This window comes from Desulfonatronum thiodismutans (assembly GCF_000717475.1).
Classification (GTDB): Bacteria; Desulfobacterota; Desulfovibrionia; order Desulfovibrionales; family Desulfonatronaceae; genus Desulfonatronum; species Desulfonatronum thiodismutans.
The window spans coordinates 115,344-173,014 of record NZ_JPIK01000004.1; the positions used below are offsets into that span (position 1 = coordinate 115,344).

A 57,671-nucleotide genomic window follows, 5' to 3' on the forward strand; every position below is an offset into this window, starting at 1 on the left:
TGGCCCGCCGGGTCGTGGAAAAGCCCAGACTGACCGTCTGGCGGGTCCTGTTTCCCCCGCTGCTGGTTTATCACTACGTCAAGCTGCGGGAATACCAAACTGACCTGGAAACCTTCGCCAAAGGGGTGGTGCGCTCGAAAATCCTGGCCATGGAATCGGCCCTGGAGGAGACGACCTCCGGCAAGAAGGATGGGACCTACAAAAATGCCTTTGGGGCCAAAGAGTCGGAAAGCGCCCCCGGAGAGATCCGCTTGCACACCGCGCAGATCGCGGAGGTGGAACTGCTCAAGGCGCACTACCTGAAATTGCTGCGCGATACAGGCTCAAACTACCAGGCCCTGATCAAGAAGACCTACAAAACCAGCGGCGAATACCGCCGCTTCCTGACCAAACTGGCCCAGGCCGAGGATGCCGTCCAGAAAGAAGTGCTCCACCTCCACCAAACCAGCACCACGGCCCAGGCCGTCAGTCGGAAGATGCGGGAAACTGCCAAGAGTTTGCGGGACCAAGAGGTGAAGGCCTTCTTTGGATAGGAGCCGGGCACATGCCGACGGGACTCGGAAAGTGAAACGCTCCGCCGCCTGACTATCCATGCCTTGGGATTGGCTTCCCAGAAACCACCCAGATATTAGGAATGCATTCCTCTCGCATGGATCACGGTTTTGGCTCGCGCATCCCGTTCTGACTCTTTAGTTTTTATATTGACGGATCACCGCTTGCGCTTCGGACAATTCCGGCAAATGGCAGCGGGTCTATTTTTCTCAAGGCCTTCGCGGAACTGTTCGTAAGCTTTACCGCGCCAGAGCACGGGGAGCAGTTCGTCGTTGACGTTGCCGAAGGTGACCCGGCTGTATGGCGCGGGTTGACCTTGACGGGCGTATTCGGCTTGGTCCACGGGGACGTTGGCGTAGACGCAGGGGGAGATTTCGCCGTCCGCGGAGACGAACAGAGTTCGCTGGACGTTTTCGGCGCAGACCGGATCGTCCTTGCCCCTGGGGGCGAAACTGGGCGTGTGGATGGTCACGCCCAGGTTCACGGCCGCCTCGCGCAGCCGGGTGAAGCGCTCTTCCAGGGCATGCAGTTCCTGGTCGTCCTTGGGCGCGAGCACTTCCTCGGAGAGTTCAATTCCCGGCTCGAAATCCAGCACGCTGACCACGGCCTGCTCCACCCCGTGGTCGGCCATCAGCCGAAGCAACCCTTCCAAGTCGTCCAGGCCGGAGCGCAGCAGCATGTAGGCGATGTGCACCACGGGCTTGACGGTGCCCCGTTCCTGTTTGATCCGCTGAACCATCTTCATTTTTTCCAGCACCTTGACCAACGGCGCTCCGGCCCGGGCCGGGTCGTTGCGTTCCGGGGTCGTGCCGGTCAGGGAAAAAGCCAGAATGTCCAGGCCCGCGTCCATGACTTGAGCCAGGCGCTGCTCGTTCAAAAGCATGCCGTTGGTGGTCACGCCCACGGTACATCCGGCCTCCTTGGCCAGCCGGACCATGGTTGGAAATTCCGGGTGCAGAAACGGTTCACCCCAGCCTTGGAGATAGGCCAGCTTGGTCTTGCGCAGGGTCGGCAGCAAGCGCCGAAACGTATCCAGGGACATGAAGCGGTCATGCCAATGCTCGCGGTACACGGTTCGCGGGCAGTAGTCGCAGGCCGCGTTGCATTTGGACGTGACCTCGATCTGCATCCAGTCCTTGGGGTTCAGCAACACCTTGTATTCCCACCATTGGCGCAGCTTTTGGGGCAGGGAATCCCGCTCTGTTTCACCCATAACGTCTCCTCCCTCATTCATCCCATTTTTGCCTTTCGGGCCGAAAAAGACTAATTGAATCCCTTTGTTTTTGTCTAACAGGCTCGGCAATCCACCACAACTTCCCCCAAGGAGTCCCACTTGTCACTAAGTTTACGGGAAAAGTACGATATCATCCTCGCCCATGAGCGGCAGTTCGCCTACCGCTTGGCCAAGGACGTGGTCAAAAAGCCCGAGGTTTCGGTCTGGATGATCTTGTTGCCGGTGCTCTTCGTGCACCACATGATGAAAATGACCCAATACAAGACAGGTATCCATACCTTCGCGAGCAATATTCTGGGCACGAAAACAAAGGCTTTGGACAAGGCTCTTCAAGACATCGAAACCGGAGAAATCCAGGACTACAGCGTAGCTGAGTATTTCCCGCAGGTTCCACTGGAGTCCGAAACGGAGCAAGCGTTGGCCGTCAAGCAGATTGCCATCCTGAAGCTCATGGAAAAGCACTATCGAACCCTGCTCGAACAACCGGGAGGCGCTCTGGAGGATTTGGTCCGAGGCGCATACGGGTCTTCCGGCGCGTATCGGTATTACCTGAACAAACTGGCCGAGGCCGAAGACGAGACCAACCGCCACTTGCGAGAGAACTTCCACACCTCGGAAGAATCCGGGGCGGTCATGAGTCGGATCGAGGAAAGGATGGCGGAGATGCGGGAGGAGGAAATGCGGTTTTTCTTCCAGGGCGAGGCGGTTTGAAAGAGGAGAATTCAGGAGTCAGGAGTCAGAATTCAGGAGTCAGGAGGCGGGAAAGGTAACTGCCTAGATGGAACCGCGTTTCCCTTTGGAGCGCGGTTTTATGTTTTTCGAAAGAATACTCTGCTAAAATGCGTCTTCCAGTTCCCGTTTGCGAACGTCCCGGATCGCTTTCTGTTTGCTCTGGATGTACGGGTCCGGCCAGGTCTTCCCCAGGGCATCCACCACGCCTTGGTCAACGGCGTGCTCCACCTGCTCCATGCGGGCCAGGAACTCCTGATATGCTGCGCGGTTCTGGTAAGCCCTGCGGAGCATCAGCAGGTATTCCCGCTCCCTGGTTTGCAGCAGCCCAAGATAGTGGTCCAGGAGCAGGTCCATCATGGCGGACAGGTTTTCATAGACTTCCCGTGACTCCAGCTTCTGCTCGCGCATCCAGAATTCCCGCAGTTCGCCCTTCATCTCCTGCCGGGCACGCTCGGCGTTCCCGGACCGGACGGCTTCCTCCGCCGCTCGCAAGGCCGTTTCCTTGAAGCGCAGATGTTTTTGGCTGAACTGCGTTGTTTCCTTTTTACGACCGAAATATTCGACTAGAAATTTGAAGGGGATGAAGTTGTACCACCACGGCGACTGTGTATCGGCGCGACGGTAATAGACAACCCTGGAGGCAAACTCCCGTTCTTCGGTTAGGATGGCCTTGAGTTGGGCCTTGAGAAGTTTGGATTCGGAATCAGCGGGCACGGATGATGCTCCGTTTGGAGGGGATTGGGAAGGTTGCCTTTATCCACAAGCCACCCTGTATGTAACCGGATTCCAGCCGTTCGGGAAGACTTGAGACCACGCATTCTGGGAACGTGGCCGAAAACGGTTTCAGCGTCAATCGTCCTTGCTGTCGCCTCTGCCCAAGGCACCACGCATGAAACTCATGGCTTCGGAGACTTCTTGGATGGTATCCCAGTACCAAGCTCCGACGTAGATGTCCCGTTCGCGCAACGTCTCCAACGTCTCGCTTTTGCCGGTGAGCCGCTCCAAGTTGTTCAGCGTGGCGATAAAGCCGACAATCAAGGCGACGCCCAGCCCGAGGCGCAGCATGCGGCGCAAAGGGGAAGCCGGGGACGGTTTCCCGTCCCCGGCTTGTTGGTTGTTGGAAGGCAATGGTCCCTGCTCCATGTGGATCAGGCGATTACAGGCCCATGGACATCAGCCGATCGGTGACGTCGCGGAACAAAACCATGAACATGATGTAGGCCACGAAGGCGGTGAGCAGGAGGTTGAAACCCTGGCCGCAAACGTACAGGATCAACGCCTTGCCGCCCTTCAGGGGTTCCTTGAGCTCGCGGTAGCTGATGCTCAGTCCGATGCTCACGAAGGCGATGGCGAAGAACCAGTCACGGAAACCGTTGGCCCAGGCCAGGATGCCGTTGCGGATCATGGCTTGCGCCCAATCCTCGCCCATGCCCGCACCCAAGGCGGAGAAGAGGACCGAAGCACCGATGAAGCCCAGGATGAACTTGGGGAACCGGTACCAGATTTCAGACAGAGCGCCGGCGGCGGTGAACTTCATGGGGGCGGCCCCGGCGGCGCAGGCCCGCTCGGGCTCGACCTTCAAGCACCAGTAAGCGGCAACGCCAAAGGCCATCACGCCGATCATCACGTTCTGGATCATCTTGATGGTCGCGGCCACGTACATGGCTTCCGGTCCGATCAACTCGCCCGCGGCGACCACGGAACCGGTGTTGTCAACAGTGCCGCCGATCCAGGCCCCGGCCCAGACCGGATGCATGCCCACCCAGTTGGCAAAGGTCGGCAGGGCGAAGATCATGACTACCACGAAGATCATGGACATCCCGATGGCCAGGGTCAGTTCTTCCTTCTTGGCCCGGGAGGCGGCGGCGGCGGCGATGGCCGCGGAAACGCCGGAAACGCTCATGTCCGAGGAGACCGTGATGTTCAACTGCTTGGATTCCATCTTGATCACGTTCTGGCCGAACCAGTAGGTTCCGATAAGCACGATGGGCGTGACCACCCAGGTGACAAAGATGCCGGGCAGGCCGACCATGATGATCAGGTTAATCAGGATGCTGGCACCCAGAAGGACGAGGCCTGTCTTGATGAAGTACTCGGTCTGAGCTGCGCTTTTAAGAAATTTCGGCGTACCGACCGTATTGGAGATAAGCATGCCCAGCACGATGCCCCACAAGACGTAGGAAAATCCATAGGCTCTGACGGTCTCCTGGTTGGCAATGACGTAGGAGAGCACGGCCAAGCCAAAGACAATGGGAAAGCCGATGAAGAACTCCTTCAGGTTATGGCCCATGAACTTGCCGCCGATGGAGAAGATCACGGCCATGACCACCATCAACCCCAGCAGGGTGGGAATCCGATTGAAGGGCTGAGTGTTGGCCGCGCCGCGGGCGCTGGAATGACTGCTCCGGGCCGCCCGCCATTCGCCAAGAAGGGCGCGGGCTTCCTGGTTGAGCTGGGTGTTCTGAAAGTTTGCCTCACGGGCCAGGTCTTCTGCCTCCTGGGCGTTGACTCGGGCCGTGTTCAGCCGCTCCGTGGCCTGCTCCAACCGCTGGGCGTTGGCCGCCCGGATCTCCGCTGCGGCTGCTTCACTGCGATACAGAGCATCCAGAGGGTTGGTGGTCCAGCGACCAGGGCGTGCCATAAGGTCATTTATGGTTTTAAGAAATCCGCTGTCGCGAGCCCGGACGGCATTCAACCGAGCTTCGGCCTCGGTGAAAGCGATGGTCCGGAACCCGGCCATTTCCGATTCATTTTCCATGGTCGCCCGGTATTCCGCCATGCTTTCGACATTGGGCCGGGCGGCCATGGCCGCGATCATGGCCAGGATGAGGATGATGCCAGCCAGCCAGATAGCCCACCAGTCCTCGGTGGTGTGCATCTGGGTCAGCATAGGAACTTTGGTTTCGGTAACCACATTGTCCGTTTGGTTTTCCGCCATGTGAAAAACCTCCTTAAATGTTGCAGGTTGATACCATCAACGCGGCCCTCTCACGCCATACCGGCAAGCTCCATGCTAACCGCCTCGACGTAAACCGCGTAACCGTGACGAGTGAATCTTTTCTCAAACTAAAGCAAACTCCGAGCCAAGCGATCAACATTCTCGAAATGCACAAAATAAACTCTATATTTCAAAATATTATGAAAACGATTGATCTTCTTTCTTAAGCGTTTTTTGAAAATCGATTAACGCGACGCAACATCAGTTAGCACAACATTGACAACTAAAGTTTGCAATACTGTTCTGCGTGACATATGATACTCCCCATTGCTAACTCAACTTCTGACTCCTGATCGAGATCCGCCATGCCTATCAAAAGCCCCGTCGGGGAAACCGGCCAGTCAGGCAAAAGCCACCTCTTTCACAAATCCTTGGGATTCCGGTCCAGATTCCTGGTGGCCACGGGCCTGAGTCTGCTCCTGGTCTGCTTCGCCGGGGCCTATCTGATCTATCTGCGCGAGACGGCGCAGATGGAAAAACACGCCTATGAAAAGACCATGATGGTCATGGCCGCGGTGGAGGCCAGCCGCAAGTATGTCCGCGACGAGCTGCGGCCGCGGATGTCCGAGGAATTCGGCGAGGAGTTCTTCATGGTCCAGGCCATGTCCACCTCCTACGTCGGACGGGCCGTGATGGACAACTTCAACCAGGTCATGCCCCACTACGAGTACCGGCGTGTGGCCCGCAACGCCCGCAATCCCAGGTCCGAGGCCAACAGCCTGGAACTCTCCATGCTCAACCTTTTCCAGATCAATCCGGATCTCCAAAACTGGCAGGGAACCCTGAACGTCGGGGACGAAAAGCAGTTCATGCGCTTCAAGCCCGTCTACTTCGAGGAATCCTGCATGAGCTGTCATGGCGATCCGGTTCACGCCCCACGGGACATGCTGGACATGTACGGCACGGAGCGCGGATTCTGGAACCAACCAGGGGACCTGGCCGGAGTGATGGCCGTGGGCATTCCGGTACACAAGGCCCTGGCCGAGATTCGGGATCAGGCGGCCTCGGTTTTTTTCTCCCTGTTTCTAGGTGCAACCCTCTTCTTTCTGCTCATGGCCTTCATTTTCAACCGGGCCGTGGTCAACAACCTGCACGGAGTGCTGAACATTTTCCGGGGCGAGGTGGAGGAGAAAAGTCTTCAGGAATTTTTACCCAAACCCAATCCCATGGACCCTCGGGACGAAATCCAGGAATTGACCGTAGCCGCCGTGAGCATGGCCGAACACCTGAACAGGACCCGCCAGGAACTGAGGGAATACGCTCAGGATCTGGAAGACAAAGTGGCCCGCAGGACCGCTGCCCTGCAACAATCGGAGCAAATGCTCCAGGAAAAGGTCCAGGCCAGAAAGCAGGAATTGCAGACCCTGAACGCCCTGGCGGAACTGACCACGGCGGCGGTCTCGCTGTCCGAAATCCTGCCCCAGGTCCAGCAACGCACGCTCCAGGTCTTCCCGGCCCAGGGCTCCGGTATCTACCTGTATGACAAGGCCCACCATCAACTGACGCTGCAATACCAGGAAAACGCACCCGACCTGCCGTCCGCCATTCCACTGCAACACATCATCCCCACGGTTCTGGAGGCCCGGCCCAATCGGCTGGTGGATGCCATTGCCCAGGCCGCCAACGGGCAGGCCAGTTGTTTCGACCGCCGGGGGGCAGCCGGCAACCTGAACGTTCCCCTGCTTTGCCGAGGCGAAATCCTCGGGGTCCTCTCCTTCATCGGCGTGGACTGCAAGTTCGTCACCCAGGAGCAGATGGAATTGCTGCTGTCCATCGGCCGCCAGATCGGCATTGCCGTGGAAAGCCTGCAAAACATGGAAAAGCTGATTCAGAGTAAGGAGCTGCTCCAATCCGTGTTCGACGGGATCACCGACCAGGTGGTGCTGATGGGCCGGGACTTCGGCATCCGGATGGTCAACAAGGCCTACACCGAGCGCTACAACGTGGATACGGACGAGGTCATCGGTCGGAAGTGCTTCGAAATCCACGGCAGCGGGGAAAGCCCCTGTAAGGAATGCGGCCTGAAAACGGCGATGCGCACCAAGTCAGCGGTGGTCTATGAGAGCAATTGCCCGGCCCAGGGCGACATTTTCCAGGTCCACTGCTACCCGGTCACGGACGAACAGGGGGAAGTGGAGAGCGTCATCCGCTACGTCAAGGAAATCACCGACCAAAAGCATGTAGAGCAGAAAATCCAGCAGACCGAGAAAATGGTGGCCATGGGCCAACTGGCCGCCGGCGTGGCCCACGAGATCAACAACCCCCTGGGGGTGATCCTCTGCTATGTGGAGCTGCTCAAGCGCCAGCTCGCGGACTACCCTCAGGGGCTCAAGGACCTGAGCACCATCGAAAAGCAGACCCTGAACTGCAAACGCATCGTCAGCGATCTACTGCACTTCGCCCGAAGCCCGGAGACCAAGAAGCAATCGGCGTCCTTCAACCAGATCGTGGACGACGTCCTGGCCATGGTCGCTGAGCAGTTCAAGAAGCAAGGCGTCATCGTGGAGCGAAAGCTGGACCCGGACCTGCCTTCGCAAAGTATGGACCTCAATAAAATGAAGCAGGTGGTCCTGAACCTGCTGATGAACGCCCACCAGGCCATCGAAGGCCGAGATGGCCGTATCGCCTTGGAAACCGAATATTTTTCCAACAGCAAAACCGTCCGTCTCGTGATCCGGGACAACGGGCACGGCATACCGGAATACATTCAGGATAAGATTTTCGATCCTTTTTTCAGCACCAAGAGCACCGGGGAAGGCACCGGCCTGGGACTCTCGGTGAGCTACGGCATCGTCCGGGAGCACGGCGGGGAGATCAGCGTCCTGAGCAAACCCGGAGAATGGACGGAGTTTCGGATTGATCTGCCGCTGGAGGGAGAGAACAATTGAGCGTGCACGTGAACGAATAAGAGGAACAACCATGCATCAATTCAACGTGCTCATCGTGGACGATGAGCGGGACATGCTCGACGGCCTACGGCGGATACTGCCCTACGAGCTGGAGAATACGAACATCACGGTCACGCCCAGTCCCTTGAAGGCCCTGGAGATGGTTTCCGAGACCTCCTTCGACCTCGTCCTGATGGATGTCCGCATGCCTGAAATGAGCGGTATGGAGCTTCTGGAGCAGGTCAAGTCCGCGGACCCCAAGGTGACCGTAATCATGATGACGGCGTACGGAAACATCGAAACCGCCGTGCAGTCCATTAAAATGGGAGCCTACGACTTCATCACCAAGCCCTTCGACATCCCGGATCTGGTGCGGCTGATCAGAAAAGCCCTGGAACGCAGCGGTCTGATCCGGGAGAACCTGAGCCTGCGCCAAAAGATCTCCGAAAAGACCGTGTTGGAGGAGTTCGTGGGGCAAAGCCCGCCCATGCGGCAACTCTACGAGACCATCCGCTCCGTGGCCGGGACCGACTATCCCGTGCTGATCAGGGGCGAGTCCGGCACGGGCAAGGAACTGGCCGCCAAGGCCATCCACGCCTTGAGCCGACGCGGTGAGAAGGTCCTGGTCTCCGTGAACTGCCCTGCCATTCCGGAACACCTTCTGGAAAGCGAGCTGTTCGGACACAAAAAAGGCGCCTTTACCGGTGCCCTAAAGGACCACAAAGGCCTCTTCGTCGAAGCCAACGGTTCCAGCCTGCACCTGGACGAAATCGCGGACATCCCGGTCTCGGTGCAGACCAAACTCCTGCGCGCCCTGCAGGAACAGGAAATCCGTCCCCTGGGCGGCAGCGGGAACAAAAAAGTGGACGTCCGGATCGTGTCCACCACCAATCAGGACCTGGAGCACAAAATCCTGGATAAAAGCTTCCGGGAAGACCTGTTTTACCGCTTGAACGTGGTCAGCGTCCGCACCCCGCCCCTCAGGGAGATCACCGACGACATCCCCCTGCTCGTCCACCACTTCAACCGGCTGTCCGCCCTTGAACTGAACACCGCGCCCAAGGTCGTTTCCTCGGACGTCCTGGAGGTCCTGATGCACCGGGAATGGCCGGGCAATGTCCGGGAATTGAAGAACTTCGTGCGCAGACTGGTCATTTTCTGCCCCGGCGAGGAGCTGAACCTGTCCGTCCTGAAAATGGTCGACGGCCGCCACCCCCCCCGTCCCGCAACGGAAAACGCGGCTGCAAGCGACGAGGTCGAATCCTACGCCGAGGCCAAGGCCAAGGCGGTCAACGCCTTTACCGCGGAGTACGTGGGCGACCTTCTCTCCAAAACAGGAGGCAACGTCTCCCAAGCCGCCAAAATGGCCGACATGAGCCGGGTGGCTCTTCAGAAAATCGTGCGAAAGATGAACATCAATCCGGTGGAGTATCGGGCGGGGTCGTGAGCCGAGAATCGACCACGGCTCTCGGACAGCGATGAAATGAAGCGGCCCTGGAAAACCGATCTCGGTTTTCCAGGGCCGCTTTTTTGTTTATCCGGTGCCTGGCCGGCCGGCGCTGCCGCGTGGGCGGACCTACTGATTACGCAAGGTATTGCGGATATGCATCTGGGCCACGGCGGTGTTCTCGCACTGGGAATACCAGTACGTGCCCGTATCCACGTTGGAGTCCGCGATGGCCTCCATCACCGGGCGGATGTGCGGCAGGGTCTGGCCCCAGGGCAGCACGATAGAGGCCATCACCCAGACCAGGGCCACGCCGGCGGCCAGTCCGATCCAGCCTTTCAGCTTCCCGTGGCCGTGATTGCCGCCCTGATTCTCTTTTGGCGCGTCCATGACCGTCTCCCTATTAGGTTTACGCCCGACGAACGATTAGCCCATCAGGCTTTCGGTGACGTGCGGGAATACCACGAAGTACATCAAATAGGCCACGAGCAGCGTCAAGATCAGGTTCAAGGTCTGCCCGCAGACGTACAGGATGACCGGCTTGCCGCCCTTGAAGTGGTGAGCCATTTCCCGGAAGTTCGAGGACAGGCCGATGCTGGCGAAGGCCAGGATGAAGAACCATTCCCGGATCGGGCGGGAGAAACCGCGCAGCACGCCCTGGTCGATCATCACGTCCCCGGCGCTGCCCATGGTGACCAGCATCCAGGAAAAGATGATCGACGCGGCGATGAAGCCCAGCACGAACTTGGGAAAGCGGTACCAGATTTCCATCTTGCTGACCTGCTGACCAGGCGTACAATCCACCCGTGCGCACCAGTACACGGCCACGCCGAAAGCGATCACGCCGATGAGGATGTTCTGGATCATCTTCACGGTCGCGGCCACGAACATGCCGACCTCGCCCAGGAACGCCCCGGCGGCCACCACCGCGCCGGTGGAGTCGATGGTTCCGCCGATCCAGGCCCCGCCCAAAACCGGATGCATGCCCACGGAAACGATGAACGTAGGCAGAGCGATCATCATGATCGCGGTAAAGAGCATGGACATGCCCACGGCGATGGTCAGCTCCTCCTTCTTGGCCCGGCAGGCCGCGGCCGTGGCGATGGCCGCGGACACGCCGCAGACGGACATGTCCGCGGAGACCGTGATGTTCAGGGTCTTGGATTCCATCTTCAGAACCCGCTGACCGAAAATGTAGGTCAGGATGAGGACCGTGGGGGTGACGACCCAGGCCACAACCACACCAGCCTGACCGATGAGCATGATCTTGCTGAACAGGATTTCCGCGCCTAAAAGTACCAGGCCGGTCTTAATGTAGTACTCGGTTTGCAAGGCCGGTTTCAGAAAGTTCGGCACGCCCACGGTGTTGCTGATCAGCATCCCTCCGAGAATGGCCCAGATCAAGCCGCCGAACCCATATTCTCGCATGGTACTCTGTTGACCGATCATCTCCGCGACAACAGCCAGCAGGAAAACGAACCAAAAGCCCTTCATCAGATTGGCCGAGCCGATGTCCATAAATCGAGCGCCGACACTGAAGAAAACCATGAAAATAATCATGATCCCGATCATGTAGGGGATCTTGTTGTAGGCCTGAACCGAGGCCCTGGTCCGCAGACTGCCCCGCTCCTTCTCCCTGGCCTGACGCCACTCCCGGATGGCCGCCTCGGCCTGCTCGTTAAGGTCTTCGTTACGGAACGCTTCCTCAGCGGCCAGTTCCTGAGCCTGCTTGGCCCGTTCCAGCGCGGCCTTGGTCGCTTCCTGAGCCTCCTTATAGGCCGGTTCGGCCTTCGCCCGCCGCTCCGCGGCAGCGGACTCGCTCAAATAGAAGGACTCCATGGGGCTGCTCGTCCACCGGCCCGGCATCTCCAGCCACTTGGCAATGGTTTTTCCATGGGGCTCGTTGCGCGCCCGCAACCCGGACATGGCATCGTTGGCCCCGTGCCATTCGATGGTGTGAAACGACGCGCGGGCGTCCTCGGCGGCCATGGTCGCCTCGGCCTTGGCCAGTTTCTCATGCATGTCCGCCGGCGGCCTTGGCAGGAAAATGATCAAGCCAATGACCAGGATCGCAAACCCCAGCCAAATCGCCCACCAATCCTCCTTCTTCCACAGTTCGGACCATTCCCATTTACCACGGTCGATGACAATATCGGATTGCTGCTTCGAAGCTTCGGCCATCTCGCTTCCTCCTAAAAAAGGTGTTCGTGAATGATCAAGGCCCTGGACGCGGGAGCCTCAAAACGCGGCTCTCTCCGGACCTGCCCTTTCCGGGACCACCCCGGCCTTCTCACGGAAGCAAAAAGCAAGCCTGACCTTCTTGAAAAAGAAAATAAAACTTTTTCAATGTATTGCGGCGAAAAAAAAGCAAAGGTGCCATCCTGGGTTGATGCTATCCTTGGTTGGCATTGCAAGCCTCGATTTGCATTTCAAAGGCGGAAATTTACAAGGCCTTCAAGGCCGGGTAAAATTCCGCCACAATCCCGTGCAACGAGATTCTCAACAAGGGAATGCATCCTCGCAACCGGCCGAAAAACCTTCACCCCTTACCCAGGCATCACCTCCATATGGCCCAGCAGCATCTTCTGATCATTGACGACGAAGTGGACATGCTCCAAGGATTGAGCCGCGTTCTCTCTTTTGAATTGGACAGCGTCTCCGTGGTCACAGCATCCAGTCCAGCCGAAGCGCTGGAACTGATCGGCACGCGCACCTTTGAGCTGATTCTGCTGGATATCCGGATGCCGGAAATGAACGGAATGGATCTGCTCGCCCGGATTCGTGAGACGGACCCCAACGTCACCGTGATCATGATGACCGCCTACGGCAGCATTGAAACTGCAGTGGAAGCCATTCGGCAGGGGGCCTACGACTTCGTGACCAAACCCTTTGAAATCCTAGATCTGCTGCGGGTGCTGCGCAAAGGCCTGGAACGCGGTCGACTGATCCGCGAAAACCTGAGCCTGCGGGCCAAGGTTTCAGAGCAAAACTCGTTCGCGAACTTCGTCGGCCAGACCGCGCCCATGCGCCGACTCTACGACACCATCCAGGCTTTGGCCCACACCAACTATACCGTGCTCATCCGCGGCCAAAGCGGTACGGGCAAGGAGTTGGTCGCCCGGGCCATCCACGACTTGAGCAAACGCAAATCCCGCCCCTTTCTCGCGGTGAACTGCCCGGCCATCCCGGAGCAACTCCTGGAGAGCGAGTTGTTCGGACACAAGAAAGGGGCGTTTACCGGAGCGGATACGGACTATGTCGGACTTTTCGAGGAAGCTGACGGCTCGACCCTGCTCCTGGATGAAATCGGAGACATTCCCGTCACCCTGCAAACCAAGTTGCTGCGCGTGCTCCAGGAGCAGGAACTGCGGCCTTTGGGCGGGGTCAAGAGCAAGAGGATCAACGTGCGCATCCTGGCCAGTACCAACCAGGATCTGGAAAGGAAGATCAACGAACGGACCTTCAGGGAGGATCTGTTTTACCGGCTGAACGTGGTCACGGTCCGAACGCCGACCTTGCGGGATATCCGTGAGGACATTCCCCTGCTCGTGGACCACTTCAGCAAAAAATTCTGCGCGGAACTGGAAATCCCGGCCAAACGCTTTTCTCCGGCGGCCACGGAAGAATTAATGCGCCGCAACTGGCCGGGCAACATCCGGGAGCTGCAAAACTTCGTCCGCCGGATGCTGATCTTCTGCAAGGATGAAGAAATCGAAACCATGCACATCCATGCCGTGGAGCACCCCGGCGCGAGTCCCGTACAGTCCCTGGTTCTGCAGTACGCGAACATGACCATGGAGCCCTACATCGAGGCCCGCAACCGGATGCTGGAACAGTTCACCCGCTCCTACGTCCAGAACCTCCTCTTCACCACCAACGGCAACATCTCCAAGGCCGCCAAAACGGCCGGCCTGAGCCGGGTGGCCGTCCAGAAGATCATGCGCCGCATGGGGCTCCACTCTCCGGACTTCCGGACCACCGTCCACTCTCCGCAGTAGCCGACGCGTCGGCTCAGGTATCCAGCTGGCACATGTGGCAGATGCCGACGACCTTTTTCAGGTCCACAACAAAGGCGATGCCCGCGCCAGGCTTGTTCAGGCTGCCCTGCACCAGGATGGCGTCAAGGACGGTTTGGGTTTTCTCCTGGGGGACGATGGTCAATACAATGTCCTTTTCCGGCTCAATGGGAATACCCCACAGCTTCTTTTGTTCCCGGATCCCGGTGCCACGTCCGGGTATGATCGTCCCGCCCTCGGCCCCGGCGGACTTGGTGGCCGTGATGATGGTCTCGCTGCCGCCCTTGTTCACGATGGTGACGATCAGGTCAAAGGGAATATTCAGGTCCACGCTCAACTCCTTTTCTTCACGGAAGTGACGATCAATCCAAGGACCATGACCGAAAGAATCGGGGCCATGGCCACCAGGGCAATCAGGCCGAAGCCGTCCAGGACGGGATCGCGGCCTTCCATCGCCGTGGCGATGCCCAGGGCCACGGCAAGCACGAAGGTCACGGTCATGGGACCGGTGGCGACCCCTCCGGCGTCAAAGGCGATGGCGACGAAGGTCGGGTCGCAAAAACGCATCAGCACCAGGGCCAGGAGGTATCCCGGCACGAGAATATAATGGATGGGCACGCCGTAGATGATCTTGGCCATGCCCAAGGCCACGAACAAGGCCACCCCGAGGGACAGGGTCGCGAGAATGGTCTTCTCGCGAATGCTGCCCGCCGAGGCCTTTTCCACCTCGTAACTCAGAATGTGCACCGCAGGTTCGGCGATGGTGGCCACCAAGCCCAGCATAAAACCGATCAGGATCAGCGGCCAGGTCGTGTCCATGGCTCCGAGAATCTCCCCCATGGCCGTGCCCACGGGCATGAACCCCACCTGGACGCCTTGCAGGAATAAAATCAATCCCATGACGCACAGCACCACCCCCTTGATCATGTTCACCACGAACGCCCGGGGCAGCTTGAGGTAGACAAGTTGGAAAAACAGAAAAAAAGCCACCAGCGGAGCCAGGGCCTGCAACACTTCCAGCGAGACGTGGCTGAAATCCAGAAAGGCCAGAATCGTATTCATCCGTAAATCATCCCCAAAATCATCACGCCGATCACCGGCCCGATGGAAGCGAGCCCCACCAACCCGAAACCGTCGGAAAAGGAGGACCGTCCGCCCATGACCGCCACGGCGCCCAACCCCAGAGCCAGGATGAACGGCACGGTCACCGGACCGGTGGTCACGCCTCCGGCGTCAAAGGCAATGGGCACGAAAGAAGCGGGCGCGATGAAGGAAAGAACGATGATCAACAGGTAGCTGACCCCGTACAGCCAGGCGATGGGCACGCGCAGCACGATGCGCAGCATGGCCAGGGCCACGAAGAACGCCACCCCGATGGCCACGGTGATAATCAGCAGGTTGCTGGTGATCATCCCGTCGGAAACAATATCCACCTGATGGGCAAGCACTCTTACATCCGGCTCGGCCACGGTCACGACGAACCCGAGGATAAAGGCGAAAAAAAGCATGAAGATCATCGAGCCATGCTTGGGTAGTTCACTACCCACGGCCTCGCCCATGGGCAATAGTCCAACCTTGACCCCCTGGAGAAACAGCAACAAACCGGCCAGGACCATGGCCGCGCCGATGAGAAACCGCGCGAACACCTCCCAGGGCAGATGAACGAGAAAGACCTGAAGCAGAATGACCACCACGGAGATGGGCAGCACGGCCAGGACGACCTCTTTGAGATTTTCCTTGAAGTCGGACTTCACTGAGGACTCCTACAGGCTGGGGGAACGAAAAAACAATAAATTACAAAATTTTAAGTTTGAAACCGCTACCACGAGGGAAAATGCAAGTCAAATCTGCCGGATGCCGGGTCAGGGTATTTTGTTCTCGAACCACTGGCGCTCTGGATCGGTATCGAAATCGAAATCGCTATCGAAATCGGAAAGTTGTCAAAAATCGATTTCGATCACGATTTCGATTTCGATGATTGCCGACCCACCCTTGGGGGTTCGGTGGCCTCATCATGCAAGGAAAATCTACCCCGACCCGGCCATCAGCAGCCCGATCCGCTTCATCCGCTCCTGGTCGTCCACCGGGAAGTCGTCCATGATCTTGCCCCGGAAGATCACGGCTATCCGGTCGGCCAGGGTCATGGCTTCGCGCAGGTCTCCGGTGACCAGAAGGATTCCGGCGTGGTCCCGGGCCTGAAGCAGTTGTTGCCAGACCTCTTCAGTGGAGGAGATGTCCAGCCCTTGGGTGGGTTGCTCGGCCACGATCAGCCGGGAAGCGCGGAAGAATTCCCGGGCCAGGACCAGCTTTTGAAGATTGCCGCCGGACAGCCGGCCGGCGAGCATGTCCGGGCGGCCCGGCTGGACGTTGAATTCCGCGACCTTCTCAACCACGGTTTTCCGGGCCAGCTTACGGCGTAGCCAGGGGCCCCGGCAGAAGCCCTGGCGGGTGGTCAGCAAAAAATTTTCCGTCAGGGTCATTTCCCGACACACGGCCACTCCCAGGCGATCCTCGGGAATATAGCTCAGGGACTCCTTCCAGGCAGGGTTGGCGAAAAAGGACTTCCAGTCCGCGCCCAGAATCTCCACCCGCCCGGCTCCCGGCGGCCGCAGTCCAGCCACGGTTTCCACCAGTTCCTTCTGGCCGTTGCCGGCCACCCCCACCAGGGCCATGATCTCGCCTTGGCGGACTACCAGGCTGACGTCGTCCAGGCGCGGGCCGGTGAGGTGTTCGACCCGCAGGACGGGTTCTCCGGGCGTGCAGCATGCTTTTTCGATGTCCAGGGACACCGTGCGCCCGATCATCCGATTGGCCAACTCTTCCTTAGACTGGATTTCCTTCGCGTCCCAGTGCCCCACCAGTTCGCCGCGGCGCAACACGGCCACCTCATCGGCCACGGCAATGACCTCCTCCAGCTTGTGGCTGATGAAGATGATCGACTTGCCCTGCCTGGCCATGTTTTCCAGGGCCTCGAACAGGTGCGCGGCTTCCACAGGGGTCAGTACTGCCGTGGGTTCGTCGAAGATCAGCACCTGGCTTTGGCGGTACAGCAGTTTGAGAATCTCCACCAGCTGCCGCTCACCCATGGACAGTTCCCAGATCCCGGCCCCTGGATCGATGGGCAGATTGAAGCGCCGGGCAAGCTCGCCCACTTCACGCTCCATGACTTTGGGGGAGATCCAGAACCGCCTCTCCTGGCCCAGGAGCACGTTCTCGGCCACGGTCATCCGGTTCACCAGCATGAAGTTCTGATAGACCATACCGATTCCCGCGGCGATGGAGTCCTTGGACGAATCAAAGCGCATCTCTTCGCCGCGCAGAAATATCCGGCCTGCGTCCGGCTTGAGCCGTCCGGCAAGCATGCTCATCAAAGTGCTCTTCCCGGCCCCGTTTTCGCCCAGCAAGGCCAGAATCCGACCAGGCCGGATTTCGAAGCTGATGTCGTGGTTGGCCCGCACCGGGCCGAAGGACTTGGAAAGCCCTTCCAGACGGATCAAGGGAACGTCGGATAGAGGACCGGTCGCCGTACCGGAGGACGGATCAAGCGCGACGTCGGAAAGTGCGCCAAGGGATGAGTCAACCTGGGTCATGCGCTAATCCTAGGATGAATAAGTCCTTATCCAGCAGTTCGTTCAAAAACCCCAAGTGCAAGGAGCAAAAAAAAAATCAAGGTCGAAGCGTATTTATTGATACGTGAGAGCTTGTTTTTTTTGCAACGACGCGGCAATTGGGAATTTTTCAACGGACTGCTACTCTTCAGGTTCCATGTTCACGCCCAAGGCCGCGGGCGCCTCGCCGCCGCGACCGGTCATGGTCGAGGCGATGAGCACCAGGATGGTCAGGGCGTAGGGAAGCATCATCAGGATCGAGGAGGGAATGTCCGTGCCCATGGCCTGCAAGCGGAGCTGAAAGGCCATCACTCCGCCGAAGAGATAAGCCCCGAACACGGCTCGGCCCGGGCGCCAGAAGGAAAAGATGACCAGGGCCACGGCGATCCAGCCCCGGCCCGCGGTCAGGCCGTTGGTCCAGAGGTGGATGTAGGCCAGGGAGAGGTACGCTCCTCCAAGGCCCACCAGAAAGCCGCCCAGGGTCACTCCCAGCCAGCGCAGGCCGACCACGTTCAGCCCGGCCGTGGCCGCGGCCACGGGGTTCTCCCCCACGGAACGCAGGTGCAGGCCCAGTCGGGTATGCCGGAAAAAGGCCCAGATCAGCACCGGCAGGCCGAAGGACAGGTAGACCAGCACGTCATGGGAAAACAGGATCGGCCCCAGCACCGGAATGTCCGCCAGCACGGGCAGGGAAAACTTCGAAAAACCAATCCCCTGGGTTCCCACCAACGGCGTGCCCAGGTAATTGGCCAAGCCCGCGCCGAAAATGGTCAGAGCCAGCCCGGAAACCACCTGGTTGCCCTGAAAGCCCAGGCAAACCAGGGCATGCACCGCGGCCAGCATCGAGGCGCAGACTCCGCCCATCAGGAATCCCAACCACGGGCTGCCCGTGACCAGGCTGATCCAAAACGCGGACAACGCCCCAACCATCATCATCCCTTCCACGCCCAGATTGAGCACCCCGGACCTCTCCGTAATCATCTCGCCCAGGGTGGCGTAAAGAATCGGGGTCCCGGACTGCACGGCAGCGGCCAGCAGCGGAATGAGCAGTTCAATGGGCATGGCTCCCTCCCTTGCCGCCGGCCTCGCCGGGCAGGTTCAGCCACAACCGGTAATGGTGAAAGAACTGCCCGGCCAGCACGGTAAGCAGTACCAAGCCTTCCAAAATGTGACCAAAGGCCGCCGGAACCCTCAGCTCCAACTGCAAGACCTCCACGCCCACCCGCAGCCCGGCCAGCAGGAACGCAGCCAGAGCCATGGGCCAGATTTTCAGCCGGGCCACCCAGGCCACCACGATGGCCGTGTACCCATATCCCACCAGGATGCTGGGCTGAAGGCGGTGGGCCACGGCCGAGGTCTCCACGAACCCGGCCCAGCCGGCCATCATCCCGCAAATGCCCATGACCAGAAAAACCAGGAACCCGTAGGGCATGAAGGCGTAGCGGGCCGCGCGCAGGCTCTCGCCGCTGGCCCGGATTTCATAGCCCAGCCGGGTCTTGTTCAGGAACAGCCAGGCCAGAACGCTGAGCACCACGCAGAGCACCAAGCCCCAGTGCAGCCGGGTTCCGCCGAGCATCCCAATCTGGGCCGCGGACGGGTATTCCATGGTCATGGGAAAGTTTCGGCCCGCCGGGTCTTTCCAGGGCCCGTAGACCAGATAATTCAGGAAAAGAATCCCGATGTAGTTCAGCATCAGGGTGGAGATGATCTCGTTGACCCCCAGCCGGACCTTGGTAAAGGCCGGAATCAGGGCCCACAAGGCTCCGGCCGTTCCGGCGCAAAGCATCATCAACGGCAGCAGCACCGGGGCGGGTAGATGAGGGAAAGTCAGCACGGCCCAGGCCGCGCCAATGGCTCCCAGAGCAAACTGGCCCTCGGCCCCGATGTTCCAGATCTGCATCCGGAAGGTGAAGGAGACTCCCAGGGCGCACAGGTAAATGGGAATGGCCTTGCGCAGGGAATCCTCCAGGGACCAGACGCTGCCGAAGCCGCCTTCCCACAGCAGCCCCAGAGCCCGCAAAGGGGCCACGCCCTGCACGGCCAGGGCCGCGCAGGCCAGGGCCAGGGATAAGGCCAGGGCCGCGAAAAAAACAAGGACCGAACCCCATCCCAGGGGTTCGGTCCTTTTAACGACGCGAATCAGGCGCATGCCGACAACCAGTACATGTGATGCTGTAGATGGCGATGCATGAGAGTCAGCCGCGTTGCCACATCGAAGTGAAGAAACCTTCTCCAAACAGTTCAACGAACTGTTATCGGGTGGACCCTACGACTCCCTGCACGAACCAATCCATGGACAGCATTTCCTCGTCCGTGGCCCGGACGCCTTCGGCAATCCGGACCTCGCCCTGCTGGTCCAGCACCGGGCCGACAAAAACGTCCGTTGCCCCGGAGCGGATTTCTTCCTTCTTGGCCAGGACCTTGTCCTGAACGTCCTGGGGCACCATGGGACCGAAAGGCGCCAGGTCCACCAGGCCGCGATCCAATCCCCACCAAATGGACTCGCTGGTCCAGGTTCCGTCCTGGACCTGCTGGACGATGGCCTTGTACACTTCGGCCCAGTTCCAGATCGGGGCGGTCAGGTGAGCCTTGGGCGCGAAAGCGCTCATGTCCGTGTTGTAACCCACGGAGTAAACACCCCGTTCTTCCGCCGCAACCTGAGGACCGGGAGAATCCTGGTGCATGGCGATTACATCCGCGCCCACGTCTAAAAGACTGTTGGCCGCCTCTTTTTCCAAAGCCGGATCATACCAGGTGGAGCTCCAGACCACGCGCACCTGAACGTCCGGGTTCACGGCCTGAGCACCCAGGGTGAAGGCGTTGATTCCACGAATGACCTCGGGAATGGGGAACGCGGCCACGTAGCCCAGGATGTTGGACTCGGTCATGGCCCCGGCCACCATGCCGGCGAGATAACGCGGCTGATACATCCGCCCGAAGTAGGTGCCCACGTTCTCGGCCTGCTTGTATCCGGAACAGTGCATGAACACCACTTCCGGATGCTGGGCCGCGACCTTGAGCACGGAATCCATGAACCCGAAGCTGGTGGCGAAAATCAGGTTGTGCCCGCGTCGGGCCATTTGCGTCAGCACCCGCTCCGAATCCGGACCCTCGGACACGGACTCCACAAACGTCGTCTCCACGCCGTCCAGGGCCTCGATGGCCTTCCGGCCGTCGTCATGGGCCTTGGACCAGCCCGCGTCGCCCACCGGCGAAACATAGATGAATCCAGCCTTGATCTCCTTGGCCGCCGCGACGCCGGACCCCATCAGCAGGGCCAGGGCCACCAAAACCGCCGTCATAATCCCAATCACGCCTCGCTTCATACTCGCATCCTCCAGACTTCAGGTTAAGGTTTTATGAGGGTTATCATGATTTCAATGATCGCCCAACTGTCCGCATTCATTCGGATCATTTCCCCTTCTGATCCGCCAGGGGCTCCACGAACCGGGCTTCGGAATCCCAGGGAAAGAGTATCCAGGTATCCTGGCTGACCTCGGTGATGAAGGTGTCCACCATGGGCCGCCCGGCCGGCTTGGCGTAAACCGTTGCAAAATGGGCCTCGGGCAGCATCTCCCGAACGATCTTGGCCGTCCGCCCGGTGTCCACCAGATCGTCGATGATCAGGGTCTTGGCCGCCACGTCCTGAGCCAGGGGCTGGAAACGCTTCAGCACGGAGCACTGGCCCTGGTCCTGCCACGCGTAGCTGGAAACACAGACCGTATCGATGACCCGGATCTCCAGTTCCCTGGCAATGACCGCCGCCGGCACGAGCCCGCCACGGGTGATGGCCACGACGCCTTGCCACGGTCCCAGATCCAGCAGCCTCCAGGCCAGGGCCTTGGAGTCACGATGCAGTTGATCCCAGGAAATCGGATAGAGTTTGTTGTACCGGTCTTTCATGATGAAGGGGGTTGGAGGTTCAGGTGTTCAATAAAAAACTTCCTCAGCGTCGATGATCACCCTTTCGGTCCGTCTCTTGGGTCATCCAGCCGTCTGATTTCACAATCATATTCCCGTCGAGCCTGGAATTCCCGATGTACGCTCGGACCGCCTTTTCCCGCGCCCATTTTGTAGCACATCCACTTCCACCGAATCCACATGACCAGACCGGCGGTGACCACGAAGGCGATGAACACCATGAAAAAAACCGCGCCGAGAAACACACCCAACACGGCTAAGGGCAGCAATAGTATCCAACCCCACCAGGGAAAACGGGGCGACAGAAAGACGATGCGGCGATGATGCATGGATGGATGGGGGATGATTAGATAGGTGAGAGTTTGAACATTTTGCGGCGACGCGGAAAACGGGAGTTTTTAAGTGCTAAAATTTGCTCCACTCGGGACCGACCGGGATTTCAAGGTGCTCTTGCAAGCGGTCGATTTCCGGCTGCTCCAATGCCAGGGGCTCAGTGAACTCAACGCCCCAACACGAACCATCCCGACGAACGATCCGTCCGTCGACGCCCTGAAGCGCGAACCGCAAGTACTCCGGAACAGCCAGAAATTCGATCCGTTCGCCCACGGATGCCAATTCGTGTCGCCCTTCATTCTGGGAAAGATCCACCAGTACACCGACCCGGCTGATATCGTAAACAATAGCCATGACCCGTCGCCCATCAGTCATGCGCAGAACGCTGAAATCCGGCTCCACGTCCACTCGAGGCGAGCTACGATGTTCCTGGTCCATGACCTTTCACTATCCGTCTTGCAACCTCTCACTCCCACATTCACCCTGACGATTTCTCGTAACCGGATCAGGATCGAAAGGCAATGCCGAGTCCCACTGGCCGCGGGGCGATTATGTTCTCTCAAACCATTTAAAAAAAAGTGTGTCTGGTTTAGCCTGCTTGGGACGGATCGACGGTCTGACTGAACCAGGCAGGGTTCATCTCCAGGTTTGAATGAAGCAGTTGTCAAACAGCATCGAAAAATGACCCACCATCGGCGTCCAATTTTGACCCCCTCCGGGCGTGTCTGTAAGCATCCTGCCAGATGGCTGTGCGATGGTCGCATTAGCTTTACTGGGCGGATGTCCTTTGCCTCAGTGACAAGCCAGGTGGCCCCAGACGAGCAGAGCGCCCACCTGAACGTGCAAACCTCCTGGCAGGATCATCGCCACTGAATCGCTGCGTGGATCTCCGTGCTCAAGGCGGGTCGAGTATTGCTTAGACTTGACCGACGCTTGACCGGCCCGGCCTCCTTATGAAAGAGTTGACCATGCCCTGGTCGGTCATATTCTGTGAAGAGTTCGTTAAAGACTTCGAGGCTATGCCGGAAGGTTTACGGGAATCAATCGCCGCCCACACGAAGTTTCTTCGAGAGCTTGGGCCAGTTGTCGGGCGGCCCCTGGTGGATACGCTCAAGGGCTCAACCTTCCCGAACATGAAGGAGCTGCGTTTCGATTGGGAAAGTGGAGTTTGGCGAATTGCCTTTGCTTTCGATCCGCAACGCAAGGCCGTTCTGCTGGTAGGAGCCGACAAGCGCGGGGTGAACCAGAAGCGTTTTTACAAAGACCTCATCCAAGTGGCAGATCAGCGTTACCAGAAACACTTGGTCAAATTGGAGGGCGACCATGTCAAGGACCCTTGAAGAAATTTTAGAGGAATTTTCCCCCGAAGCGCGGAAAAGGATTGAAGCTCACGCCGCGAAACTCATAGCCGAGGAACGCGCACGGCAGGAGCGACGTGCGCGACATGCACGGTCGAAGGCCGCAACCGGCCCTGTTCACTCCAGCACATTGCCCCAGACTCCCGCACACGGGTAGCAGACACATCACCTCACTGATTCATGGCTTGGAGCCATGGACAGATAAGCCCCTCGATCCTTGGCAGGCGCGAGGGGCTTTTTTGCGCCCTCATAGTTGCCCGAGAAGCCATGGCTTCCCGGCAGGGTCATCGATTTATGGTTGTCGTCGCGTGAAAAATCCTGCCCTGCCTCTGAACCGCGGACGGTGTGATCCCCAAACGATGTTTGTCCGTGTACAGGGTCGGATTCCACAAGCGGCATTTTTCTGTTGAAAAGGCATGGCATCACAGGGTGGGCAAAAAACTCTTGGCGTGGCTGACCAAGGCTTATTAAAATTCATTAGGGTAGCAATAGGGTAGCAAAACAAAAAGGGGTTGCCGACATAATGTCCGCAACCCCTTGATTTTTCTGGTCGGGATGAGAGGATTCGAACCTCCGGCCTCAGCGTCCCGAACGCTGCGCTCTACCAAGCTGAGCCACATCCCGTAAAAGAGGCATTCATACCCATTTTTCGACGGAATGCAAGGGGTATCTTTTCGTCTGATCTTTTCAGCGTTTCCGTTTCTAATGTCGGGTGGATCTAGAGGTACACATGCAAGCCGTAACACGGCTTTTTCCCCCTTGACCTTGTCTTGCTCCATCAGGCAAAGTGCCGTGCATGCACTGAATATATCCGTTAATCACCGCCCAAGGCGGTCAGCCAAGCATGATTGAGGATACCTATGGTTGTAAATGAGGAACCCAGAGCGAGCATCCTGATTGTCGACGACGAACAAAGCCTGCTCGACATCTGCAAGGAAGCGTTGACTGAAGCCGGGTTCACCGTCCATGTCGCCCATGACGGACCATCCGCCCTGCGAATGCTGAACCATTTACCAGGGTTGGATATCGTCATCAGTGACCTGCGAATGCCGGCAATGAGCGGCCTTGAGCTTTTGAAAAAGCTCAAGGACGGCCACTCCGAGGCCGATTTTTTGATCATGACCGGCTTCGGGAGCATTGAAACGGCGGTGGAGAGCATCCGTCTCGGAGCAGCGGACTACCTGCCCAAGCCGTTCAACATCAGCCACCTGCTGCTCAAGGTTGAACGTATTCTGCAAATCCGGCGCAACCGTGAAGACCGCAAGAAACTGAGCAATATCGTTCGGGTTCAGAACCTCAGCCAGGCCATGAACACCAAGCTGGACATGAAGTCGTTGACCAACGAATTTTTGTCCCAGGTGCAAAAAAACTTCAATCCGGACGGGGTGGTGCTTTTTCTCCAGGACAACGGCGGGCTCCAATCCAAAGCTATGCGCGGAAGCCTGTTGCGCAACAACCCGCAACTCGGGACCTGGGTCAAGCTTCTCGGTGAGCGGGTGTTTCGCCAACAACTGCCGGAACTGATCCTCTTGAACAAAAAAGGGCCTCCCCAGTTGAGCACCGAAGGCCCCCCTCCGGACACCTCCATCACCTCCATCATGGCGGCGGCCATGCCGACGCGCATGAAGAGCGTCGGTTCCATCGTGCTGCTGCGAAACACCGACAAGCCGGACTTCACCCGCGAGCATTCCCAGCTGCTGAACGTCTTCGCCGCCCACACCGCCTCGGCCTTTGAAAACGCCCGGCTCTACGGACAGCTCTGGGACATGAACCTGGAGGTCATCCGCTCCTTTGCCCAGGCCGTGGAAGCCAAGGACGTTTATACGCGAGGCCATTCCGAACGGGTCGCCATCTACGCGACGCACCTCGGCAACCGACTGGGGTTGCCCAAGGAAGATCTTCACCTGTTGTACACCGGAGGAATTCTGCACGATATCGGCAAAATCGGGATTCCGGACGTCATTCTGAACAAACCCTCCAAACTGACCTCCGAAGAGTTCTCGGTGATGCAGCGTCATCCCGAACTGGGACGGGCAATTTTGAATCAGGTGAGCTCGTTCGGCACCATTCTGCCGATCATCTTCTACCACCATGAACGAGTGGACGGCTCAGGATACCCCCTGGGCCTGCAACAGGAAGAAATTCCCTTTCTGGCCCGCATCCTCAGCGTCGTGGACTCCTTTGAGGCCATGACCTCGGACCGGGCCTACCGCAAGGCCTTGCCTTTGAACGTGGTCCGGGAAATCCTGCTCGAAGGCGCTGGTCAACAATGGGAGGACGATCTGGTCAAGGTATGGCTGGAAGAAGTCGAAAAGCCGGACTTTAAGAACCTACGCCAGGTCAACGTCACCGGCCATGTGGAGTTCCAGGACGCCGCCGACGCATGACCGATTTCCGTTATCCTCTCACCCGACGCGACGCAGTGTTTTTGCCTCAACCTTCAATCACCAATTTTCAATGAATCAGATGATTTTAATCTGACTCAGTAGAGACGCCCAATGATCAAAGTACTTGTCGTTGACGATTCCGCCTTCATGCGCAAGGCCCTGAGCACCATGCTGGACGGCGACCCGGAAATCCAGGTCGTGGGTACGGCCCGGGACGGATCCGAAGGGCTGGACAAGGCCCGCCAGCTCCAGCCGGACGTGATCACCATGGACATCGAAATGCCGCGCATGGACGGGCTGACCGCCCTGCGGCACATCATGATGGAAATGCCCCGGCCCGTGATCATGGTCAGCTCCCTGACCACCGAAGGCGCCGAAGCGACCCTGAAGGCCATGGAACTCGGGGCCGTGGACTTCATTCCCAAGCAGCTCTCCCGGGTCTCCCTGGACATCGTCAAAATCGAGAACGACTTGCGCTCCAAGGTCAAAATCGTGGCCAAGCGCAAAATCCGAGCCCCTCGCGCGCCGCGCAGGATCGGGATGGTCGCCGCGCCGACGGTGGAAAAGCCTTCCCTGGAGGGCGTGTCCAAAAAGGGCCCGCAGTCCCGGGACGTCGTGGCCATCGGCGTGTCCACCGGCGGCCCGCCGGCCATTCAAAAGGTCCTGTCCAAACTTCCGGCGAATTTCCCGGCCTGCATCCTCATCGCCCAGCACATGCCCCAGGCTTTCACCGGTCCTTTCGCCAAGCGCTTGGACGCCGTCTGCCAAATCAAGGTCAAGGAAGCCGAAGCCGGAGATCGGGTCCAGGCAGGCGTGGCCTTTGTCGCCCCAGGGGGGCAGCACCTGTCCATCGATCAGAAAGTAAGCCGGATCGACCTGCTGGTCAGCCCCGAGCCCAAGGAAGCCCTGTACAAACCCTCGGCCAACGTGCTCATCGCCTCCGTGGCCCAGGGCGTGGGCAAGCGCGGGGTCGGCGTGATCCTCACCGGCATGGGCAGCGACGGTCTGGAAGGCATCAGGCAGCTCAAGCAAAAAAACGGCTATATTCTGGCCCAGGACGACGCCAGCTGCGTGGTGTACGGCATGCCCAAGGCCATCGTGGACGCCGGTTTGGCGGATGAAGTCCTGGATATCGACGACATCGCCCAGGGCATCATGAACGCCTTGTATCGGTGAGACGACGCAACCCCTTGGCAGCGCCGAACCTTTGTGCTATTATGCACAAGCTTTTTTTGAGGATAACGACAACGGTTCCGAATCACCATGAAAATGTAACAGAGGAGGTCATGAATGGCTGTTTATGTTGTAGGACACAAGAGTCCCGATAGCGACTCGGTTTGCGCGGCGATCGCCTTGGCGGACCTGAAGAGCAAGCTCGGCGTGGAAGCCAAGCCGGCCGCCCAGGGCGAACTCAATCCGGAAACCAAGTTCGTGCTGAACAAGTTCGGCGTCGGTGCTCCGGAAATCGTCACGGACGCCGAAGGCAAGCAGATCTTCCTGGTCGACCACTCCGACCTCGCCCAAAGCCTGGACAACCTGGGCAAGGCTGAAATCCTGGGCGTCGTGGACCACCACAAGCTGGGCGACGTCACCACCCCCAACCCCATCGAAGCCTGGATCTGGCCGGTAGGCTGCACCTGTACCGTGATCAAAGCCATGTACGACTTCCACGGCGTGGAAATTCCCAAGAGCATCGCCGGAATCATGCTCTGCGCCATTGTCAGCGACACGGTCATCTTCAAGTCCGCCACCTGCACCCCCAAGGACGTCGAAGTCGCGGACGCCCTGGCCAAGATCGCCGGCGTGGCCGACACCAAGGCCCTGGGCCTGGAGATGTTCAAGGTCAAGTCCGCGGTTGAAGGCACCCCGATCCGGGAGTTGGTCTTCCGGGACTACAAGGACTTCAGCATGAGCGGCACCAAAGTCGGCATCGGCCAGTTGGAGGTCGTGGACCTGTCCCTGCTGGACGGCGTCAAGGACGCCCTGTACGAGGACATCCAGAAGGTCAAGGCCGAGAAGGGCAACCACAGCGTCTTCCTGCTGCTCACCGACATCATGAAGGAAGGCTCGGAAATGCTCATCGCCTCCGATGATCCTTCCGTTGTCCAGAAAGCCTTCGGCAAGGCCCCCGAAGGCCACAAGGTCTGGCTGGACGGCGTGATGAGCCGTAAGAAACAGGTCGTGCCGAATTTCGAAAAAGCCTTTGCCGGCTGATCACGAACAAGCGCAAACGCATCAAAAAAGCCCGGGCAATGAACCATTGCCCGGGCTTTTTTTTTCGTTCCGCGCCGCGTACGACGCGCGGAGCAAAACTCATTCCACCGTGAGATAATCCTTCATCTTCTCAAAAGTCGCATCCCCTATCCCGCTCACCTTCTTGATGTCTTCGACGGCTTCAAAAGGGGTCTGCTCGCGATATTCAATGATGCGCTGCGCCAAAGCGGGTCCGATCCCCGGCAATGTCTGCAACAACTCGATGGGAGCTTCATTGATGTTGACCTTGGTCTGGGCCTCGACCGCGGAAGAGTTGAGAGCCAGGCACAGCACCATGGCGACGAGCCAAACACCGAGAATGCCTTTGAAAACACGTTGCATACCACTTACCTCCTTTGAAACTGTGAGAGACAAAGGGCCGTGGGCGACAATCACCCGATGACCGTTTGCATTTTCCGTTACCGACAACCAGCGAAAAATGCAACGCATGGCAACTTCCGCGGCTGTTCAAAAACCTCGATGGTAAGGCGCAAAAAAAAGCTCAAGCCCGAAGCGTATTATGTCATACGTGAGGGTTTGAGCTTTTTGCGGCAACGCAACCAGCTGGGATTTTCAACAGTCCGCTATCCCAGGTCGTGCCCGGCCTTCTGCAACGCCTCCCGGATGACATCCCTGGAGACCGGCTTGGCTTCCGTAAATTGGGCCTCGCCCTTGTCCAGAAAAACCTGGACATCCTGAATCCCCTCGATACCGTTCAGCGCCTTGGTCACCGCGTTCACGCAGTGCTGGCAAGACATGCCCGTCACCTTGATCGTCGTCATCTCGCACCTCCTTGTGCATTTTCGTCATTTGCCTTCCGCCCCGCGATCCAGGCCAGGGCTTCCGGAAAATCCAGGGTGCCCTCGTAGATGGCCCGACCGGTGATGATCCCTTCCAGTCCTTGATTCGACAGCGGGAACAGTGCCTGAACATCTTCCAATTTGGTCACCCCGCCCGCGGCGATGACCGGGATGTCGGTACTCCGGACGAGCTGCTCCATGGCCGGAAGGTTCACGCCGCTGTGCATCCCGTCCCGACTGATGTCCGTATAGATGATGAAGGCCGCGCCCTGCTCTTCCAAACGAGGCAGAACCTGCTCCACGGTCAGACCGCTGTCCGCCACCCAGCCTTTGGTCTTCAGCATCCCGTCCACCGCGTCCAGGGACACGCCGATTCGCCCCGGCAAGGCCGCGCAGAGTTCCCCGAAGGCTTCGGGCTCTTCCAAGGCCATGGTGCCGATGATCAGCCGCCGTACCCCGGCTTCCAGGTAGCGCTGCGCGGTCGTCAGGTCGCGAATCCCGCCGCCGAGCTGCACCGGGATCGAAACCTCGGCGCAAATCCGCTTGATCAGTTCAAAATTTACCGGCAAACCGTCAAACGCGCCGTCCAGATCCACCAGATGCAGCCAAGCCGCGCCCAGGTCCGCCCAGTGCCGCGCCATGGCCGCCGGGTCCGGAGAAAAAACCGTGACGTCGTCCGCCCGGCCCTGGCGCAGTCTGACGCATTGCCCGTTCTTGATATCAACCGCGGGAAAAAGAATCATAAGCCCATCTCCCGCAATCCTTCACGCAGCCCGTCGCGGATCAGCTCCTTGGCGGGCAGCCACTTTCCACCGCGCCGAAAAAATTTGTCGGCCTGCAACAGGTCTTCGCTCAGGGAGCGCTGCCGTTCGTCGTACTGGAAACGAGCCGCGACGTACCTGTTCTGGATGTCCAGCAGGGTCAGCTCCATCACGACCATGCCCGGCTCGGTCACGCCCCACTCACCGCCCTCTCGCTCCTTCCACTCCAGCACCTGGGGAATCAAGAGATAATCGGTCTGAACGCATTGGCCGACTTCCATCCAATAGCGCAGCCCGGAGACACCGGCCTGCTCCGCGCCCATTCTGGACAGAACCAGCTCCTGGCACTGCCTGGTGGCCTCGGTCCCGAGAAAGGGCCGATCCTCCTTGGCCCGCAGCAGGTCGGCCAGCATGCCGTCCAACTCTTCCAACAGTTCCGGCGACAGGGTGACGGATTTGTCCGCGCGGGTGCTGGAAAGCATCTGCCACCCCTGGTGGGGCTGGTGGAACCCGGCCACTCCCACCGTGTCCTGGGAGGGTAACGGTGTCCCGGCGGGCTTGGGAGCGCATCCGGTCAGAAGCAGAATCATGCAGCACAGATATGGAATTAATGAAAAACGACTCAACATATCAACAACTTCCTTTGGTGCTCGGCACACCGGTACGAGTCCTGGATACGGCTTGACGCAGGGCCATGCCAAGAGCCTTGAACGCCCCTTCCACGAGATGGTGGCCGTTGCGGCCGTAGCGATACTGAACATGCAGATTCATGCGGGCTTCCTGGGCCAGGGACTTGAAAAACTCCCGCCAGACGTCCTTTTCCTCTCCGGCGATCAGAGCAGGCAGAGGGTCGTCGGCGTACACCAGATACGGCCTGCCCGAGAGGTCCACCACGACTTCCACCAAGGCCTCGTCCATGGGCACCACCGCGGAGCCCAGTCGGACGATCCCGACCTTGTCCCCCAGGGCGTCCGAGAGAGCCTTGCCCAGGGCCAGGCCTACGTCTTCCAGGCTGTGGTGCGCGTCAATGTGCAGATCCCCGGCGCAGGTCAGGTTCAGGTCGAAGTCCGCCCAAAAGGCCAAAAGATGCAGCATGTGATCGGCGAAGCCGACGCCGGTCTGAATATGGGTTGCTCCGGAACCGTCCAGAACCAGCTCCAGCTTGATGGATGTTTCCTTGGTCGTCCGCTCGATAGCGGCTTTGCGAATCTCGTGCATATACCGTGTCCCGCCTTGCGTTTTGGTAACTATTCAGCTCATCCGAGGAAATACGGCCTGGATACCCGCCTTCGCGGGTATGACTGATTGGGAGGCGGCATGGAAAACACGTCATTCCCGCGAAGGCGGGAATCCAGCGTCGGAAATAAGCTCAACTCAGGATTTACTGAGTAGTTACGCGTTTTGATGAAAAAAGGACGTTTTCTCCCGGAAGACGACCGCTGTCAATGTACTCGCCCGACGCCTCCCGGTCAGCCGGGACAAACGCCCAGCTTCACCCGGTAGCCATGGCGCAGTGCGGTCAATTGGGCTTGCAGGGCCGGATCGGCGTAGTCCCGGAAGGTCCAGGGCAAAGAGCGCCACTGTCCGCCTTGAAAAATCAGTGTCAGGTCGGCAAAGACGCCTTGGCCGAGATAGACGCGATGGGTGAAGTTCTTGCCCGTGGCCAGCACGAATCGCTCCTGGGTCAACAGCCCCGGGTCCAAGTTAAACAAGCGGTTGCCGTCCCGGACATGACGCTGCTCCAGTTCATGGGCCCACAACTTGATCTCCCGCAACCGATCCTGTGGGACAACCTGGGCAAACCCGAGCAACCGGCGCTCCAAGGGCGCTCCAAACTCCTCCTGGTAATACGTCGTTGCCGTAAACGGCAGCGGCTCCCCCACGCTTTCCAGCGGACCGAGGTACGCCTCCAGATCGGATCGCAATCCCGGCCAGAAAACGTCCCAGCGGGCGCTGAACAGGGATAATACCACCAGGGCCGGAAGAGGTTCCTTGGGAATGCTCATGGCTCAGGCTACGAAGAATGACCTTGAAAGATCGGTCCAAAATGCAACATGCTCAGCAATTCAAACGAAACATCGTTCCTCACCGCCCCAGCACCTCCCGGAGCACGGTCTCCAAATCCCGCAATTGATACGGCTTGCCGAGAAAGCCCTTGGCACCGGCGGACAAAGATTGTCGTCCCTGTCCTTCCGCGGAATAACCGCTGGCAATCACCACTTTGACCAGCGGGTCGACGCGCAGCAGTTCTTGCAGGCATCTGTACCCACCCATGCCGGGCATATTCAGGTCCAACAGCACCAAATCAATCTTCTCCCCCTCCTGGAGGTATGCTTCCAGGGCTTCTTCCCCGCTGGCCGCGTTTTTCACCTTGTACCCCAGCACTTCCAGGACTTCCCGTGTCAAAGCCCGGATTTCCGACTCATCGTCCACCACCAGGATGGTTTTCTCTTCACCGTGGCCTTCAGGGAGCGTTTTTTTTGGCTCAGCCATCTCTTCCGGCGCATGTCCATGCGCCGCGGGCAGATAGATTTTGAACACCGTTCCCTGTCCTGGTTCGCTGTAGCACTGGATGGAACCACCGTGGTTCTTGACGATGCCGTACACCGAGGCCAAACCCAGCCCGGTCCCTTTGCCCACGGTCTTGGTGGTGAAAAAGGGATCGAAGACGTGAATCAGGGTTTTCTTGTCCATGCCGTGGCCCGTATCCGTGACGGACAGCAGCACATGAGAGCCGGGTTCAGAGCCGGGATGCATCCGGACAAATCCTTCGTCAAGAACCACGTTGTTGGTTTCGATGAGAAACGTTCCTCCGTCCGGCATGGCGTCCACCGCGTTGTTCGCCAGATTGAGCAACACTTGTTCGATCTGCACCGGATCGGCCAAAAGCGACCAAAGCTCGGGATCAAGGCGCGTCTCCACGGCGACCATCTTGGGGATGGTCCGCCGCAGCATGCCCGCCACGCCTTCCACTTCCCGGTTCAGGTCCACGGGCACCCGGCATGATTCCTCCTTACGGCTGAACAAAAGCAATTGCCTGACCAACTGGGCGGCCCGCTCGGTGGATTTCAGCGCCGCCCTCAGACGGACGACGTCCGGATGATCGTCGGGCTTGCCCGCGAGCAACAGCTCGATATTGCCCCCCAGGGTCTGAAGCAGATTATTGAAGTCGTGGGCCACTCCCCCGGCCAGAATACCCACGGACTCCATCTTTTGCGCCTGAAGCAGTTGGGCCTGCATTTTTTCCCGCTCCGCCTCGGCCTGCTTGCGCTCGGTGATATCGTACGCCAATCCGCCCACCGCTCTCCGTCCGTCGGCCAGGACCAGAGCGAATTTGACGTCGTTCAGCCAACGTTGCTTTTCACCAATGTGGGCCGCGTACTCCAGCTCAACCCTGTCCAGCTCCCCGGAGAGAATCCGCTCATCCGCCTTCTCAAGCAAATCAGAGGTCGCGGAATCGAAAAGCGCCCTCGCCGAGTCTCCGCCCGCCAGGCTGACGAAGCCGTTCATGAGCTCCGCTACGCGCCTGTTTTTGTAAACATGCGCGAGGCTTTCATCCTTGATATAGGCGTACACCGGGGTTTCATCCATAAACGCCTGGAAGCGCTGCTCGCTTTGCCGCAACCGCTCTTCAGCGGCATACTCATCCGTCACGTCCCGAAACACCAGCACCACGCCGGAGATGCGTCCCTGGCGATCGCGGATGGGGGCCGCGCTGTCGGCGATCTGGTATTCCACGCCGCCCCTGGAAAGCAGCAGTGTGTGATTGGCCAACCCCACGATCCGGCCGAAATCAATCACCTGATGTACGGGATTATCCACGATCTCCCGGGTCCGAGAGTTGACGATGCGGAACACTTCATTCAACGGCTTGCCTTTGGCCTCGTCCAAGGTCCAGCCGCAGAGCTTTTCCGCGACCTGATTCATGTTGGTCACCAGGCCTCGCGGATCCGTTGCGATCACGCCGTCTCCGATGGAATGCAGGGTTGTGGCGAGGTTTTCCTCGCTGGCCTGCAGGGCCTGGGTCATCTTTTCCCGCTGGCGGATATTCCAGGCCATCTGCAGGACCAGCGCCAGAAGCACCACGGTAAAGACCGTCAGCACGCCCAGAAAAATACGGGTCCTGGCGGATAAAGCCGCCTCAGCCAGCTTGCGCTCGGTTTCGTCAAGGATCAGGGACAGCATCACCCGGCGTCCGTCCAGAAGGACGACTTCGGCGGACCACAAGGCGTATCTGGGTTCTCCGGCCTTGGTCATGAACTGGATCGGCTCGTCCTTGAAGTACCCCTGCTCCGCTATCTTGGCCACGATGCGATCCCGGTCCGCCGGATCGGCCCAGATGCCGACCTCCTTGGACGTTTTACCGATCAGCTCCTCCCTGGCATACCCGAGCATCTCGTTCCAGCGCTCATTGACGTCCAGAAACAGGCCGGTCTCGATATCCGAAATGACCAGCGGCGCCGGACTGGAGTGAAAGGCCTTGGCGAACCGCTCCTCGGACTGTCTGCGCTGCGTGATGTCCAGGACGGTAAAGGTCACCCCGGCGGACAGGTCTTCGGAGTTCAAGGGGGTCGAAGAGAGGATGACGTCCAGGACGGCCCCGTCTTTGCGCAACCAGCGGGTTTCCACGGACCCCGTGCCTTTTTCGGAAATCTGGCGATACTTTTCCCGACCCACGAAGTCGTAGTCCTCCTGCGTGGGGTAGAGCATCCGTGCGCTTTGGCCGATCAGCTCCTCCCGGCTGTAGCCGGTCAGCTCCAAAACATAATCGTTGACGCTGGAGATCACCCGGCCTTCCACCATCCCGATGCCCGTAGGCGCGGTCTGGAGGATGGTGGCCAAAAGCTGATCGGTCAGCGAATGCCTGTCTGTCCATGTCTCCGCCTCGACCTCGTGGGAAAACGGCGGCACGGCAAGCAGCACAAAAAACAGAACCAACAGGCATGTTCTCGACAGCCCGGAAATCAAGACTCCGGTTCCCTGCCTGGCCGCGCCGGAACGAGTCCGAATTTCAGGGCATTGATTCTTGGGTGTGGTCATGATGTCAGCCTTTTCCTCGGATCTCGGTGAAATTTGTGCTCATATCGCCAAGGAATCGAAACGAATCCTTGCTATCTGAAAAACCGGCCAATGACGAGCGTTAATCCGGCAAACCAGTCGGATTCCAACGACGGGAAAACTGACCAAACTGAGAAGTATTCCGGCATCTTCCCGACTTGAAAATTGGAGTTGATGTTTTAGCCTTATCTTGCCTAAATTGGCACGGGCAAGTTCAGTTAGCCCACCAATTTCATTGCGAGATGCTTCAGGAGAGGGCGCTGCTCGAAACGACGAGAACAAGGCCTTCCCGATGGATGTCATGATTCCGACCTGCCTCCCCCGGCATGGTTATTCCCCGTCCCCAAAGCGCATTCATCCCTGCAACAGAGGAGCCGTCCATGCCCGAAACGTTCTCTTTCAACGACAGTGTCCCAGACCCTGGGCCTGATCCTGAGTCTGGCCCAGGGTCTGATCCGGACTTAAGCCTTCAAGACATTTTCGAGAACGCACCCATCGGCATTTTCACCAGCACGCCCGAAGGCCGCTTTCTCTCGGCCAACCCCGCGGCGGCAAAAATGTTTGGGTTTGAGACGCCGCGAGAACTGCTGGACGCAATCATCGACATTGCCGCGCAGCTCTACGTCGACCCGCGAGACAGAGAGAAATTCAAAACGGTCCTGGAAGCGGAAGGTCAGGTTTTGGACCAGGAATTTCGCATGGTTCGCAAGGACGGGACCCTGTTCTGGGTGAACAGAAACGCCCGCGTCCTGAGAGATCGGGTTGGACGAATCAGGGCTTATCAGGGATTTATTACAGACATTTCCAAACGGAAATTGGCCGAGCAGGAATTGCGCCGAAGCGAAAACCTGTTCAGGAAAATCTTTGAAATCCTGCCCGTGGGTTTGTGGATCGCGGACGGTAACGGAAAACTTCAGCGAGGCAACCCGGCGGGAGTGGCCATTTGGGGGGCGGAACCTCAGGTTGATCAGAAAAAGTATGGCGTTTTCAAAGCCAGACGTCTGCCGACAGAAGAAGAAATCGCGCCTGACGACTGGGCCTTGGCGCGCACCGTGAACAAAGGCGAGACCATTGTCGACGAACTCCTGGAAATAGACGCCTTTGACGGCGAGAAGAAGATCATCCTCAACTACACCGCGCCGGTACTGGACGAACGAGGAAACGTGGAAGCGGCCGTCGTCGTCAACCGGGACGTCACATTTCGATATCTCGCCGAGAAAGAACTGCAATCCCAGCGGTTGCGCCTGGAAAACATCATCAACGGCACCAACGTGGCGACCTGGGAATGGAACCTCCAAACCGGCGAACACATCATTGACGCACGCTGGGCCGAGATTGTCGGCTATACTCTGGAAGAGTTGACGCCTGTTTCCATCCAGACCTGGGAAAACCTCGTTCATCCGGATGATCTGAAAAATGCCGGCGAACTGCTGGAACGACATTTCACGGGGGAAGTGCGTTATTTTGATTATGAATACCGCATGAGGCACAAAGACGGCAGCTGGGTATGGGTCGAGGACAGAGGTCAAATCATGACCCGAACCCCGGAAGGCAAGCCGTTGATGATTTACGGCACTTTATCCGACATCACGCAACGTAAAACGATGGAAAGCGCCCTGAAGGAAAGCGAGGAGCGGTTCAGACTGAGCATGGAGGCCGTCAGCGATGGAGTCTGGGACTGGGATGTGCGGACCAACCATGCCTATTACAGCCCAGGCTTTTTCGGAATGCTGGGATATGAGGCCCATGAGATTCCCGCGGATGTAACGCAATGGACGGATTTGTTGCATCCTGAAGACAAGAAAAAAGCCCTCGAGATAACCCAGGATTGCATTGAGAATCAGGCGGAATCCTTGACTTTGGAGTTTCGACTTAAAGCCAAGGATGGAAGCTGGAGATGGATATTGGGACGCGGGAGTGTTTTGTCCAGAGATGCGCTCGGCAGGGCAACTCGGCTGATAGGCACCAATCAGGACATCACCAAACTCAAGCAGGTTGAACAAGCCCTGGTCCTGGCCAAGGAGCGGGCCGAGGCCGCCAACCGAGCCAAATCCGAATTCCTGGCCAACATGAGCCACGAAATCCGCACGCCCATCAACGGCATCATGGGCATGCTGCAACTCTTGAGCAACACCGCGCTAAGCGACAAACAGCAACACTACATTCAACTGGCCGCCAGTTCCGCCGAACGCCTGACCAGACTGCTGTCCGACATTCTCGACTTGTCCCAGGTCGAGGCGGGCAAGATGATGATCCGTGAAACAACGTTCAGCATGGAAGAACTGCAAGACTCCATAACCGGCCTGTTCAGCGTCACGGCGAGAAGCAAGGGAATCGCCCTGGAGTGCGCCGTTGACCCTGCCATTTCGCCGCGCCTGATCGGAGACGAAGCCCGTGTCCGGCAAGTCCTCTTCAATCTTATCGGCAACGCGCTGAAATTCTGCGATACCGGCAAGGTCACGGTGGAAATGGCTCCGATTCGCTCCTGGAAACCCGGAGCCGTCCGAATTCTCTTTTCCGTGACCGACACGGGCATCGGCATGCCCGAAAACAAACTGAGAGAGCTTTTCGAGCCCTTCACGCAGCTTGACGGCTCCCACACCAGAAAATACCAAGGCTCCGGGCTTGGCCTGGCCATCGTCAAACGCCTGATTGAACTCATGGACGGACGGCTCTGCGTGGAAAGTCGGCAAGGAGAAGGTACTTCGGTATACTTCGACCTGTATTTCAAGCTCCCCGATGACGTCGCCCTTCCGGAAGATCCACCGGCGCCCTCTGTTCCCGCCCCGCCCAACCTGCGCATACTGCTTGCCGAAGACGATCCTTCAAATTCTTATCCGACCGTAAAACGCCTGGAAAGGGCCGGTCATGCGGTAACCCTGGCCGAAGACGGGAGACAGGCCTTGGACCTGCTCAAGGACCGGGATTTCGACTGCATCCTGATGGACATCCAGATGCCGGTAATGAACGGCATCGAGGCCGCCAAGACCATCCGCTCCTCCACCGACCTCGGCCCCAAGAAGGATATTCCCATCATCGCCCTTACCGCCTTTGCCATGGACGGAGATCGGGAAAAGTTCCTGGAAGCCGGGATGAACGACTACCTGGCCAAACCGGTGTTGAAGAAAGACCTGACAAAGGCTTTGGAGAAAATCACCCGAGGACCGGCCTGAACCGCGCCAGGGCCGTGAAAACGGCACGAACCAAAATGAACTGAATATGTAACTTCCGTGGAACCAAAGCCATGAAAAAAAGCATCGCCACGCGGATGAACAAGGACATCCTCCTGACCTTCCTGGTGATCGCGGTCTTGTTCATTATCTTCGGCATCCTGATGCAATTGCACTGGCGCAACGAAAACATCCGGATGGTCGTCCACCTCCTGGACACGGTCGTGACCAGGGAGCAAAATACTCTGGCCAACGAACTCTTTGAGAAACGAATCACCTCCCTGAACATGCGCCTGCGGGAAATGCGCGACATCACCGAGCGCAAGCGGGCCGAGCAGGAACAGGAGAAGCTGCAAAGTCTGTTTCTCCAGTCCCAAAAGATGGAATCCGTGGGCACCCTGGCCGGAAGCGTGGCCCATGACTTCAACAAGCAACGTGGTCCTGGACCAAGACTTCGCCAACCACCATCCGGGCTCGTCCGCCGGACCTCACGTGCTCCTGATCGTGACGGACACGGGGTACGGCATGGACGCCCAAACCCGCGAGCATATCTTCGATCCCTTCTTCACCACCAAGGAAGTGGGCAAAGGCACCGGCCTGGGCCTGGCCTCGGCATACGGCATCGCCAAGAGCCACGGCGGCTACATCCAATGCTTCAGCGAACCGGGCTCAGGAACGTCGTTCAGAATTTACTGGCCGGCCATGAACGAACAGGAGATCAGCCCGACCGAGGAACCGCGGGAAAGCATCCTTCAAGGCGGCGACGAGTCCATTCTCGTGGTTGACGATGAGCCGGAAATCCGGGAATTGACCCAAGAGGCCCTGGAGGCCCTGGGCTACACCATAAAGAGCGCCGCCAGCGGAGAAGAGGCCCTGCGGATTTACCAAGAACACGGCCAAATCCTCGACTTGGTCCTTTTGGACCTTAATATGCCTGGCATGGGAGGATATAAGTGCCTCCAGGAATTGTCGCGGATGAATCCCTCGGTCAAAGTGGTGATCAGCAGCGGTTATTCGGCCAATGGGAATGCCGGCGCGGCCCAGGCGGCCGGAGCCGCGGGCTTTATCGGCAAACCGTACCGGCTGAAGGAACTGGCGACCATGGTGCGGGTTGTGCTGGATGAACCGACATCCGGCGGTCAGGCCCGCTGATGTTGACGAAAAATTTAGGAGATCATCGTGGAACCATCGTCTTCGGCCATGGTCGCCTTGGTGCAAAACGCCGCGCTGCTTCTGGCGACGGCATTGCTTTTCGACGTTTTCGCCTCCAGGTGGCGAAGCGGGGAACTCTTTCTTCTCCAAAAGGTCTTTGTCGGACTGCTTCTCGGAGGCATCGGCATGGTGGTCATGCTGACCCCGTGGACTCTGCTTCCCGGCGTAGTATTTGATACGAGATCCGTCCTGATCGGCATAACGGGCCTGTTCTTCGGGGCCATTCCCGCGGCGCTGACCATGGCCATGACGGCCGCCTTGCGCCTTTATCAAGGCGGTTCGGGCGTCTGGATGGGCGTCGCGGCGATCCTGGTTTCAGGGGGCATCGGCCTCGCCTGGCGGTATGCGCGGAAAAAGCGACTGGCAGCCATTTCATGGCTTGAACTCCTCGCTTTCGGAATCGCCGTCCACATCGGCATGCTGGCCATGACGGTCTTCCTGCCCAGGGATGTCGCGTTTCATGTTTTTACAAACATCGCCGGGCCGGTGATGCTGATCTATCCCGTGGCCACGGCTCTGCTTGGAAGCCTGATGATCAGACGCTTGATCCATGAACAGTCCGAGGAACAGGTACGGGATGAAAAGAAATACAGCCGGACCCTGTTTGACGAGTCCCCCATCGGATTGGCGCTTTGTCGTATGGATGGGAGCCTCGTGGACGTCAATCCCGCCTATGCGCGGATCATCGGACGCACTGTTGATGAGACGTTATCCCTGACGTATTGGGATATGACTCCAGAGGAATATGAATCACTGGAACAGGCTCAGTTGCGATTTCTCGCCGAAACCGGACGGTATGGACCATTCGATAAAGAATACATGCACGCGGACGGCCACCGGGTGCCGGTCCGTCTGCAGGGCTTGATCACGGAGATAAAGGGCGAACGGTTCATTCTGTCGGCGGTGGAGGACATCACCGACCAAAGAAAGCACGAACAAGCCCTGCTCCAGGCCAAGGAACAGGCTGAAGCAGCCAACCAGGCCAAATCCGAATTTTTGGCCAATATGAGCCACGAAATCCGCACCCCGATCAACGGCGTCATGGGCATGCTGCAACTCCTGAACACTACCAGGCTGGACGACAAGCAACATCGCTACATTCAGCTTGCCACAAGTTCCGCCGAGCGCCTGACCAGGCTGCTGTCCGACATTCTCGACCTGTCCCGGGTCGAGGCGGGCAAGATGGAGATCCATGCATCGACATTCAGCCTGGACGAACTGCAAGACTCCATCACCGGACTGTTCGCCGTCACGGCCCAAAGCAAGGGCATCGCCCTGGAATGCACCGTTGATCCCGCCATTCCGCCGCGCCTGGTGGGAGACGAAGCCCGGGTCCGGCAAATTCTCTTCAACCTGGTCGGCAACGCCTTGAAATTCAGCGATGCCGGAAAAATCACCGTGGATATGGTTCCGATCCGGTCCTGGAAACCCGGAGCCGCCCGGCTCCTCTTCACCGTAACCGACACGGGCATCGGCATACCCGAGAACAAGTTGAAGGACCTTTTCCAGCCCTTCACCCAAGTGGACGGCTCCTACACCCGTAGACACCAAGGGGCAGGACTGGGACTGGCCATCGTCAAGCGGCTGGTTGAACTCATGGATGGAAATCTCTGCATGGAAAGCCGGGAAGGTGAAGGCACTTCAGCCCACTTCGCCCTGCACTTCAAGCTCCCCGACGACACGACTACGAAAAACGATTCCCCGTTGCCCTCCGCTTCCGCCCCATCCGGTTTGCGCATTTTGCTGGCCGAAGACGATCCGTCGAACGCTTTCCCCACCCAGGAACGGTTGAAACTCGCCGGGCACCACGTCACCCTCGCTGAAAACGGCAAACAGGTCCTGAAACTGCTCAAGGAGCAGGATTTCGACGTCATCCTGATGGACATCCAGATGCCGGAGATGGACGGCCTGGAGGCAACGCGACGCATCCGTGCCATGGAGGACGAAAGTCAGAAGTCAGAAGACAGAGATCCGAACTCTGACCCTCAGGTCTCAAGTTTCAACCCTCAGCCCTCTCGGCGAACGCCGATCATCGCCCTGACCGCTTACGCCATGGCCGGGGATAGGGAGAAGTTTCTGGAAGCCGGGATGAACGACTATCTAGCCAAGCCGGTGCTGGTGAAAGACCTGGAAAAGGCCTTGGAAAAGATTATTCGGCGATCAGATTGATCCGAATTCTTGTTTCATTCTCGGGAGACGAAACAGTCAAGAATGAACCTGCCCCCACCCAATGGCGGACCATATTATCCTTGATTTAATTTACCCTTGATTTTCGAAGAGATATGTATCAAAAATATCTCAGGCAGCTCTTTTGCCGTAAGCCATGACAAGCCCACGCTCAGGAGCCTCCCATGCACGATACACATCCCCGCAAAAATCCAAATAGCCCAACACCCGGCTTTGATCTCCAGAACATCTTCGACAACGCGCCCATCGGCATCTACACTTCCACGCCGGAGGGACGTCTCATCTCGGTCAATTCGGCAACGGCTCAGATACTTGGCTATGATACTCCACAAGAATTGATCGACATCGTAACGGACATAGGCGCTCAAATTTATGCCTCCCCATCTGACAGAGAACGCTTTCTGCATCATTTATCAGAACAACACGCAATAAAGGACCAAGAATATCTTTTACGTCGCAAGGATGGATCCTTCTTTTGGGCATCCTTGAATGCTTTCGCGGTATTCTGCGAGGACGGGAACATCTCTCATTTTCAGATATTCTTGGTTGACATTGATGAAAAGAAAGTAGCGGAACAAAAACTCCGTGAAAGCGAGAAACGATTCCAATTTGCCCTTGAGACATGCAAAATCGGCACATGGGAGTTGGATGTCTCGGGCCTTTGCGCCACCCGATGCATTCTCCACGACAATATTTTCGGCTACCGGAAACTTCTGGCTGAGTGGTCGTACCCCTTGTTCATTGAGCATGTTCATCCCGAAGACCGGAATCATGTGGAAAAGAAGTTCAAGAAAGCCGTGGAGGCGAAACAGGATTGGAGTTTTGAGTGCCGGATCATCCGAACGGACGACGAAGTTCGTTGGATATGGGCGGCGGGAAGGCATGCGCCGGATGCATCCGGCACCCTGAATCGCCTGGTCGGCATTGTGCAGGACATCACGGAACGCAAGCAGGTCGCGGAAGCCGAGGCGTTGCGCGACAGTGAAGAACTGTTCCGGTACATGTTCATGCATGCGCCCGTCCCCTACCTCTCTCTTGATGATCAAGGCCGCCTCTTGGAAGTCAACCAAACCTCCCTGGAGCTTCTTGGTTATCCACGAGAGGATTTCATCGGCCGGAACATCAAAACCATGATCCACCCCGAGAGCGTAGAGCGGTTCGGGGAATATTTTCGCAACCTCAAGGCAACCGGCGAAACCCCGAACATGGAGTTCGAAATAATCAAAAGCGACGGGACCAGCATCCATGGTTTTTTCAGCGGACGGGTTCAGTACGACAACCATGGTCGGTTCCAGAGAATGCACTGTATTTTCCAGGACATCACCAAACGGAAAGAGGCGGAAGACGAAATCAAGGAAGTCAACCGGCAGCTCCAGACGGCCAATGCCGAAAAAGACAAACTCTTCTCCATCATTGCCCACGACCTCAAAGCGCCCATGGCCAGCCTTCTGGTTTCAACGGGAATGCTGGCTGATCAGGCGGATATTTTTTCGGAGCAGGACATCCGGTTTATCTCAAAAGAGCTGCACGGCAACGCTAAAAACACCTTCGCGCTTTTGGAAGACCTATTGCAGTGGTCGCGGATGAGTCAGGGAGGGATAGACTATGATCCAGGACCATGCAGCCTGCGTGAACTTATCAACACGAGTTTCTATACAGCCCAGGAAGTGGCCAAAAGCAAGGATGTCGCCATCAGCCTGGATATCCCCCAGGGGCTTACCGTTCATGTCGACCAGCCCATGATCAATACGGTGATCCGCAACGTCCTGTTCAACGCGGTCAAGTTCTCCCACCGCGGCGGAAAGATTGTCGTCTCCGCCCGACAGACTGGACAAAATGTGACTATGGCGATTCAGGATAACGGTGTCGGAATGGACCCGAACGTGCTGACCGATTCGTTTTCCTTGGAAAAGGTCAATCGCCAAGCGGGCACCGAAGGCGAAAAAGGAACCGGCCTGGGGCTTGTGCTGTGCAAGCAGTTTATCGAGCGGCACGGCGGGCAAATCTGGCTGGAAAGCTCGCCTGGCCAAGGCACGACGGCATTTTTCACCTTGCCGGTCGGCGAGTGAACGCCAAAGCATGGTCAAGAAACCAGGACGGACCGCATGACCGTATATGTGGTTTTCGCCGACACGACCCCAACCGCATCAACCCCCCTGCACCCCAGTCGACCCTTGACTCCCGCAATTTTCCAGCACTCTTAAACCGCAACGCTTCCCGCAATTCCACGCCCCCTCCAGTCGTGGCGACGACCACCGACTCCAAAACGCCAAAAATTAGCCACGTCGTGTCATATACATCGCGCTGTTTTTTGGTAGTATCCTCCTAACGTCTGAAAAGGTTCAGGGCAGGCCTCCAGGCATCTCCAGCCCGGGCCGGGGTATGATCATTCCTGAGGACACCTTGAGTTCCCAACGATATCAAAGAGTTCAGCGTTTTTTTCTGAAACCGAAGCACCCTGTCATGACCGGGAGAAGCAAATGAAGCAATGTCCAATCGCGACCCGTCGACTTGGGGAACGGTTGCGGTATTTGCGTTCCCTGAAAAGCCTGACCCAGGCTGAGCTGGCTCAAAAGCTGAACATCAGTCTGAGGCAGTATTGCCGTATTGAACGGGGCGAGTCGCAGACCACCGTCGCTGTTTTGGAGCAGATTTGCGAAGCGCTGGATACCTGCATGGCCACGCTTTTTCTTGGTTCAGGCAATGAGCAAGAGGAATCGCTATCCGCGAGGATGAGACGGGGCAGAGATTATTGCGGCCATTCCACAACCGGGGTCTGGACACTTGGGAGTGACTCCCGAACAGGTCACTGGTCCGCATCTTTGTATCAACTCTTGGGCTATAAGCCTTTTTCCGTCAAACCAACACTGAAACGCTTTCTGAAGCATGTGCATCCCGACGACCACGCCACGCTCAAGGCCTTCCTGGACACGTCAAAACGATCCGGAGACGTGTATCGCCATCTTCTCAATATAACGACAATTTCATCTGAAAATCGACTCTGCCTTCTTTCATTTGATTATATTGCGGATAAATCTGAAAGCATTCAAAGCACTTTCGTCATTATTCAAGACTTAACAGACCGAATACAGATGGATGATGCTTTAAATGTCAACAAAGAAAAATTGGAAAAGTTTGTCCTTAATAAGAACAAAGATCTTCTAAATGCCATAGATAGGTGCAATAATGAAATTTCTGAACGTATAAATTCTGAGAAAAAGTTAGAAATATTCAAGTTAATGGTGAACAGCTCAAACAACGCCCAAGCATTTATCGACAAGAACAAAAAAATATTAATTGTCAATAATACATATGAGAATCTTGTCAACGAACCAGAAAAAAGAATTATAGGTAATAATTTCGAACTATTTTTAAAGAGAAAAATGGGCGAATATTACTATAATAAAGAAATTAAACCGTATTTTGAAAAATCGCTTCTTGATGGAGAGACTTGCACACACAAAGGATGGACAGACGTCGGCCAATCCAGAAAATTTCTTTACAGAATCTATACCCCGTGCAGAGACGATAGTAAAAGAATAAGCGGGGTAATTATCACGTTGCATGACTTAACCCACCTCATGAGCGCGGAAGAGCAGGCACGCAAAAATGAGCAGCTCTTTCTGACCTTGGGCGAGCTGGCCCCCATTGGAATCGTCATTTCAGACCGAGAGAACAAGACGATCTACCTCAGTCCGTCATTTGAAAAAATCCTTGGCTACACACGAGAAGATATCCCCACTATGGACGCGTGGTGGCCGTTGGCCTACCCAGACCCAAACCTGCGGGAATCAATCAAACGCAAATGGGCTGAGGACGTGGCCGCGGCCATGCGTGACCGGACGGAAACTCCACCTTACGACATTCCCGTGACCTGCAAGGACGGTACGGTGCGGCACATGGACGTGCGCCTGAAGTCCGCCGGAGATTGCAGCGTGGTGACGTTCACGGATCTCTCCTACCGCAAGGAGGCCGAGAAAAAACTGCGCCACGCCCGGGACATCGTGGAAAACATCCATACCAGTTTGTATGTCTATCAACTGGAAGATCTGGACAATGACCGAAGCTTACGCATGGTTGAGGCCAATCCGGCAACGGAGAAACTGACCGGGATCAAGGTCGTCGATGTCCTGGGGAAAACCATTGATGAAAATTTCCCGGGCTTGCGGAAAACCGGCATCCCCCATCGTTTCGCCGAGGTAGTCCGAAGTCGGCAGTCGGCTGAAATTGGAGACGTCGATTACGAGGACGACCGAGTTCGCCGGGCGGTCTTCAGCGTCAAGGCTTTTTCCTTGCCGGACAATCACCTCGGCGTTGCCTTTGAAGACATCACCGCCAGCAAACGCGCGGAACAGATGACCGAAATCCGGCTCAGACTGATCGAATTCGCATCTGACCATTCCTTGCCTGAGCTGATGACCAGTGCATTGGACGAAATTGAACGTTTCCTGGACAGCTCCATCAGCTTTCTGCATTTCGTGGAGCCGGACCAAAAGACCCTGTCCCTGCAGCAATGGTCCTCCGCGACCGTGGAGCGCTTCTGCAAGGCCCCGGGCCAATTGTTACACTACAACATCAACCAGGCAGGAGTCTGGGTGGAGTGCGTCCGTGAAGGCCGAGGGGTGATTCACAACGACTACGCTTCCCTGCCGAACAAGAAGGGGCTGCCGAGCGGCCATGTCGAAGTAATCCGGGAGATGGTCGTCCCGGTGCTGCGCCAGGATGTGGTCGTAGCCATACTGGGCGTAGGCAACAAACCCATGGACTACAGCCACAACGACATGGAGGAGCTGTCCTTTCTGGCCGACGTGACCTGGGAAATCATTAGGCGCAAGAAAGCGGAAACCGCACTGGCGGAAAGCCTGGCCCGCTACAACGACCTGATCACGCGAGTGCCGGTGGGCGTCTATGTTGTCTGGACCCGAGCGGACGGTCGCCATGAATTTGAGTACGTTAGCGACCGGTGGTGCGCGATACACCAGGTTCGTCGTGAAGATGTCTTGGCCGACAGCATGGTGGCGAACAATCTTGCCCATCCCGATGAACGGGAGGCATTTCTCGCGCGCAACCGACAGGCCCATCTCGACCGAAAACCATTCCTCTGGGAAGGGCGGTTTATTGCCGGATCGGAGGTGCGCTGGCTGCGGATCGAATCAACCTCCGTGATTTTTGACAATGGCGATGCCCGCTGGTTCGGCGTGACGCAGGACATAACCGAGCGCAAGCTGACGGAGATAGAGCTGCAAAGAAGCCGCGAACTGCTCGACTCCACGCAGGCACTCGCGAAAATCGGCGGATGGGAATGGGACGTGGCCCAACAGACCATGTATTGGACCGACGAGGCTTATCGAATCCATGGGTTCCAACCCGGCGAGGTCGAAGCCGGTTCACCGGACCACATTGCACGCAGCCTGCAATGCTATGACCCGGATGATCGCCCCGTTATCGTGGCGGCTTTTCAACGCTGTGTCGAGCAAGGGCAAGCCTACGATTTGGATTTCCAGATTACCAAGACCGACGGTTGTCGGATATGGATTCGAACAATGGCGCACGCCGTTCAGGTGAACGGTCGAGTCGTCAAGATCCAGGGGAACATCTTTGATATTACTGAACGTAGAAAGACGAGGGAGGCAATCGAGCAGATCAACCAGGAACTTCGCATATCCAATGCCGAAAAGGACAGGCTGTTCACCATCATAGCCCACGACCTCAAGGCTCCCATGGCCGGCATTCTCAGCGCAACAGGGATGTTGGCTGACCAGGCGGAGATTTTTTCGGAGCAGGAAATCCGGCTGCTCTCCACGGAACTGCACAACAACGCCAAAAACACTTTTGCGCTCCTGGAGGACCTGCTGCAATGGTCGCGCATGAGTCAGGGCGGCATTGACTTTGATCCAGGACCATGCAGCCTGCATGATCTGATCAACATAAGCTTCTTTTCAGCCCAAGGCATGGCCAAAGACAAGGATGTCGCCATCCGTCTGGACATCCCCCAAGGTCTGACCGTTTGCGTGGACCAGCCCATGATCAACACGGTGATCCGAAACATCCTGTTCAACGCAATCAAATTCTCCCTCCGGGGCGGAGAGATCGTCATCACGGCTCAACGGAACGGGAAGACCGTGACCGTGGCTATTCAAGACAACGGCATCGGGATGAACGAGCAGGTATTGCCTTCGGTTTTTTCCTTGCAGAAAGAGAAGCGGCATTTGGGCACGGAAGGTGAAACCGGGACCGGCCTGGGGCTGGTTTTGTGCAAGCAGTTCATTGATCGGCACGGTGGAGAAATCTGGGTGGAAAGCGAGCCGGGACAGGGTACGACCGTATTCTTTACCTTGCCTATCGACGCTTGATTGCCATGACATCTCGCGGACTTGTCGAAGACCGACGATTCCAGAGCAGCTTCTCAATTTTTGGAAAGTGTGGGAGGGTGTGCAACCCCATCCTGATTCACCAACACACGAAAGAAGATTTTGGATAATCGCCGCGATTCGGGTTGTCCGCGACACTATTTCTCAAGGAGGACACATGAAGACCAGGCGCGTTCTGCAACCGAGGGTAGCTGGATTCCGGCTGATGCTCTGGGCTTTATTGGCGATTTCCATCAGCCTCGGCATGGACGGGCAGGTCAGGGGAGAGTCCCTGGAGCCCATCAGGATCGCATCCGCGTTCTCGGCAACGGGCCCGTTGAGCACGCAGAACGTATGGAGTTTCAGCGTCGTGCGTCTGGCAGCCCGGACGGTGAATTCCCAGGGCGGGGTTCTGGGCAGGCCCATTGAACTGATCGAGCTGGACACCCAGAGCACTCCGCTGGGAGCTCGTCAGGCTGCTCTTGAGGCGGTGCGGGCCGGGGTCACGGCCGTGATCGGACCTTCGTTCAGTTCCCAGGCCATGGCCATGGGCCCGGTGCTTCAGGAGGCCGGCATTCCGATGATTGGCACCAATACGACGGCCCCGGCGGTCACCCGGATCGGGGAGTACGTCTTTCGGGCCAGCTTCACCGACGAATCGCAGGCCATGGCCATGGCCAATTTTGCCCATGACCACCTGAAAGCCCGAACAGTCGCGGTGCTGCACATTGTCGACGACCTCTACAGCGAGGGGTTGAGTTCCGTCTTCGTCGAACTGTTCACCGCCCTGGGCGGCAAGAGCGTGCTCCAACTGCCCTATCTTCTTTCGGACACCGACTTTTCCAGACAAATATCCATGATCAAGGAAGCCGATCCGGACTTGGTCTTTCTACCGGGCCATGCCCGGGACTCCGGGATGATTCTCAAGCAGGCCCGGGCCATGGGACTTGCCGTCCCCTTTCTTGGAGGAGACGGCTGGAGCGCGCTGGAAGCGTACCCTCATCTCACCCCTGATTGGGGAGACGTGTACTATGCTTCCCACTGGCATTCCGCCAGGGACACGGAGCCAAGCCGGGCCTTCCAGCGCATTCTGGCCCAAGAGTTCGGGGAAGATGCATCGATGGTCCTGATTTCCGCAAGAGCCAACGATTTCGATGCCCTGGGGCTGGTGGCCGATGCGATCCGCAGGGCCGGCAGCGCGGACCCCAAAGCCGTCCGCGATGCCCTGGCCATGACCGTGAAGTATCCCGGCGTGACCGGTGAGATCAGCTTTCAGGACTCCCGTGATCCTCTGAAACCGGTCTACATCCTGCGCATCACCCAGGATGCCATTGAACATGTCACCTCCGTGGAGCCAAAGCTATGAAAAAAAGCATCGCCACGCGGATGAACAAGGACATCCTGCTGACCTTCCTGGTGATCGCGGTTCTGTTCATTTTTTTCGGTATCTTGGTCCAATTGCACTGGCGCAACGAAAACATCCGCATGGTTGTCCACCTCCTGGACACGGTGGTGACCAGGGAACAAAACAACCTGGCCAACGAACTCTTTGAGGACCGAATCAACGCCTTGAACATGCGCCTGCGGGACATGCTCGACATCGAGCATATCGTCCGTGTCGCGCTGTACGATCAGGATCGCGGGTTTCTGACAAGCGCTTCCGGACTACACCAAGAGGGTGATGCGCTGTTGGCCGCTTCTCTGGCCGATGCCGACCTGTTCGGCACGGACGGCGCCTACCGGGTGACCGGAGGCGTGCACTCGCTCTACTTCGCCAGGCCCATCACCGCCGTGGGGGAGACCCTGGGTTGGATAGCCATTGTCTATGATCTTTCGCTGCTCAGAAAGCAGATTCTCTCCTTTTTCTTCTTTTACTCCGCCCTTCTCGCAGTGTTGCTGCTGGGCTTGCTACTTTTGCTGCGCCGACGCCTCCGGCAGTCCGTGGTTATTCCTCTCCGGCAACTGGGGGAATCCATGCGGACCATCCAGGCCGGGCAGTCCATATCACTGCGCGACTCCGAGAACGCGGACCGGGAACTGTCCGACCTGCTGGGTTCCTTCCAGGACATGGCCGTTCGATTGAGCACTTCCTATCAAGAGCTGGACGAGACGAACAGGAGCCTGCGCACCAACGGGGAACGCGCGCTTAAGCAGCGGGCGGCCATCTCCGGACTGGCCCTGGACGAGGCCATTGTATCCGGGGATAAGAATCTTGCTTTTGCCAGGCTGGTCCAGGTGGCCGCTGAAACAACGGCGGTCAGTCGAGCCAGTGTCTGGCTCCTGAACGAGGACGGCGCGACCCTGAAATGCCAGGCGATTTTCCAGACGGGAACCGGCCACCTGACTCTTCTCCAGCCCTTGCATTGCGCGGAAATTCCAACCTACCTGAACAGTCTCCGTGCCGAGGGCAGGATCTCCATCGAAGATTGCCGAACCGATCCGCGAATCCAGGAAATGGCCGAGTATTTCAGTCCGCTGGGAATCTCGGCGATGCTGGACTCGGGCATCATGATCAACGGCAAGCTGATGGGCATTGTTTGCCTGGAACACGTCGGCGGCCAAAGGCCGTGGCATCCGGACGAGGAGGCTTTTTCCAGCACCATGGCGGCCATTGCCGCCCAGATTGTTGATAATGCCCGACGCAAGCAAACGGAAACCATGCTCAGCCAGTCCGAGCAAAAGCATCGGGTCCTTTTCGAAGCGTCTCCGGATGCCATTTTCCTTTTGAAGGATGAACGGATCGTTGACTGCAATCCGCAAACCCTGAAACAGTTTGGGCGTCCGCGAGAACAACTTTTGGGTCGCAAACCCGGTGAATTGTCCCCTGCAGTGCAGCCCGGCGGAGAGAACTCCCTGGAGCTGGCCACGCAAATTGTCCATCGTGTGGAGCAAGGACAAAACCAGGTGTTCGAGTGGCAACATGGCCGGGGTGACGGGACCGAGTTCACCGCCGAGGTGTCCCTTACCAAGATGCGCTTGCCCGACGACGACTATATCGTCGTGTTTCTGCGCGACATCACCGAGCGCAAGCGGACCGAGAATGCCTTGGAAAAGCGCCTTGTGGCCCTTACCCAACCGCTGGACAGCTCCGAAGGGGTTGGTTTTGAGGAAATGTTCAACATTGCCGAACTGCAGCGTCTGCAAGATGATTTCGCCAAGGCAACCAAAGTGGCAGCTCTTATCACGCGTCCCGACGGTACCCCCATCACTGCGCCGTCCAACTTTTGTCGTCTGTGCACAATTATTCGTCAAACAAAAATCGGTCAGGCCAACTGCATCAAGTCTGATTCCGTATTGGGGCGCATGAACCGCAACGGTCCGGTGATACAACCTTGCCTGAGCGGCGGGCTCTGGGATGCCGGCGCAGCCATTTACGTGGGCGATCGCCACATTGCCAACTGGTTGATCGGTCAGGTGCGTGACGAGGAGCAGGACGAAGAAAAAATTAGGGCTTATGCTCGGACCATCGGCGCCGATGAGGATGCCGCGGCACAAGCCTTTCAAGAAGTACCCGCCATGTCTCGCCAACAGTTCAAGCAAGTTGCTGACGCGCTCTTTACACTCGCCACCCAGCTTTCAAACACTGCTCACCAAAATGTGCAGCAGGCAAGGTTCATCACCGAGCGCAAGCAGGCCGAAGAGGCGCTTTTGGAAAGCGAGGAGATGCAGCGCAGGCTCCTGCAAACCGTACCGGACCTGATCATCAGGACGGACATGGAAGGCACGATCACCTTTGTCAACGAGCAGGCGTTTCCCGGCTTGGAGAACGTTCCGGAAGCGAGCATCTACGGAAAAAGCATTTATTCCTTTTTTGTCGAGCACGACCTGCCTCGCGCACTGGAGAACGCCCGGATGCGCATCGAAAAAAGCATCGGCCCGCAACCATACCGGTTGTGTCTTGGTGAAGCCATCATTGACGCCGAGGTCAACGGCGCCGTGATCCGCGACATGGAGTCCAGGCCAGCGGGAATGGTCTACGTCATCCGCGACGTCACCGAGCGCAAGCGGGCCGAGCAGGAACAGGAGAAGCTGCAAAGTCTGTTTCTCCAGTCCCAAAAGATGGAATCCGTGGGCACCCTGGCCGGAGGCGTGGCCCATGACTTCAACAACCTGCTCCAGGTGGTTCGCGGCAACATGGAATTACTGCCGCAACAAGCCACCCTCGGCTCTCAAGCCCAGTCCCGGGTCCAGGCGGTGATCAAGGCCCTGGATCGGGCGGCCGTACTGGTCCAGCAACTGTTGCTCTTCAGTCGCAAGGCCGAGTCCAGCAAGATCCAGGTCGATCTGAACCACGAAGTGCGCGAAGTGGCCAGAATGCTGGAACGGACCATCCCCAAGATGATCACCCTGGAGCTGCGTCTTGACCCCAGCGCCTGGCCCTTGACCGCCGACCCGGTGCAGATCGAACAGATAATGCTCAACCTGGCCAGGAATGCCGTGGACGCCATGCCGGAGGGCGGAAAGCTGACCCTGGAAACGAGCAACGTGGTCCTGGACAAGGACTTCGTCAACCACCATCCGGGCTCGTCCGCCGGACCTCACGTGCTCCTGATCGTGACGGACACGGGGTACGGCATGGACGCCCAAACCCGCGAGCATATCTTCGATCCCTTCTTCACCACCAAGGAAGTGGGCAAAGGCACCGGCCTGGGTCTGGCCTCGGCATACGGCATTGCCAAGAGCCACGGCGGCTTCATCCAATGCTCCAGCGAGCCGGGCTTAGGAACGTCGTTCAGAATTTACTGGCCGGCCATGAACGAACAGGAGATCAGCCCGGCCGAAGAACCGCTGGAAAGCCCCCCTCCAGGCGGCGACGAGACCATTCTCGTGGTTGACGATGAGCCGGAAATCCGGGATTTGACCCAAGAGGCCCTGGAGGCCCTGGGCTACACCATAAAGAACGCCGCCAGCGGAGAAGAAGCCCTGCGGATTTACCAAGAACACGGCCAAAGCCTCGACTTGGTCCTTTTGGACCTGAATATGCCGGGCATGGGAGGATATAAGTGCCTCCAGGAGTTGTCGCGGATGAATCCCTCGGTCAAAGTGGTGATCAGCAGCGGTTATTCGGCCAATGGGAATGCCGACGCGGCCCAGACGGCCGGAGCCGCGGGCTTTATCGGCAAACCGTATCAACTCAAAGATCTGGCCGCCGTGGTGCGCTGCGCGCTGGACGAACAGCGGGCCGCGCCATGCCGGGATGAGCCCGAATGATCCAACCCGGTGCTGATGAAAGACCTGGGAAAAGCCTTGGAGAAGATCATTCGACATCCGGTCTAAGCCATGCCGCTGCCGCGAAACGGGCCAACGCTCCGTGAGGATGGCCGAGCTCCAGCCAAACCATAACGGAGCATTGCATGTCCCCATCAACACATCCAAAGTTTGAAATGGAGGTTCTTGATTAATCAACAAATCCCGCGTAATTCTCTTTTTTTGAGGGAGAAAAGCACCAACTCTTCGCCTTTCACGAAGGAGAACACTACTCAGTGCATACCATGACCCCGCTATCCTTGAAAGATGTCTTAATCGAAAAACTGGCTGAAGCGATCTCCGCGCCATTGCCGGTTTTCACGCCCAGACAGATCAGGGGGGTTGTTTCCCTGCCTGGAAAGGCCACTGCGGTAGTGGGAATGCGCCGGGCCGGAAAAACCACGTTTCTGCATCAGTTGCGCCGGGATAAGTTCAATCAGGGTACGCCCCTCACCCATCTGCCGTATCTGAATTTCGAGGATGAGCGCCTCGCCGGCTTGGAAGCAGTCCACCTCGGTTTTTTGCTTGATGAATTTGCCCGGCGGACGACAGGGGGACCAGGTCCGGTTCGAGCAACGTGGTTTTTCGATGAAATCCAAGTGGTCCCGGGTTGGGAACGCTTTGTTCGGCGTCTCCTGGATACCGGAGCAAGCGATGTCGTCGTAACGGGTTCATCCGCCGCCCTGCTTTCGAGGGAGATCGCGACAGCGTTACGAGGCCGGGCCTGGGAGGCGTCTCTCTATCCGTTCAGCTTTGCCGAGGCCATGCGCCATCAGGGTCGGGACATTCCGCCGGAGGCGGCCTTTCTTTCCGGAATGGAACGAGCCGGAATCGAAAGGGCGTTCCTGGACTGGTTGACCGTCGGCGGTTTTCCCGAGGTTCAGGGTCTTGACCAAGGCTCCAGAAGACGACTGCTGCAGGATTATGTGGACGTGGCCATACTCCGGGACGTCGTGGAACGACACGGGGTCAGCAATGTGATCGGCCTGCGCTGGCTGGTGCGTCACTTGCTGGGCAATGCGGCGGGAACCTTCACGGTGGAAAAATTTCACGCCGGTTTAAAAAGCCAGGGGGTGGCCATTTCCAGAGACACGGTGCATCAATTGCTCGCCCACCTTGAGGATTGTTTTCTCGTGCGAGCGGTTTGGATGGAAGCGACGTCTGAACGGCAGAGAATGGTGAACCCCCGAAAAACCTATCCCATTGATCCGGGCCTGATCCCGCTCTTTGACCGCAGCGGACGCCGAAATCACGGCCATGCCCTGGAGACCGCCGTATTGATTGAGCTGGAAAGGCGACGTTGCGCCGCGACCTATGTCCGCACCCCCGAAGGCCATGAAGTGGATTTCCTGGCTCGCGACCCCCTGGGCAACGAGACGCTCATCCAAGTTTGCCTCGATGCCTCCGAACCGACAACCGCCCACCGGGAACTCCGGGCCTTGGCCGAAGCCGCCCGGCCGCACCCAAAGGCGGGGAAACTGTTGCTTACCTTGAACAAGGACGGCGCCCCCGCGGACATTCCAGAGGATGTGACGGTATGCCCAGCCTACGAATGGATGCTCACCGAACCGACCGAGTAGGGATATGGAGAGTCAGCACCCTGCAGGAGCGAACGTGGTGCAACCCTTGACCGAATCACTACAACATGAACTCACCTTGAGAGCCATGCAAACCATCCTGATCGTCGACGACGACCCTGACTTCCTGACCGTGGCCCGAAAAATCCTGGCTCCCACGATGTGTCGCCTGCTGATCGCGGACTCAGGAGCCGAAACACTGGAAATTGCCGCGCGGGAACAGCCGGACCTGATTCTCCTGGATGTGTCCTTGCCCGACATCGAGGGCCTGGAACTCTGTCGTCGGATCAAGGCCGATCCGGATATGGGCCGAAGCCATGTGCTGTTCGTGTCCGGCACCATGACCGACCCGGAAAATCAGGCCCAGGCCCTGCGGGCCGGAGGGAGCGGGTTCATGACCAAACCGGTGAACCCCCAGTTTTTTCTCGCCCAGGTGCAAGCAACCTTGCGCATCAAACGTTCCGAGGACGCCTTGCGCCTGGAGCATGCTCAGGTGCTCTCGATTTTCGACAGCATGGGGCAATACGCGTATGTCGTCGATCCGCAAAGCTATAAAATCCTCTTTGCCAACAAGGCCATGCAGGCGGCTTATGGTAGGACCCTGGAGGGCCAAACCTGTTATGACGTATTGCAGCTGGAGGATCGCCCCTGTTCGTTCTGCGGCAACTCTTTTTTGCTTCAAAACCCGAACCAAACCCACCAGAAAGAGCACAAAAGCCCTGTTTTAGGGCAGCACCTGCTGATTACGGAAAAAGTGATCAAATGGCCGGACGGGCGGGACGTGATCTTCAAGTTCGGCATGGACGTGACGGAGCGGATCAAGGCTGAGAACGCCTTGCGCTACAGCCAGGAGCGTTTCCAGTTGGCCATGGACGCCACCCGGGACGGGCTGTGGGACTGGAACCTGGAAACCGACGAAATCTATTTCAGCCCGGCCTACACCGCCATGCTCGGCTACGCTCCGGGTGAAATCGCTCCCAGCGTCCAGTTTTGGTCGGACAACGTGCACCCGGACGACCTGCCCTTGGCCTGGGAACGGATTACGGACTGCCTGGAAAACCGCCTGAAAAACTTTGAAGTGGAATTTCGGATGCGGACCAAGGCCGGGGACTGGCTGTGGATTCAGGGACGGGGCAGCGCCGTGTCCCGGGACAAAGCCGGCAAGGCCGCCAGAATGGTGGGCACCCATGTGGACATCTCCGAGCGCAAGGCCATTGAAGGCCGACTCCAGGAGGCCATGCGCCGGGCCGAGGCCGCCAATCAGGCCAAGTCTGCATTTTTAGCCAATATGAGCCATGAGATCCGGACTCCGATGAACGGCGTGATCGGGTTGTCCCGGTTGCTGCTGGACACGCCGCTGACGGATGAGCAGCGGGACTTGACCGGAACGATCCTCTCCAGCGCGGAGATACTTTTGGGACTGATCAACGATATCCTGGACCTTTCCAAGGTCGAATCCGGAAAGCTGGAACTGGAGGCCATCCCGTTCAACCTTGCCCAACTCCTGGATGAATTGACGTCAATCATGAGCCACCGGGCACGCGGCAAACGACTCTCCTTGTCCTGCTCCACGAACCCGGACGTCCCACCATCCCTGCTCGGCGATCCGCTCCGGTTGCGCCAGATTCTGATCAATCTGGTGGAGAACGCCCTGAAGTTCACGGATCAGGGTGGGGTTCTGGTGACGGTTGAGAGGGTTGAAGGAAATGCTGGAATGCTGGAATACTGGGATGCTGGGATTGGTGAGGAACCCTCAACCGCGAGACTCCGCTTCACGGTCCGGGATACCGGGGTCGGAATTCCCCAGGAAATGCTGGCCGGGGTATTTGAGAAGTTCCAACAGGTGGATGCTTCCAGCACCCGTAAATACGGGGGCAGCGGTCTGGGACTGGCCATCTGCAAGCAGCTCGTCGAGCTGATGGGCGGAGAGATGGGCGTGGAAAGCCGGGTCGGCCAAGGATCGGAATTCTGGTTCGTGGTCCCGCTGGCCGTACAGGACCAGAAAAGTCTTGAGGCCGGGCCGAGCAACCAGGGCCACGCATCACCGAGCACCGGCTATCCGCGATTTGTCGGTCGCGTGTTGTTGGTGGAGGACAGTCAGGTCAACCAGACGGTTGCCCTGGGAATTCTCAAAAAACTGGGCCTCCAAGCCGCCGTCGCATCAAACGGACTGGAAGCCCTCAAAGCCCTGGAACAAAACGACTACGATCTGGTGTTGATGGACGTGCAGATGCCCGGAATGGACGGCCTGGAAGCGACGAGAAGGATTAGGAGACAGGAGTCAGAAGACAGGACTCAGAAGCCGGAAGTCGGAGATCGGTCCTCTGAACCTCAGGTCTCAGGTTTCAGCCCTCGGCCCTTCTACCGGCGCCTGCCGATCATCGCCATGACCGCCGGGGCGATGCAGGAGGACAGGGATCGTTCCAAGGAGGCGGGCATGGACGACCACCTGACCAAACCCATTGATCCACGGTCACTCTGTAACGCCTTGGCACGATGGCTGCCGGAGCAAGAACAAGATAGCTGATCAACGCTGCCCCGGTACGACCGGAATCGGAGGCTCAGCAGCCTGGCGGGCGAACAAGTAGCCTTGGACGAGATCCGCCCCGTGCGCCGCCAGCCAGTTAAAACCACCGGCTCTACGACAACATCCCTCCGGGATGAGAAGAAAAAGTTGTTGACAACTCTCACCAACACGCTGAGGGCGTCTTCTGCTCGAATTGATTGATGGTCATGGCTAGGCAAAGCACGACACTCGCCTGTTACTTCGCTATATTCAACGCCAACAAGCCTCGGTTTGATCATTTCCTTGATTATCTCTAGCTCCTTTCACGCCAAGATGATCAATGGTTAGTTTAGCACACAAGCTGTCACCAGCTTGTTTTTTATTGGCGTTAGGCACTGTCTTAATTATAAATTTAAAGGATTCTGAATTGGAAAGTTTGCACTCTGTAAGGTTATCATCTGTAAAGCAAAGGTCGTAGTATCCACTCTGAGAGAGCTTTTTAACTGTGGCATTCTTGTCAACGCCAATTGTCGCATCAACATACGTGTAATTATTCGTATAATACCGCTCCATAGCCTGAGCCGCGGCCAACAAAGCCGTCTTCCCGTCCGCCCGACGGGCATTGGTGGTGTACTTGGTCACCTGCGGAATGGCGATGGCCGCCAGAATCCCCAGGATGGCGACCACGATGAGGACTTCGATGATGGTGAAGCCTTTGAATTTTATTTTCTGGCTCTTCTTCGTCAAATGATCCATGCTGAACGCCTTTTGGTTGTAACTACTCAATAAATCCTGAGTTGAGCTCATTTCCGACGCTGGTTTCCCGCCTTCGCGGGAATGACGTGTTTTTCATGCCGCATCCCAATCAGTCATACCCGCGAAGGCGGGTATCCAGGCCGTATTTCCTCGGATGAGCTGAATAGTTACTTTTGGTTTTGATATCTCATGCTCACCGGAACGGGCTCCAGACAGTTTCCATGTTGAATGTCCTGGCCTTGGCGCGATCAAGGCCCAACACGATACACCAGTAGTTCACCGCCTTGCGGCTCAAGTTGCGGCTGTTCATCAGGACATCC

General features: G+C 57.8%; 44 protein-coding genes, 1 tRNA gene and 2 pseudogenes (2 of these 47 cut by a window edge). 20 read left to right on the forward strand and 27 right to left on the reverse strand.

The genetic code is table 11. From position 1 onward, the window contains the following. Positions 1-533: the 3' portion of an NF038143 family protein gene (locus tag GY33_RS0101090; protein ID WP_152555012.1), read on the forward strand. 67 nt of this gene lie to the left of the window's left edge; only the last 533 of its 600 coding nucleotides appear in the window; its start codon lies off the left edge, out of view; its stop codon occupies positions 531-533. Positions 534-709: 176 nt separating this feature from the next. Here GY33_RS0101090 and GY33_RS0101095 read toward each other — a convergent pair whose 3' ends face one another. Then, on the reverse strand, positions 710-1,765 hold the full coding sequence (locus GY33_RS0101095; RefSeq protein WP_051822162.1) for a radical SAM protein: 1,056 nt from the start codon (positions 1,763-1,765) through the stop codon (positions 710-712). Between the two features lie 120 nt (positions 1,766-1,885). Between GY33_RS0101095 and GY33_RS0101100 the strand changes: the two genes are divergently transcribed. Further along, positions 1,886-2,497: an NF038143 family protein gene (locus tag GY33_RS0101100; RefSeq protein WP_031385567.1), complete on the forward strand. Its 612-nt coding sequence runs from the start codon at positions 1,886-1,888 to the stop codon at positions 2,495-2,497. 123 nt (positions 2,498-2,620) lie between these two features. On the opposite strand, the gene GY33_RS0101105 is transcribed toward GY33_RS0101100, so the two are convergent. The 3 genes from GY33_RS0101105 to GY33_RS0101115 all read right to left on the reverse strand — a co-directional run bounded on the left by GY33_RS0101105 (position 2,621) and on the right by GY33_RS0101115 (position 5,456). Further along, a complete protein-coding gene (locus GY33_RS0101105; protein ID WP_031385568.1) occupies positions 2,621-3,232 on the reverse strand; it encodes an NF038143 family protein in 612 nt (203 codons plus the stop codon). Between the two features lie 135 nt (positions 3,233-3,367). Continuing rightward, entirely contained in the window at positions 3,368-3,646 is a 279-nt protein-coding gene (locus GY33_RS0101110) for a hypothetical protein (RefSeq protein ID WP_031385569.1), read from the reverse strand. A 28-nt stretch (positions 3,647-3,674) separates the two neighbouring features. Then, on the reverse strand, positions 3,675-5,456 hold the full coding sequence (locus tag GY33_RS0101115) for a YeiH family protein (protein WP_031385570.1): 1,782 nt from the start codon (positions 5,454-5,456) through the stop codon (positions 3,675-3,677). A gap of 365 nt (positions 5,457-5,821) precedes the next feature. Here GY33_RS0101115 and GY33_RS19495 point away from each other — a divergent pair, with 365 nt between their 5' ends. Both GY33_RS19495 and GY33_RS0101135 read left to right on the forward strand, forming a co-directional pair. After that, a complete protein-coding gene (locus tag GY33_RS19495; RefSeq protein ID WP_051822163.1) occupies positions 5,822-8,404 on the forward strand; it encodes a c-type heme family protein in 2,583 nt (860 codons plus the stop codon). 31 nt (positions 8,405-8,435) lie between these two features. After that, complete coding sequence (locus GY33_RS0101135; protein ID WP_031385572.1) at positions 8,436-9,851, forward strand: sigma-54-dependent transcriptional regulator; 1,416 nt, start codon at positions 8,436-8,438, stop codon at positions 9,849-9,851. 129 nt (positions 9,852-9,980) lie between these two features. Here GY33_RS0101135 and GY33_RS0101140 read toward each other — a convergent pair whose 3' ends face one another. Both GY33_RS0101140 and GY33_RS0101145 read right to left on the reverse strand, forming a co-directional pair. Then, positions 9,981-10,241, reverse strand: coding sequence for a hypothetical protein (locus tag GY33_RS0101140; RefSeq protein ID WP_031385573.1), 261 nt, complete (start codon positions 10,239-10,241; stop codon positions 9,981-9,983). Positions 10,242-10,277: 36 nt separating this feature from the next. Next, positions 10,278-12,032, reverse strand: a complete 1,755-nt coding sequence (locus GY33_RS0101145; protein WP_031385574.1) for a YeiH family protein — start codon at positions 12,030-12,032, stop codon at positions 10,278-10,280. Between the two features lie 386 nt (positions 12,033-12,418). On the opposite strand from GY33_RS0101145, the gene GY33_RS0101155 reads away from it, so the two are divergent. After that, complete coding sequence (locus GY33_RS0101155; protein WP_031385575.1) at positions 12,419-13,849, forward strand: sigma-54-dependent transcriptional regulator; 1,431 nt, start codon at positions 12,419-12,421, stop codon at positions 13,847-13,849. 13 nt (positions 13,850-13,862) lie between these two features. Here the strand turns inward: GY33_RS0101155 and GY33_RS0101160 are convergent, their stop codons facing one another. From GY33_RS0101160 to GY33_RS0101205, 10 genes are all read right to left on the reverse strand, one after another. Further along, positions 13,863-14,198, reverse strand: coding sequence for a P-II family nitrogen regulator (locus GY33_RS0101160; RefSeq protein WP_031385576.1), 336 nt, complete (start codon positions 14,196-14,198; stop codon positions 13,863-13,865). Positions 14,199-14,200: 2 nt separating this feature from the next. Beyond that, a complete protein-coding gene (locus GY33_RS0101165) occupies positions 14,201-14,929 on the reverse strand; it encodes a DUF1538 domain-containing protein (protein ID WP_031385577.1) in 729 nt (242 codons plus the stop codon). After that, complete coding sequence (locus GY33_RS0101170; RefSeq protein WP_031385578.1) at positions 14,926-15,621, reverse strand: DUF1538 domain-containing protein; 696 nt, start codon at positions 15,619-15,621, stop codon at positions 14,926-14,928. Before GY33_RS0101170 ends, GY33_RS0101165 begins: the two co-directional genes overlap by 4 nt. A gap of 273 nt (positions 15,622-15,894) precedes the next feature. Next, complete coding sequence (locus tag GY33_RS0101175; RefSeq protein WP_084184708.1) at positions 15,895-17,457, reverse strand: ABC transporter ATP-binding protein; 1,563 nt, start codon at positions 17,455-17,457, stop codon at positions 15,895-15,897. A gap of 159 nt (positions 17,458-17,616) precedes the next feature. Continuing rightward, entirely contained in the window at positions 17,617-18,537 is a 921-nt protein-coding gene (locus GY33_RS0101180) for an ABC transporter permease (RefSeq protein WP_031385580.1), read from the reverse strand. After that, complete coding sequence (locus GY33_RS0101185; protein ID WP_051822164.1) at positions 18,527-19,624, reverse strand: ABC transporter permease; 1,098 nt, start codon at positions 19,622-19,624, stop codon at positions 18,527-18,529. The genes GY33_RS0101180 and GY33_RS0101185 overlap by 11 nt, the downstream gene beginning before the upstream one ends. Before the next feature lie 103 nt (positions 19,625-19,727). Beyond that, a complete protein-coding gene (locus GY33_RS0101190) occupies positions 19,728-20,777 on the reverse strand; it encodes a BMP family ABC transporter substrate-binding protein (RefSeq protein ID WP_235185428.1) in 1,050 nt (349 codons plus the stop codon). 109 nt (positions 20,778-20,886) lie between these two features. Next, positions 20,887-21,378 carry a xanthine phosphoribosyltransferase gene (gpt, locus tag GY33_RS0101195; protein WP_031385583.1) on the reverse strand — a complete coding sequence of 164 codons (492 nt, stop codon included), beginning with the start codon at positions 21,376-21,378 and terminating at the stop codon, positions 20,887-20,889. 56 nt (positions 21,379-21,434) lie between these two features. After that, the gene (locus GY33_RS0101200; RefSeq protein WP_152555014.1) at positions 21,435-21,725 is read right to left on the reverse strand and encodes a hypothetical protein; all 291 of its coding nucleotides are present in this window, start codon (positions 21,723-21,725) and stop codon (positions 21,435-21,437) included. A 76-nt stretch (positions 21,726-21,801) separates the two neighbouring features. Next, a complete protein-coding gene (locus tag GY33_RS0101205; protein WP_084184709.1) occupies positions 21,802-22,167 on the reverse strand; it encodes a PilZ domain-containing protein in 366 nt (121 codons plus the stop codon). 530 nt (positions 22,168-22,697) lie between these two features. Here GY33_RS0101205 and GY33_RS0101210 point away from each other — a divergent pair. After that, positions 22,698-23,069: a type II toxin-antitoxin system RelE/ParE family toxin gene (locus tag GY33_RS0101210; protein WP_031385586.1), complete on the forward strand. Its 372-nt coding sequence runs from the start codon at positions 22,698-22,700 to the stop codon at positions 23,067-23,069. 565 nt (positions 23,070-23,634) lie between these two features. Here GY33_RS0101210 and GY33_RS0101215 read toward each other — a convergent pair. Next, positions 23,635-23,711, reverse strand: a tRNA-Pro gene (locus GY33_RS0101215). A gap of 236 nt (positions 23,712-23,947) precedes the next feature. Between GY33_RS0101215 and GY33_RS0101220 the strand changes: the two genes are divergently transcribed. The 3 genes from GY33_RS0101220 (at position 23,948) to GY33_RS0101230 (ending at position 27,688) form a co-directional block, all read left to right on the forward strand. After that, positions 23,948-25,474: an HD domain-containing phosphohydrolase gene (locus GY33_RS0101220; RefSeq protein ID WP_051822165.1), complete on the forward strand. Its 1,527-nt coding sequence runs from the start codon at positions 23,948-23,950 to the stop codon at positions 25,472-25,474. A 111-nt stretch (positions 25,475-25,585) separates the two neighbouring features. Then, positions 25,586-26,650 (forward strand): protein-glutamate methylesterase/protein-glutamine glutaminase, encoded by a 1,065-nt coding sequence (locus tag GY33_RS0101225; RefSeq protein WP_031385588.1) that lies wholly within the window; start codon positions 25,586-25,588, stop codon positions 26,648-26,650. A 114-nt stretch (positions 26,651-26,764) separates the two neighbouring features. Then, a complete protein-coding gene (locus tag GY33_RS0101230) occupies positions 26,765-27,688 on the forward strand; it encodes a manganese-dependent inorganic pyrophosphatase (protein WP_031385589.1) in 924 nt (307 codons plus the stop codon). 99 nt (positions 27,689-27,787) lie between these two features. Here the strand turns inward: GY33_RS0101230 and GY33_RS0101235 are convergent, their stop codons facing one another. From GY33_RS0101235 to GY33_RS19500, 7 genes are all read right to left on the reverse strand, one after another. Beyond that, complete coding sequence (locus GY33_RS0101235; RefSeq protein WP_031385590.1) at positions 27,788-28,069, reverse strand: ComEA family DNA-binding protein; 282 nt, start codon at positions 28,067-28,069, stop codon at positions 27,788-27,790. A gap of 242 nt (positions 28,070-28,311) precedes the next feature. Then, on the reverse strand, positions 28,312-28,509 hold the full coding sequence (locus GY33_RS0101240; protein WP_031385591.1) for a heavy-metal-associated domain-containing protein: 198 nt from the start codon (positions 28,507-28,509) through the stop codon (positions 28,312-28,314). Then, positions 28,506-29,270: a 1-(5-phosphoribosyl)-5-[(5-phosphoribosylamino)methylideneamino]imidazole-4-carboxamide isomerase gene (hisA, locus tag GY33_RS0101245; RefSeq protein WP_031385592.1), complete on the reverse strand. Its 765-nt coding sequence runs from the start codon at positions 29,268-29,270 to the stop codon at positions 28,506-28,508. The genes GY33_RS0101240 and hisA overlap by 4 nt, the downstream gene beginning before the upstream one ends. Beyond that, positions 29,267-29,917 carry a hypothetical protein gene (locus tag GY33_RS0101250; RefSeq protein WP_051822166.1) on the reverse strand — a complete coding sequence of 217 codons (651 nt, stop codon included), beginning with the start codon at positions 29,915-29,917 and terminating at the stop codon, positions 29,267-29,269. Before GY33_RS0101250 ends, hisA begins: the two co-directional genes overlap by 4 nt. Before the next feature lies 1 nt (position 29,918). Further along, complete coding sequence (gene hisB, locus GY33_RS0101255) at positions 29,919-30,506, reverse strand: imidazoleglycerol-phosphate dehydratase HisB (protein ID WP_031385594.1); 588 nt, start codon at positions 30,504-30,506, stop codon at positions 29,919-29,921. A 251-nt stretch (positions 30,507-30,757) separates the two neighbouring features. Continuing rightward, complete coding sequence (locus GY33_RS0101260; RefSeq protein WP_031385595.1) at positions 30,758-31,294, reverse strand: DUF4416 family protein; 537 nt, start codon at positions 31,292-31,294, stop codon at positions 30,758-30,760. Positions 31,295-31,373: 79 nt separating this feature from the next. Then, a complete protein-coding gene (locus GY33_RS19500; protein ID WP_051822167.1) occupies positions 31,374-34,328 on the reverse strand; it encodes a hybrid sensor histidine kinase/response regulator in 2,955 nt (984 codons plus the stop codon). Between the two features lie 398 nt (positions 34,329-34,726). Here GY33_RS19500 and GY33_RS19505 point away from each other — a divergent pair, with 398 nt between their 5' ends. Further along, a complete protein-coding gene (locus GY33_RS19505; RefSeq protein WP_051822168.1) occupies positions 34,727-37,519 on the forward strand; it encodes a PAS domain-containing hybrid sensor histidine kinase/response regulator in 2,793 nt (930 codons plus the stop codon). Here the strand turns inward: GY33_RS19505 and GY33_RS20805 are convergent. After that, positions 37,447-37,950: a hypothetical protein gene (locus GY33_RS20805; protein ID WP_152555015.1), complete on the reverse strand. Its 504-nt coding sequence runs from the start codon at positions 37,948-37,950 to the stop codon at positions 37,447-37,449. The genes GY33_RS19505 and GY33_RS20805 overlap by 73 nt on opposite strands. On the opposite strand from GY33_RS20805, the gene GY33_RS0101280 reads away from it, so the two are divergent. From GY33_RS0101280 to GY33_RS0101320, 10 genes and pseudogenes are all read left to right on the forward strand, one after another. Further along, complete coding sequence (locus GY33_RS0101280; RefSeq protein ID WP_051822169.1) at positions 37,934-38,668, forward strand: response regulator; 735 nt, start codon at positions 37,934-37,936, stop codon at positions 38,666-38,668. The two genes, GY33_RS20805 and GY33_RS0101280, sit on opposite strands and share 17 nt — an antisense overlap. Positions 38,669-38,695: 27 nt before the next feature. Further along, positions 38,696-40,897, forward strand: coding sequence for an ATP-binding protein (locus tag GY33_RS19510; protein WP_152555016.1), 2,202 nt, complete (start codon positions 38,696-38,698; stop codon positions 40,895-40,897). Positions 40,898-41,079: 182 nt separating this feature from the next. Beyond that, positions 41,080-41,820: pseudogene (locus GY33_RS21900) on the forward strand (PAS domain-containing protein); the annotation flags it as partial. A gap of 102 nt (positions 41,821-41,922) precedes the next feature. After that, positions 41,923-42,984 (forward strand): PAS domain-containing sensor histidine kinase, encoded by a 1,062-nt coding sequence (locus GY33_RS21605; protein WP_235185430.1) that lies wholly within the window; start codon positions 41,923-41,925, stop codon positions 42,982-42,984. Between the two features lie 411 nt (positions 42,985-43,395). Then, positions 43,396-43,575: pseudogene (locus tag GY33_RS21905) on the forward strand (helix-turn-helix domain-containing protein); the annotation flags it as partial. A gap of 15 nt (positions 43,576-43,590) precedes the next feature. Beyond that, positions 43,591-47,268, forward strand: a complete 3,678-nt coding sequence (locus GY33_RS0101300) for a PAS domain S-box protein (protein WP_235185431.1) — start codon at positions 43,591-43,593, stop codon at positions 47,266-47,268. Between the two features lie 175 nt (positions 47,269-47,443). Further along, positions 47,444-48,631 carry an ABC transporter substrate-binding protein gene (locus GY33_RS0101305; RefSeq protein WP_031385604.1) on the forward strand — a complete coding sequence of 396 codons (1,188 nt, stop codon included), beginning with the start codon at positions 47,444-47,446 and terminating at the stop codon, positions 48,629-48,631. After that, complete coding sequence (locus GY33_RS19515) at positions 48,628-52,476, forward strand: PocR ligand-binding domain-containing protein (RefSeq protein ID WP_051822171.1); 3,849 nt, start codon at positions 48,628-48,630, stop codon at positions 52,474-52,476. The genes GY33_RS0101305 and GY33_RS19515 overlap by 4 nt, the downstream gene beginning before the upstream one ends. 281 nt (positions 52,477-52,757) lie before the next feature. After that, positions 52,758-54,092 (forward strand): ATP-binding protein, encoded by a 1,335-nt coding sequence (locus tag GY33_RS0101315; RefSeq protein WP_035270966.1) that lies wholly within the window; start codon positions 52,758-52,760, stop codon positions 54,090-54,092. 85 nt (positions 54,093-54,177) lie between these two features. Then, a complete protein-coding gene (locus tag GY33_RS0101320; protein ID WP_051822172.1) occupies positions 54,178-56,616 on the forward strand; it encodes a response regulator in 2,439 nt (812 codons plus the stop codon). A 249-nt stretch (positions 56,617-56,865) separates the two neighbouring features. Here GY33_RS0101320 and GY33_RS21610 read toward each other — a convergent pair whose 3' ends face one another. Together GY33_RS21610 and GY33_RS0101330 are read right to left on the reverse strand one after the other, a co-directional pair. Then, a complete protein-coding gene (locus tag GY33_RS21610) occupies positions 56,866-57,351 on the reverse strand; it encodes a type IV pilin protein (RefSeq protein ID WP_051822173.1) in 486 nt (161 codons plus the stop codon). A gap of 193 nt (positions 57,352-57,544) precedes the next feature. Beyond that, positions 57,545-57,671, reverse strand: the end of a protein-coding gene (locus GY33_RS0101330) for a hypothetical protein (RefSeq protein WP_031385609.1). The gene runs 134 nt beyond the window's last position; only the last 127 of its 261 coding nucleotides appear in the window; its start codon lies beyond the right edge, outside the window; the stop codon is at positions 57,545-57,547.

Excerpts from the sequence above, each read along its gene's own strand:
- GY33_RS0101095 (WP_051822162.1), bottom strand. The coding sequence starts at position 1,765 with ATGGGTGAAACAGAGCGGGATTCCCTGCCCCAAAAGCTGCGCCAATGG.
- GY33_RS0101115 (WP_031385570.1), bottom strand. The coding sequence starts at position 5,456 with ATGGCGGAAAACCAAACGGACAATGTGGTTACCGAAACCAAAGTTCCT.
- GY33_RS19495 (WP_051822163.1), top strand. The coding sequence starts at position 5,822 with ATGCCTATCAAAAGCCCCGTCGGGGAAACCGGCCAGTCAGGCAAAAGC.
- GY33_RS0101135 (WP_031385572.1), top strand. The coding sequence starts at position 8,436 with ATGCATCAATTCAACGTGCTCATCGTGGACGATGAGCGGGACATGCTC.
- GY33_RS0101140 (WP_031385573.1), bottom strand. The coding sequence starts at position 10,241 with ATGGACGCGCCAAAAGAGAATCAGGGCGGCAATCACGGCCACGGGAAG.
- GY33_RS0101145 (WP_031385574.1), bottom strand. The coding sequence starts at position 12,032 with ATGGCCGAAGCTTCGAAGCAGCAATCCGATATTGTCATCGACCGTGGT.
- GY33_RS0101155 (WP_031385575.1), top strand. The coding sequence starts at position 12,419 with ATGGCCCAGCAGCATCTTCTGATCATTGACGACGAAGTGGACATGCTC.
- GY33_RS0101165 (WP_031385577.1), bottom strand. The coding sequence starts at position 14,929 with ATGAATACGATTCTGGCCTTTCTGGATTTCAGCCACGTCTCGCTGGAA.
- GY33_RS0101175 (WP_084184708.1), bottom strand. The coding sequence starts at position 17,457 with ATGACCCAGGTTGACTCATCCCTTGGCGCACTTTCCGACGTCGCGCTT.
- GY33_RS0101180 (WP_031385580.1), bottom strand. The coding sequence starts at position 18,537 with ATGCCCATTGAACTGCTCATTCCGCTGCTGGCCGCTGCCGTGCAGTCC.
- GY33_RS0101185 (WP_051822164.1), bottom strand. The coding sequence starts at position 19,624 with ATGCGCCTGATTCGCGTCGTTAAAAGGACCGAACCCCTGGGATGGGGT.
- GY33_RS0101190 (WP_235185428.1), bottom strand. The coding sequence starts at position 20,777 with ATGACGGCGGTTTTGGTGGCCCTGGCCCTGCTGATGGGGTCCGGCGTC.
- gpt (WP_031385583.1), bottom strand. The coding sequence starts at position 21,378 with ATGAAAGACCGGTACAACAAACTCTATCCGATTTCCTGGGATCAACTG.
- GY33_RS0101200 (WP_152555014.1), bottom strand. The coding sequence starts at position 21,725 with ATGCATCATCGCCGCATCGTCTTTCTGTCGCCCCGTTTTCCCTGGTGG.
- GY33_RS0101205 (WP_084184709.1), bottom strand. The coding sequence starts at position 22,167 with ATGGACCAGGAACATCGTAGCTCGCCTCGAGTGGACGTGGAGCCGGAT.
- GY33_RS0101210 (WP_031385586.1), top strand. The coding sequence starts at position 22,698 with ATGCCCTGGTCGGTCATATTCTGTGAAGAGTTCGTTAAAGACTTCGAG.
- GY33_RS0101220 (WP_051822165.1), top strand. The coding sequence starts at position 23,948 with ATGGTTGTAAATGAGGAACCCAGAGCGAGCATCCTGATTGTCGACGAC.
- GY33_RS0101225 (WP_031385588.1), top strand. The coding sequence starts at position 25,586 with ATGATCAAAGTACTTGTCGTTGACGATTCCGCCTTCATGCGCAAGGCC.
- GY33_RS0101230 (WP_031385589.1), top strand. The coding sequence starts at position 26,765 with ATGGCTGTTTATGTTGTAGGACACAAGAGTCCCGATAGCGACTCGGTT.
- GY33_RS0101235 (WP_031385590.1), bottom strand. The coding sequence starts at position 28,069 with ATGCAACGTGTTTTCAAAGGCATTCTCGGTGTTTGGCTCGTCGCCATG.
- GY33_RS0101240 (WP_031385591.1), bottom strand. The coding sequence starts at position 28,509 with ATGACGACGATCAAGGTGACGGGCATGTCTTGCCAGCACTGCGTGAAC.
- hisA (WP_031385592.1), bottom strand. The coding sequence starts at position 29,270 with ATGATTCTTTTTCCCGCGGTTGATATCAAGAACGGGCAATGCGTCAGA.
- GY33_RS0101250 (WP_051822166.1), bottom strand. The coding sequence starts at position 29,917 with ATGTTGAGTCGTTTTTCATTAATTCCATATCTGTGCTGCATGATTCTG.
- hisB (WP_031385594.1), bottom strand. The coding sequence starts at position 30,506 with ATGCACGAGATTCGCAAAGCCGCTATCGAGCGGACGACCAAGGAAACA.
- GY33_RS0101260 (WP_031385595.1), bottom strand. The coding sequence starts at position 31,294 with ATGAGCATTCCCAAGGAACCTCTTCCGGCCCTGGTGGTATTATCCCTG.
- GY33_RS19500 (WP_051822167.1), bottom strand. The coding sequence starts at position 34,328 with ATGACCACACCCAAGAATCAATGCCCTGAAATTCGGACTCGTTCCGGC.
- GY33_RS19505 (WP_051822168.1), top strand. The coding sequence starts at position 34,727 with ATGCCCGAAACGTTCTCTTTCAACGACAGTGTCCCAGACCCTGGGCCT.
- GY33_RS0101280 (WP_051822169.1), top strand. The coding sequence starts at position 37,934 with ATGACTTCAACAAGCAACGTGGTCCTGGACCAAGACTTCGCCAACCAC.
- GY33_RS21605 (WP_235185430.1), top strand. The coding sequence starts at position 41,923 with ATGCATGCGCCCGTCCCCTACCTCTCTCTTGATGATCAAGGCCGCCTC.
- GY33_RS0101300 (WP_235185431.1), top strand. The coding sequence starts at position 43,591 with ATGGCCACGCTTTTTCTTGGTTCAGGCAATGAGCAAGAGGAATCGCTA.
- GY33_RS0101305 (WP_031385604.1), top strand. The coding sequence starts at position 47,444 with ATGAAGACCAGGCGCGTTCTGCAACCGAGGGTAGCTGGATTCCGGCTG.
- GY33_RS19515 (WP_051822171.1), top strand. The coding sequence starts at position 48,628 with ATGAAAAAAAGCATCGCCACGCGGATGAACAAGGACATCCTGCTGACC.
- GY33_RS0101315 (WP_035270966.1), top strand. The coding sequence starts at position 52,758 with ATGACCCCGCTATCCTTGAAAGATGTCTTAATCGAAAAACTGGCTGAA.
- GY33_RS0101320 (WP_051822172.1), top strand. The coding sequence starts at position 54,178 with ATGCAAACCATCCTGATCGTCGACGACGACCCTGACTTCCTGACCGTG.
- GY33_RS21610 (WP_051822173.1), bottom strand. The coding sequence starts at position 57,351 with ATGGATCATTTGACGAAGAAGAGCCAGAAAATAAAATTCAAAGGCTTC.